The organism is Brevibacillus sp. IT-7CA2, assembly GCF_949767855.1.
In the GTDB taxonomy this organism is placed as follows: domain Bacteria; phylum Bacillota; class Bacilli; order Brevibacillales; family Brevibacillaceae; genus Brevibacillus.
Window position 1 is genome coordinate 227451 of record NZ_CATKQT010000053.1, and the last position, 51497, is coordinate 278947.

General features: G+C 47.3%; 56 protein-coding genes, 1 riboswitch and 2 other annotated features (1 of these 59 only partly in view). Of the genes, 33 read left to right on the top strand and 23 right to left on the bottom strand.

Translation table 11 applies throughout. The annotated features are described in order from the left end of the window. Positions 1-560: the 3' portion of a metallophosphoesterase gene (locus ACM6JA_RS28570; RefSeq protein ID WP_414855123.1), read on the top strand. 265 nt of this gene lie to the left of the window's left edge; only the last 560 of its 825 coding nucleotides appear in the window; its start codon lies beyond the left edge, outside the window; it ends in the stop codon at positions 558-560. A gap of 14 nt (positions 561-574) precedes the next feature. Here ACM6JA_RS28570 and ACM6JA_RS28575 read toward each other — a convergent pair whose 3' ends face one another. Continuing rightward, positions 575-1363 carry an N-acetylmuramoyl-L-alanine amidase family protein gene (locus ACM6JA_RS28575; protein ID WP_414855124.1) on the bottom strand — a complete coding sequence of 263 codons (789 nt, stop codon included), beginning with the start codon at positions 1361-1363 and terminating at the stop codon, positions 575-577. A 161-nt stretch (positions 1364-1524) separates the two neighbouring features. Between ACM6JA_RS28575 and ACM6JA_RS28580 the strand changes: the two genes are divergently transcribed. Next, positions 1525-1755, top strand: coding sequence for a YneF family protein (locus tag ACM6JA_RS28580; protein ID WP_007721554.1), 231 nt, complete (start codon positions 1525-1527; stop codon positions 1753-1755). 21 nt (positions 1756-1776) lie between these two features. Further along, complete coding sequence (locus ACM6JA_RS28585) at positions 1777-1956, top strand: hypothetical protein (protein ID WP_414855125.1); 180 nt, start codon at positions 1777-1779, stop codon at positions 1954-1956. A gap of 48 nt (positions 1957-2004) precedes the next feature. On the opposite strand, the gene ACM6JA_RS28590 is transcribed toward ACM6JA_RS28585, so the two are convergent. Continuing rightward, positions 2005-2886 carry a LysR family transcriptional regulator gene (locus ACM6JA_RS28590; protein WP_414855126.1) on the bottom strand — a complete coding sequence of 294 codons (882 nt, stop codon included), beginning with the start codon at positions 2884-2886 and terminating at the stop codon, positions 2005-2007. 149 nt (positions 2887-3035) lie between these two features. Between ACM6JA_RS28590 and ACM6JA_RS28595 the strand changes: the two genes are divergently transcribed. Together ACM6JA_RS28595 and ACM6JA_RS28600 are read left to right on the top strand one after the other, a co-directional pair. Beyond that, positions 3036-4403, top strand: coding sequence for an MFS transporter (locus ACM6JA_RS28595; protein WP_414855127.1), 1368 nt, complete (start codon positions 3036-3038; stop codon positions 4401-4403). An 81-nt stretch (positions 4404-4484) separates the two neighbouring features. After that, positions 4485-4755: a binding site (T-box leader), on the top strand. A 41-nt stretch (positions 4756-4796) separates the two neighbouring features. Next, positions 4797-5031, top strand: a binding site (T-box leader). A 63-nt stretch (positions 5032-5094) separates the two neighbouring features. Continuing rightward, a complete protein-coding gene (locus tag ACM6JA_RS28600) occupies positions 5095-6639 on the top strand; it encodes a 2-isopropylmalate synthase (protein WP_414855128.1) in 1545 nt (514 codons plus the stop codon). 517 nt (positions 6640-7156) lie between these two features. Here the strand turns inward: ACM6JA_RS28600 and ACM6JA_RS28605 are convergent. Then, complete coding sequence (locus tag ACM6JA_RS28605; RefSeq protein ID WP_007729774.1) at positions 7157-7927, bottom strand: sulfite exporter TauE/SafE family protein; 771 nt, start codon at positions 7925-7927, stop codon at positions 7157-7159. Between the two features lie 191 nt (positions 7928-8118). Between ACM6JA_RS28605 and ACM6JA_RS28610 the strand changes: the two genes are divergently transcribed. The 4 genes from ACM6JA_RS28610 to ACM6JA_RS28625 all read left to right on the top strand — a co-directional run bounded on the left by ACM6JA_RS28610 (position 8119) and on the right by ACM6JA_RS28625 (position 11103). Next, positions 8119-8727 carry a superoxide dismutase gene (locus ACM6JA_RS28610; RefSeq protein WP_414855129.1) on the top strand — a complete coding sequence of 203 codons (609 nt, stop codon included), beginning with the start codon at positions 8119-8121 and terminating at the stop codon, positions 8725-8727. A 172-nt stretch (positions 8728-8899) separates the two neighbouring features. Beyond that, positions 8900-9694, top strand: a complete 795-nt coding sequence (locus ACM6JA_RS28615) for a dioxygenase (protein ID WP_414855130.1) — start codon at positions 8900-8902, stop codon at positions 9692-9694. Next, the gene (sigJ, locus tag ACM6JA_RS28620; protein WP_414855131.1) at positions 9694-10569 is read left to right on the top strand and encodes an RNA polymerase sigma factor SigJ; all 876 of its coding nucleotides are present in this window, start codon (positions 9694-9696) and stop codon (positions 10567-10569) included. The genes ACM6JA_RS28615 and sigJ overlap by 1 nt, the downstream gene beginning before the upstream one ends. Before the next feature lie 87 nt (positions 10570-10656). Next, the gene (locus ACM6JA_RS28625) at positions 10657-11103 is read left to right on the top strand and encodes a carboxymuconolactone decarboxylase family protein (RefSeq protein WP_414855169.1); all 447 of its coding nucleotides are present in this window, start codon (positions 10657-10659) and stop codon (positions 11101-11103) included. Positions 11104-11160: 57 nt separating this feature from the next. On the opposite strand, the gene ACM6JA_RS28630 is transcribed toward ACM6JA_RS28625, so the two are convergent. Continuing rightward, entirely contained in the window at positions 11161-11706 is a 546-nt protein-coding gene (locus ACM6JA_RS28630; RefSeq protein ID WP_414855132.1) for a pyridoxamine 5'-phosphate oxidase family protein, read from the bottom strand. A gap of 143 nt (positions 11707-11849) precedes the next feature. Continuing rightward, on the bottom strand, positions 11850-12839 hold the full coding sequence (locus ACM6JA_RS28635; RefSeq protein ID WP_414855133.1) for a metal-dependent hydrolase: 990 nt from the start codon (positions 12837-12839) through the stop codon (positions 11850-11852). 160 nt (positions 12840-12999) lie between these two features. Here ACM6JA_RS28635 and ACM6JA_RS28640 point away from each other — a divergent pair, with 160 nt between their 5' ends. Together ACM6JA_RS28640 and mutY are read left to right on the top strand one after the other, a co-directional pair. Beyond that, positions 13000-13290 carry a hypothetical protein gene (locus ACM6JA_RS28640; protein ID WP_414855134.1) on the top strand — a complete coding sequence of 97 codons (291 nt, stop codon included), beginning with the start codon at positions 13000-13002 and terminating at the stop codon, positions 13288-13290. Between the two features lie 21 nt (positions 13291-13311). Then, complete coding sequence (gene mutY / locus ACM6JA_RS28645; protein ID WP_414855135.1) at positions 13312-14418, top strand: A/G-specific adenine glycosylase; 1107 nt, start codon at positions 13312-13314, stop codon at positions 14416-14418. 41 nt (positions 14419-14459) lie between these two features. Here mutY and ACM6JA_RS28650 read toward each other — a convergent pair whose 3' ends face one another. From ACM6JA_RS28650 to ACM6JA_RS28660, 3 genes are all read right to left on the bottom strand, one after another. After that, positions 14460-15236 carry a Cof-type HAD-IIB family hydrolase gene (locus tag ACM6JA_RS28650; protein ID WP_414855136.1) on the bottom strand — a complete coding sequence of 259 codons (777 nt, stop codon included), beginning with the start codon at positions 15234-15236 and terminating at the stop codon, positions 14460-14462. A gap of 120 nt (positions 15237-15356) precedes the next feature. Further along, the gene (locus ACM6JA_RS28655) at positions 15357-15515 is read right to left on the bottom strand and encodes a hypothetical protein (RefSeq protein WP_007729792.1); all 159 of its coding nucleotides are present in this window, start codon (positions 15513-15515) and stop codon (positions 15357-15359) included. 142 nt (positions 15516-15657) lie between these two features. Next, positions 15658-15810, bottom strand: a complete 153-nt coding sequence (locus ACM6JA_RS28660) for a hypothetical protein (RefSeq protein ID WP_017250143.1) — start codon at positions 15808-15810, stop codon at positions 15658-15660. A 35-nt stretch (positions 15811-15845) separates the two neighbouring features. Between ACM6JA_RS28660 and ACM6JA_RS28665 the strand changes: the two genes are divergently transcribed. Together ACM6JA_RS28665 and ACM6JA_RS28670 are read left to right on the top strand one after the other, a co-directional pair. Further along, complete coding sequence (locus tag ACM6JA_RS28665; RefSeq protein WP_414855137.1) at positions 15846-16121, top strand: hypothetical protein; 276 nt, start codon at positions 15846-15848, stop codon at positions 16119-16121. Between the two features lie 218 nt (positions 16122-16339). Beyond that, positions 16340-18307, top strand: coding sequence for a methyl-accepting chemotaxis protein (locus tag ACM6JA_RS28670; RefSeq protein WP_414855138.1), 1968 nt, complete (start codon positions 16340-16342; stop codon positions 18305-18307). Positions 18308-18356: 49 nt separating this feature from the next. On the opposite strand, the gene ACM6JA_RS28675 is transcribed toward ACM6JA_RS28670, so the two are convergent. Further along, on the bottom strand, positions 18357-18581 hold the full coding sequence (locus ACM6JA_RS28675) for a hypothetical protein (RefSeq protein ID WP_007729801.1): 225 nt from the start codon (positions 18579-18581) through the stop codon (positions 18357-18359). Positions 18582-18777: 196 nt separating this feature from the next. On the opposite strand from ACM6JA_RS28675, the gene fabL reads away from it, so the two are divergent. From fabL to ACM6JA_RS28705, 6 genes are all read left to right on the top strand, one after another. Next, positions 18778-19536: an enoyl-[acyl-carrier-protein] reductase FabL gene (fabL, locus tag ACM6JA_RS28680; protein WP_414855139.1), complete on the top strand. Its 759-nt coding sequence runs from the start codon at positions 18778-18780 to the stop codon at positions 19534-19536. Between the two features lie 112 nt (positions 19537-19648). After that, a complete protein-coding gene (locus tag ACM6JA_RS28685; protein WP_007729804.1) occupies positions 19649-20062 on the top strand; it encodes a GNAT family N-acetyltransferase in 414 nt (137 codons plus the stop codon). Positions 20063-20110: 48 nt separating this feature from the next. After that, on the top strand, positions 20111-20647 hold the full coding sequence (locus ACM6JA_RS28690; protein ID WP_007729805.1) for a DUF402 domain-containing protein: 537 nt from the start codon (positions 20111-20113) through the stop codon (positions 20645-20647). A gap of 57 nt (positions 20648-20704) precedes the next feature. Further along, on the top strand, positions 20705-22486 hold the full coding sequence (locus ACM6JA_RS28695; protein ID WP_414855140.1) for an ABC transporter ATP-binding protein: 1782 nt from the start codon (positions 20705-20707) through the stop codon (positions 22484-22486). Between the two features lie 24 nt (positions 22487-22510). Next, complete coding sequence (locus ACM6JA_RS28700) at positions 22511-23731, top strand: MFS transporter (RefSeq protein ID WP_007729807.1); 1221 nt, start codon at positions 22511-22513, stop codon at positions 23729-23731. A 116-nt stretch (positions 23732-23847) separates the two neighbouring features. After that, a complete protein-coding gene (locus ACM6JA_RS28705) occupies positions 23848-25077 on the top strand; it encodes an MFS transporter (RefSeq protein WP_414855141.1) in 1230 nt (409 codons plus the stop codon). A 368-nt stretch (positions 25078-25445) separates the two neighbouring features. Here ACM6JA_RS28705 and ACM6JA_RS28710 read toward each other — a convergent pair whose 3' ends face one another. From ACM6JA_RS28710 to ACM6JA_RS28755, 10 genes are all read right to left on the bottom strand, one after another. Next, positions 25446-26069: a TlpA family protein disulfide reductase gene (locus tag ACM6JA_RS28710; RefSeq protein WP_414855142.1), complete on the bottom strand. Its 624-nt coding sequence runs from the start codon at positions 26067-26069 to the stop codon at positions 25446-25448. Between the two features lie 34 nt (positions 26070-26103). Beyond that, a complete protein-coding gene (locus ACM6JA_RS28715) occupies positions 26104-26706 on the bottom strand; it encodes a MauE/DoxX family redox-associated membrane protein (protein ID WP_414855143.1) in 603 nt (200 codons plus the stop codon). Continuing rightward, positions 26681-28483, bottom strand: a complete 1803-nt coding sequence (locus tag ACM6JA_RS28720; RefSeq protein WP_414855144.1) for an ABC transporter ATP-binding protein — start codon at positions 28481-28483, stop codon at positions 26681-26683. The genes ACM6JA_RS28715 and ACM6JA_RS28720 overlap by 26 nt, the downstream gene beginning before the upstream one ends. Before the next feature lie 20 nt (positions 28484-28503). Continuing rightward, positions 28504-29031 (bottom strand): TlpA family protein disulfide reductase, encoded by a 528-nt coding sequence (locus tag ACM6JA_RS28725; protein ID WP_414855145.1) that lies wholly within the window; start codon positions 29029-29031, stop codon positions 28504-28506. Between the two features lie 596 nt (positions 29032-29627). Further along, positions 29628-29996, bottom strand: coding sequence for a MoaF-related domain-containing protein (locus ACM6JA_RS28730; protein WP_414855146.1), 369 nt, complete (start codon positions 29994-29996; stop codon positions 29628-29630). 150 nt (positions 29997-30146) lie between these two features. Then, positions 30147-30998, bottom strand: a complete 852-nt coding sequence (locus ACM6JA_RS28735; protein WP_414855147.1) for an NAD(P)-dependent oxidoreductase — start codon at positions 30996-30998, stop codon at positions 30147-30149. A gap of 23 nt (positions 30999-31021) precedes the next feature. Further along, a complete protein-coding gene (locus ACM6JA_RS28740) occupies positions 31022-31837 on the bottom strand; it encodes a pyrroline-5-carboxylate reductase family protein (RefSeq protein ID WP_414855148.1) in 816 nt (271 codons plus the stop codon). 95 nt (positions 31838-31932) lie between these two features. Next, complete coding sequence (locus tag ACM6JA_RS28745) at positions 31933-32613, bottom strand: zinc metallopeptidase (protein ID WP_173618019.1); 681 nt, start codon at positions 32611-32613, stop codon at positions 31933-31935. A gap of 224 nt (positions 32614-32837) precedes the next feature. Continuing rightward, a complete protein-coding gene (locus ACM6JA_RS28750) occupies positions 32838-32978 on the bottom strand; it encodes a hypothetical protein (protein WP_007729817.1) in 141 nt (46 codons plus the stop codon). Positions 32979-33057: 79 nt separating this feature from the next. Next, complete coding sequence (locus ACM6JA_RS28755; RefSeq protein WP_414855149.1) at positions 33058-34344, bottom strand: glutamate-1-semialdehyde 2,1-aminomutase; 1287 nt, start codon at positions 34342-34344, stop codon at positions 33058-33060. A gap of 144 nt (positions 34345-34488) precedes the next feature. Between ACM6JA_RS28755 and ACM6JA_RS28760 the strand changes: the two genes are divergently transcribed. The 6 genes from ACM6JA_RS28760 (at position 34489) to proS (ending at position 41103) form a co-directional block, all read left to right on the top strand. After that, a complete protein-coding gene (locus ACM6JA_RS28760) occupies positions 34489-35352 on the top strand; it encodes a protein phosphatase 2C domain-containing protein (RefSeq protein WP_414855150.1) in 864 nt (287 codons plus the stop codon). A gap of 89 nt (positions 35353-35441) precedes the next feature. Beyond that, positions 35442-36452 (top strand): ABC transporter ATP-binding protein, encoded by a 1011-nt coding sequence (locus ACM6JA_RS28765; protein ID WP_414855151.1) that lies wholly within the window; start codon positions 35442-35444, stop codon positions 36450-36452. After that, positions 36445-37239 (top strand): ABC transporter permease, encoded by a 795-nt coding sequence (locus ACM6JA_RS28770; RefSeq protein WP_007729824.1) that lies wholly within the window; start codon positions 36445-36447, stop codon positions 37237-37239. The genes ACM6JA_RS28765 and ACM6JA_RS28770 overlap by 8 nt, the downstream gene beginning before the upstream one ends. A gap of 3 nt (positions 37240-37242) precedes the next feature. Continuing rightward, positions 37243-38040 (top strand): ABC transporter permease, encoded by a 798-nt coding sequence (locus tag ACM6JA_RS28775; RefSeq protein WP_007729827.1) that lies wholly within the window; start codon positions 37243-37245, stop codon positions 38038-38040. Between the two features lie 283 nt (positions 38041-38323). Beyond that, positions 38324-38478: riboswitch (FMN riboswitch) on the top strand. A gap of 233 nt (positions 38479-38711) precedes the next feature. Beyond that, entirely contained in the window at positions 38712-39323 is a 612-nt protein-coding gene (locus ACM6JA_RS28780; RefSeq protein ID WP_007729829.1) for an ECF transporter S component, read from the top strand. A gap of 313 nt (positions 39324-39636) precedes the next feature. Further along, positions 39637-41103, top strand: a complete 1467-nt coding sequence (gene proS, locus ACM6JA_RS28785; protein ID WP_414855152.1) for a proline--tRNA ligase — start codon at positions 39637-39639, stop codon at positions 41101-41103. Between the two features lie 53 nt (positions 41104-41156). On the opposite strand, the gene ACM6JA_RS28790 is transcribed toward proS, so the two are convergent. Next, on the bottom strand, positions 41157-41795 hold the full coding sequence (locus tag ACM6JA_RS28790; protein WP_414855153.1) for an HAD family hydrolase: 639 nt from the start codon (positions 41793-41795) through the stop codon (positions 41157-41159). Positions 41796-41858: 63 nt separating this feature from the next. Further along, on the bottom strand, positions 41859-42476 hold the full coding sequence (locus ACM6JA_RS28795) for a helix-turn-helix domain-containing protein (RefSeq protein WP_414855154.1): 618 nt from the start codon (positions 42474-42476) through the stop codon (positions 41859-41861). Positions 42477-42632: 156 nt separating this feature from the next. On the opposite strand from ACM6JA_RS28795, the gene bcp reads away from it, so the two are divergent. The 4 genes from bcp to ACM6JA_RS28815 are packed head-to-tail and all read left to right on the top strand — an operon-like array spanning position 42633 to position 45538. Further along, positions 42633-43103, top strand: coding sequence for a thioredoxin-dependent thiol peroxidase (gene bcp, locus ACM6JA_RS28800; RefSeq protein WP_414855155.1), 471 nt, complete (start codon positions 42633-42635; stop codon positions 43101-43103). Between the two features lie 37 nt (positions 43104-43140). Then, the gene (locus ACM6JA_RS28805) at positions 43141-44193 is read left to right on the top strand and encodes a M42 family metallopeptidase (RefSeq protein WP_414855156.1); all 1053 of its coding nucleotides are present in this window, start codon (positions 43141-43143) and stop codon (positions 44191-44193) included. Positions 44194-44202: 9 nt separating this feature from the next. Beyond that, the gene (locus ACM6JA_RS28810) at positions 44203-44964 is read left to right on the top strand and encodes a class I SAM-dependent methyltransferase (RefSeq protein ID WP_414855157.1); all 762 of its coding nucleotides are present in this window, start codon (positions 44203-44205) and stop codon (positions 44962-44964) included. A 25-nt stretch (positions 44965-44989) separates the two neighbouring features. Beyond that, entirely contained in the window at positions 44990-45538 is a 549-nt protein-coding gene (locus tag ACM6JA_RS28815) for a cob(I)yrinic acid a,c-diamide adenosyltransferase (protein WP_414855158.1), read from the top strand. 39 nt (positions 45539-45577) lie between these two features. On the opposite strand, the gene ACM6JA_RS28820 is transcribed toward ACM6JA_RS28815, so the two are convergent. Then, positions 45578-46489 carry a complex I NDUFA9 subunit family protein gene (locus ACM6JA_RS28820; RefSeq protein WP_414855159.1) on the bottom strand — a complete coding sequence of 304 codons (912 nt, stop codon included), beginning with the start codon at positions 46487-46489 and terminating at the stop codon, positions 45578-45580. A 118-nt stretch (positions 46490-46607) separates the two neighbouring features. On the opposite strand from ACM6JA_RS28820, the gene nth reads away from it, so the two are divergent. The 3 genes from nth to ACM6JA_RS28835 all read left to right on the top strand — a co-directional run bounded on the left by nth (position 46608) and on the right by ACM6JA_RS28835 (position 49886). Further along, positions 46608-47291 carry an endonuclease III gene (gene nth, locus ACM6JA_RS28825; protein WP_414855160.1) on the top strand — a complete coding sequence of 228 codons (684 nt, stop codon included), beginning with the start codon at positions 46608-46610 and terminating at the stop codon, positions 47289-47291. Positions 47292-47444: 153 nt separating this feature from the next. Next, on the top strand, positions 47445-47879 hold the full coding sequence (perR, locus tag ACM6JA_RS28830) for a peroxide-responsive transcriptional repressor PerR (RefSeq protein ID WP_047073745.1): 435 nt from the start codon (positions 47445-47447) through the stop codon (positions 47877-47879). Positions 47880-48152: 273 nt separating this feature from the next. Further along, positions 48153-49886 carry a glycosyl hydrolase family 18 protein gene (locus ACM6JA_RS28835; RefSeq protein ID WP_414855161.1) on the top strand — a complete coding sequence of 578 codons (1734 nt, stop codon included), beginning with the start codon at positions 48153-48155 and terminating at the stop codon, positions 49884-49886. Between the two features lie 93 nt (positions 49887-49979). Here ACM6JA_RS28835 and ACM6JA_RS28840 read toward each other — a convergent pair whose 3' ends face one another. Next, the gene (locus ACM6JA_RS28840) at positions 49980-50354 is read right to left on the bottom strand and encodes a YgzB family protein (RefSeq protein ID WP_007728760.1); all 375 of its coding nucleotides are present in this window, start codon (positions 50352-50354) and stop codon (positions 49980-49982) included. 117 nt (positions 50355-50471) lie between these two features. Here ACM6JA_RS28840 and ACM6JA_RS28845 point away from each other — a divergent pair, with 117 nt between their 5' ends. Next, complete coding sequence (locus ACM6JA_RS28845) at positions 50472-51332, top strand: hypothetical protein (protein ID WP_414855162.1); 861 nt, start codon at positions 50472-50474, stop codon at positions 51330-51332. The last annotated feature ends 165 nt before the right edge of the window (positions 51333-51497 follow it).

A 51497-nucleotide genomic window follows, 5' to 3' on the forward strand; every position in this document is an offset into this window, starting at 1 on the left:
ATAGTAACCACGGGTGGAAAGTAGCCCGCTGGTTGGACGGCAGGCCAGTGACATTGGCACACGGAGATGAAAAGGTAGAAGAGGAGATTCGGCTGTATCAGCAAGAATGCGGACCGAAGAAGGCCTCCTTGCTACGAGAGCAGAGTCGCAGATTGCTATTTTCTTCTCCTTCGCACATGATCATCAAACAGAATGAAAAAACAGTAGCGGTCGCCGTTCATGCGGGGATTCGCGATGATTACATAGGAATGGATTCGCCTGCGGTCTACACGTTTTGCCGATATGGCGATGTGGCAGGGACGGGACCGGATGGGCGCCCGATCCGTAGAGAATGGGCGAAAGAACGAAAAGTGACTTCGCCCATAATCGTATGGGGACATGATCCGCATCCAGAACCAAAACGAAAAAATGGCACCATCAACATCGACCAAGGATGTGTGTTCGGCGGAATGCTAACCGCCTACCGCTACCCAGAGGACGAATTAGTGAGTGTGCCAGCAAAAAGAAACTATTCGGGCTTAACGGATACGCCGCTGACCCGTTTTAAGGCAGACGATTAAACGGAGACGTTATGTTACGTTTTGAGCTTTTCGAATAAACGCTTCAGGATGACAGCCTGTGCCCAGAGCGGCAGAGGTTGGTCAGGCTGCTGACGCCATTGTTCGTCGGTTAATAAGCCTTGATCATACAGCCAGTTGACGGCTTCCTGCTTCCAGTCAGGCACATTCCCTTCTCCGTTTCCAGGAGAAGTGGTGGGAGCAAGGGTCGGTGCTGCAGTAGGTTTTGGAGTAGAAGTAGGAGTCGTAGGGGGCTGGTAGGGAAGTTTAGCGTACGTGCAAAATGCCCGGACTACCCCTTCAGCGAGATCTCGCCAATCCTGTTGCAGTTTATTTGCGTCCAAAGTATTGTCGGCAAAGCCATACTCGACGATTACCGTCTCCACGCTGCCAGTCTCCCGGTGCATGAAGTAGTAATCGAGCCGCGGATTATCTGGCAGTGTCCGCGTAAAAATGCGTCGATTCGGCATCCCTTCCGCTGCCAGGGCATCCTGGATCAATTGGGGAAAGGTTGGGGAGCCGTAAATCGAGTAAATGACCTCGGAGCCTCGGCCGCCACCTGAGTTAATGTGGTTCGCTATACAGTAGCGAGCACCACTGTTTCGAACCAGAGCAGTCCGAGCCTCACTTGTCAGAGTCACATCGGTTGTCCGTGTGATAGCGACAGGAATATTTAGAGCCAAAAAGCGATTATATTGGTAGAGCGATATTTGCAAATTCATATCTTTCTCGGTAAATTGCGTGTTGTTTCCTCCACCTGGATCGCTGCCACCGTGTCCAGCGTCCAGAATCACAATTGGAGCCATAGTTGTTTCACCTCTTGCTATTAGAATATGCTTGAAACAAAGATATTGTTGAGGGCAGTGTTCTCATTTTCCAAGTTTTCTAATCACAATTTACAGAAGATAGCCCAACTATGGTACAATAAAAGAGTTCATAATTACGTATAGAGGATGGTAATGTATTGATGGCTTGGTACAACTGGGTAATTCCAATTGTTACATTGTTAATCGGTCTCGCTGGTGGATTTTATGGAGGGACTTATTTCTTGAAAAAACAAATGTCCAACATGCAAATGGACGACAAGCAGCTTCAAGCCATGGCCCGTTCAATGGGGATGAATCTTAACCAAAAGCAGCTCAAACAGATGAGCCGTACGATGAAAAACATGAAAATGCCAAATAAATTCGGGAAGTAGCGTGAAAGGGAGTGTCGTTTGATGGGGGCGACCCGGCTGCGCTACACGATGATCGGTTTTATTCTCGGCGTGTTTATCGTGTATCTGAAAGACCTGCCGCTTGCCGAAGGAATTCGGTTTGCGGCCCCTTTTTACGGAGCGGGGATTGGACTGCTCATTGACGGCATTATTTTACGTATGAAAAAAAGAAAGCAAGAGTAGGGGAAGAGCCTGGCGAATGATGCCAGGCTTTTTTCTGTTGGAAAGGGCTTATTTTTCAAGAGACTCAGCAAAATACTGGACGATAAAATCACAGAACTTGCGTGCTGCCAGGGAGAGATATCTTTTTTCGTGCCGAATCATTTGAAAATGTCGCTGGCAGATCGGGTGTTCGATCGGAAGCATGACAAGGTGAGGGTCTTCCTCTCGACTGATACAGCCATAGAGGGCGATGCCAAGACCTGCGCGGACCAGCTTTTGGATAGAGCCGGGATCATCTACCCGACAAGCGAATTTGGGGGTAATCCCTGCTTTTTGAAAGAACTGATCGTACAGCATTTGAATGGGAAAGTCCTCCCTGTAGCCGATAAAGGACTCTTCAGCCAGCTCGCTTAGTCGAATACTGGTTTTCTTGGCTAAGTGATGTGTGCGGGGGACAGCTACATGAATATCTTCTTTCAATACGGGCGTAGTCAAAATATCCGGCACCCTGATCGGTAAATGGGTGAAGCAAATATCCACTTCGCCTGACTCCAAGAGGGTTGCCATTTCTTCGATGCTGGCTTGCGTGATCTGGAAGTGTACATCAGGATGGACGGCGAGAAACTCGCCCAACGGTTCTGATAACAGATCCAAGGTCGACGTTGCCAGATGAATACGACCATGTTCCATTCCGGCCAGATCCGATACGACTTTTTGACCTTCCTCCAACAAGTTCAGTGCTTTATCTACCCGTTCCAAATATGCCTTCCCAAATGTATTCAGCCGAATACGTCCTCGCTCGCGGTCAAATAACGGAACCCCGACATCCTCTTCCAACCGAGCAATGGTTTTGCTGAGAGCAGGCTGGGCAATCCGCAACTCTTGGGCGGCTTTCGTCATATGCTGCCACTTGGCCACTGTTCGGAAATAGTGCAATTGCAACAATTCCATTCGATTCAACTCCATATACTCAGGTATATCAACTACATGTCAAAAGATATATTTTCGTTTATTTTAAAATCATTATAAACTACATCTAGCAAGGCCAACAATCACCTTCCCGGGAAGAAATCGGTGATAACGAGAGGTGTCTTTCCAATATGCAAACCGTACCACAACAACAATCTGCTGAAAAAGTTCTTCGCGTACTCGTGTTTACTCTCATGATTACGGTGATGAGTGCTACGATGTTCAATATCGTGTTACCGCAAATCAGGACAGAATTTCATTTATCTTTTAGCCAAGTAAGCTGGGTAACGTCTGCCTTTTTGTTAATCTATGCGGTTGGGACCGTGATGTACGGAAAGCTAGCCGATTCCTACAAGCTCAAACATTTGCTTACATTCGGACTGATTCTATTTGCCATCGGCTCCGTTATCGGGTTTTTCGCCCATAATTATGGCACGGTGCTATTTGGGAGAATTGTTCAGGCAGCAGGAGCTGCAGTGGTTCCGGCTACGTCTTCCATTATTCCGGTGCGTTATTTTCCACCAGAGAGTAGGGGGCGAGCTCTAGGAATCTCAATGACGGGGATGGCAATCGGTAGTGCATTAGGTCCCGTTCTTTCCTCTTTGCTGGTCAGTCTGCTCGATTGGAGATGGCTGTTCTGCATGCCGTTGTTCACGCTTTTTGCCGTACCTTTTTTCCGTAAGTATTTGGAGGAGGAGGAGCGGGAAGCTGTCAAAATGGACTGGATCGGCGGTGGGCTTCTCGCCATAACGATTGCATTGCTTCTGCTGGCTATTACAAATCAGAGCTTGTTGCTCGCACTGGGGTGCATCCTCTCATTCCTTCTGTTCTTGGTAAGGATTCGGACGACCGCAGAACCATTTATTCGCCCTGGTTTATTCCGGAGCAAACGCTACTCGCTCGGGCTGGTCATTGCCTTTTTGATGATAGGGAGTGGCTATTCGTTCGCTTTTCTTAGTCCACAGTTGTTGGCAAATGTGAATCATCTGGCACCGGGGCTCATTGGCTTTGTCATGGTACCAGGAGCAATTGTGACAGCGTTCTTGGGGAAAAAGGCTGGGATTCTTGCAGATAAGAAAGGGAATTCGTATTTATTTTACACAGCGTCTGCGCTACTTTTGAGCAGCTTTGTCCTCTTCTCTTCCTTTGCGGGAGTATCCCCGCTCCTCATTGCCGTTTTTCTGATTTTTGGCAATGTCGGACTATCGTTTATGATGATTTCGATGTCAAACGCAATCTCGCAGTCGCTACCAAAGGAACAGATCGGCGTCGGTATGGGACTGATGGCAATGCTGAACTTTATTGCAGGTGCACTTGCAGCTACCTTGTACGGCAAAACGATTGATGGAGGAGCTGCTGTGAGCTGGAATCTGTTCAATAGCTATTCCGGAGCGTCCGTCTATAGCAATATTTACTCCGCTTTAGTGCTCGTGGTACTAGGTCTCGCCTGCCTTTATTACAGACAGTTCGGCCGAAGCTCAGTGAGAGGGTTCAATTAATTGGGTTATTAAAATTAATTTTATTGATATCCTCCATTGACAATCAGATATAAACCGAATAAAATTTCAAACAATAATAACAATAACGCGAAGAACGGGAACAGTAAGTGGACTGATCTGTTTAGAGAGCTGCGGGATGGTGCAACGCAGTCAGAGAAGCCAGTGAAGCTCGCCCGGGAGCGGCAGGACTGAACAAGATGTAGCGCTGCATCGAGCAGTAAGTTCTGACGGTTAACCTCCGTGATCGGGTTGTGCTGATTTTGACTAGGATCAGTACATGAGGTGGACTTCTGGCGAGTAGCTGGGGTCAACGAGAGTGGTACCGCGATAGACAAGGTCTGTCGTCTCTTCGATAGAGACGGCAGGCCTTTTTGATTTTCACAACGACATAGAGCAAACGCGAAGAACGGGAGCTAGTAAAGCGAATTTCTTGTCCAGAGAGCTGCGGGTAGGTGCGACGCAGTCAGGAAATGCTCGAATCTCACCCGGGAGCGGCAAGGTTGAAAACATACAGTAGACCTTGACGGATCGTCCCACGTCATCGGGACAGCGAGGTGGATTCTCTTTTGTAAAAAGAGGGGATCAACGAGAGTGGTACCGCGGCAGCCAAAAGCCTGTCGTCTCTTGTATATGGAGACGGCGGGCTTTTTTATTACGGAAAAAACGACCAAAAATTGAGGAGGCAGTACTCATGACAAAACGAATCCATATTTTTGATACGACACTGCGTGACGGAGAGCAAGCGCCAGGAGCGTCTCTTTCGCCTGAGCAAAAAATCGTGATAGCGAAGCATTTGGCAGACCTCGGCGTGGATGTCATTGAACCAGGCTTCCCAATCTCCAGCCCCGGTGACTTCATGGCGGTGCAACGTATTTCACAAGAGGTGCACGGCGTGGAGATCTGTGGCTTTGCTCGTGCGGTGAAAGAGGACATCGATGCTGCCGTTCGGGCTACACAAGCGGCAGAGCGTCGCAGACTACACATGTTCCTGTCATCCTCAAGCATTCATTTGGACTTCCAACTCCGCAAGTCGAGAGAGCAAGTGATTAAGATTGCCCGTGAAATGATTGCGTACGGCAAACAGTTTGTAGACCGGATCGAATTTTCTCCGATGGATGCGACTCGTACAGGAGATGAGTTTTTGTTTGAGATGATCGAAGCGGCAATTGAAGAAGGGGCAACCATTATCAACATCCCCGATACAGTAGGGTACGCACTTCCAGAAGAATACGGGGCCATGTTCACTCGTGTCATGAAAAACGTTCGTGGCAGCGACAAGGTAGAGTTCAGTGCGCACTGCCACAATGACCTGGGACTCGCGGTTGCAAACAGTTTGGCTGCGATTCGTGCGGGGGTCACCCAAGTCGAAGTAACGGTCAACGGGGTAGGTGAGCGAGCAGGGAACTGCTCCTTGGAAGAGCTGGTGATGGCAATTGAGACGCGCAAAGAAGCACTGGATGCCGAGACTGGAATCAGACCGGAGCACATTTACACCACTTCACAAAAGGTGAGCCGTGCCATGAGCTTCCCGATTGCTTTCAACAAACCAATTGTGGGTCGCAATGCCTTTCAGCACGAAGCGGGAATTCATCAGGACGGTCTCTTAAAAGAGCGCAGCACGTACGAAATCATGGACCCGGAGAGCTTGGGTGTGCCTCGCAACATGATCATTCTCGGAAAGCACTCCGGGCGCCATGCCATCAAGCACCGCGTAAACGAATTCGGGATACAGCTGACCGATGAGCAGATGGAAACACTGTACGTCCAATTTAAAGAGCTGGCTGATAAGCAAAAAGTTGTCCAGGATCATCAGTTGCTTGAGCTGGTAGGACATACCGTGAACGCGGTACTGGAGCCATTCACACTGGTCAATGCGCAAGTGCTCACCGGCACATCCGGACATCGTATGGCTTCCTGCACGATTACGAACAATGTGACAGGAGAAGAACAAGCATACTCTGGCACCGGAGAAGGACCTGTTGAGGCATTGGTGGCAGGCATCAAGCAGGCACTGCAGTTCGACGTGGAGTTTACGGACATGGAGCTGTATTCATTGTCGTCGGGAGAGCATGCGACAGGAGAAGCGATCGTGACGGTCAGCGCCAACGGAAGTCATTTTAAAGGAGTTGCCGAGCATCGAGATGTACTGATGGCAGTCGCGCAGGCTTTTATGGCGGCGAGCAATCAGGCGGTGCGTGATCATCAGGCCAAAGCTGTAACAGCCGGGGCTAACTAAGAGTCAACTATAAAAAGTCAGCCTGTAGATGTTTGCAGGCTGACTCATCACGTGCTTATGGCTGTAGTGGGGAGAAGAATATTTCCAGTCTAGGCTCCAGGCTCCGTCCTGCTGAGGGCTGGGACTGTCCGCTCCGAAGGGATTCGCGGGGGAAACGCAAAAGTGGTAGCCGCTTCGTAGCGCGAGCACGTTGCGTTTCTTTTGCCCGCGAATCCCTTCTCAGCTCGGTAGGACTCCACAAGTCGCTACGTCTGGAAATATAAACACGAACAGCTCGTAGAGGAAACAGGAGAAATAAGCGAAGATCTTAGGGACGCCGCCCGAGACGAATGCAAAAAGCGAAACACGCTCTTAAGCGTCCACCTCTGAAAAACTTCTCGAATGGACTACTTTGGACGCGGTTTCGCTTTTTGCATGGAGTCGGGCAGTCAATCCCACAGCGGGTGGCCCTAGAAGCTGAGCGTTTTCTCCTGTTTCCTCCCCAGCACTACAGCAACATACAAGAAGGTCTATTTAATCAAGCTGTAAAAATCAACTCATACACCATCTTCACGATCAAGGTAATGGATACAACCAAGAACAACGGACGGACATAACGTACTCCCGTTTTGATGGCCATTTTGGCACCAAGGTTAGCACCTAACAGCATCGCGATCCCCATGATGAGACCAGTCATGAAAACGACCTTGCCTTCCATTGTGAAGACAAAAAGCGCAGAAATGTTACTGGCAAGATTCAAAATTCGGCCATTGCCGGCTGCAATCACAAAATCATAGCCAAATAAAAGCACCATCAGAAAAACAAAGAACGAACCAGTTCCGGGCCCGAAAAATCCATCGTAAAACCCGATTAAAAAGGTAAAAGGAATCCCGATGCCGAGCGTAAACTTGGTCAGCCCTTTGTAGTTAGAATCCTGACCAAAGCGTTTGTTGAAAAGAGTGTAAACAAAAATGAGTGCCATCATGATAACGACAAGGATCTTCAAAAACTCCTGGGGAACGAACAGAACTGTTTTCGCTCCGAAATAGGCGCCGATCAGGGAGACGGGAAATAAGATCAGCATGAGCTTCTTGTCAAATTTACCATTCTTGATAAAGGTGTAGGAGCTGGTGGCAGATGAAATTGTGCCAGCCAATTTGTTCGTGCCAAGAGCAAGATAGGGTGGCATTCCGAGACCGAGCAGGGCGGGGAGGGAGACGAGTCCGCCTCCACCAACAGTACTGTCGATGAATGCTGCAATGAATCCAAAGACGGCGAGAAGTACGATCGTTGATAAGTCCATTTCCACTAGATATCACCTGATTCTCTTCGTTTGTAATAATCCAAGTCTAGCACGCTCGGTTTTGTTTTCAAGATAGAAATCTTTGAAATAATAAATAGATTAATATACTTTGCATACCGATTTGTTGAAAAACTGTTTGGCTTACAGTATAATGAAGTCGTAAGCTTGACCTACATAATTTGAGGAGGAATGTTACAATGGCACATCAACTTCCTGCATTGCCTTATGCACACAACGCTTTGGAACCACATATCGACGCGCAAACCATGGAAATCCATCACGGACGCCACCATGCTACTTATGTTAACAACCTGAATGCAGCTCTGGAAGCACACGCTGACCTGCAAGGTAAAAGCATTGAAGAGCTGATCAGCAATCTGGATGCTCTGCCTGAGTCCATCCGCACTGCTGTTCGCAACAATGGTGGAGGCCATGCTAACCACACACTGTTCTGGGAAATCATGAGCCCGAATGGCGGCGGCGCACCAACTGGTGAACTGGCTGACGCAATCAACGCGGCTTTCGGAAGCTTTGACAACTTCAAAGCAGAATTCGCAAAAGCGGCTACTACACGTTTCGGTTCCGGATGGGCTTGGCTGACTGCAGAAGGCGGAAAAGTAGCAATCACCTCTACTCCTAACCAAGACAGCCCAATCATGGAAGGTAAAACACCTATCCTTGGTCTGGACGTTTGGGAGCATGCTTACTACCTGAACTACCAAAACAAACGCCCTGACTACATCGGCGCGTTCTGGAACGTTGTAAACTGGGATGAAGTTAGCAAGCGTTTCGCAGCAGCGAAGTAATTGTAACTTTACCTGTCAAAAGGCTTGTCGTTCTTTAAGAGCGGCAAGCTTTTTTTGTTCAGAGGAAAGAAACGGCATCGATTCTGGATACACTTGTAACCGTGATGAATATGAGATATAATACTTACTAAAAGTAACTAAGTTTAAAAAGTATAGAGGAGAGTGTACGAAAATGATGCCGTCTTTTTTCATTGCACATGGTGCCCCGTTACTTGCCATAGAAAACAATACCTATACAGAAGCACTGAACCAATTGCCTAGACTGCTCCCGCGCAAGCCGCGTGCTATCGTCATATTTTCCGCTCACTGGGAAGCACATGATCAAATGGTGGGAACCATGGACACCTTCCCGACTATTCACGATTTTGGCGGTTTCCCGCAAGCGTTATACGAAATCGATTACCCGGCAAAAGGAGAGCGTGAAGTAGCGGATGAGACAATCGGACTTCTTCAGGAAGCTGGTATTCCAGTCGCTTTGAACACGACAAGAGGCTTGGATCATGGGCACTGGGTTGTTTTGCGCCATATTTATCCGGATGCAGATATTCCCGTTGTTGCCTTATCGGTTAATCCGAACCTGACCGTGACAGAGCAATATCAGATCGGCAAAGCACTCAGTCCGCTCCGCGAAAAAGACGTTCTGATCCTCGGCAGTGGCGGAACCGTCCATAATTTTTCCTATATGAACCTGAGAGAGTCCGATAGTGATACTTTTGAGTGGGCGGAGCAATTCGAAGACTGGCTGCAAACAACATTGACTGACTGGAATGTCGAGGATCTCGCCAACTACCGCGAGCTTGCTCCACATGCCGAAAAAGCTGTTCCCGCGTATGGAACAGAGCATTTTGTTCCGCTTGTGTACGTCATGGGAGCTGCCGACGATGAACGTACAGCGAAGCGCCTGCATATGAGCATCCGCTATGGAAGTCTCAGTCACACCCTTTGGCAGTTTGGTGATACAAAATAATGACCGTGCACATGGGGGATGTTTATCGGGAGTATAAATCATTACTGTTTTCCCTTGCGTACCGGATGACTGGTTCGGTAACGGAAGCAGAGGACATTGTTCAGGATACTTTTCTTGCATTGGCAGGTACCGACATCCAAGACATTCACCATGTAAAAAGCTATCTGTGCAAAGCTGTGACCAATCGCTGTCTGGACTTATTAAAATCAGCCCGTTGGAAACGGGAGCAGTATGTAGGGGAATGGTTGCCAGAGCCGATGCTGGACGCTTCTGAAACCAATGATCCCCTGCAAACAGTGATTGCCGGAGAAGCAGTCTCGTATGGCTTGCTTGTTCTCTTGGAGAATCTGCCTTCGACGCTACGTGCCGTTTTTGTGCTCCGAACGGCACTGGACTACGAATACAGTGAAATTGCCGCGATGCTCGAAATGACCGAAGTAAATTGCCGTAAGAAGTTTAGTCTTGCGAGAAAAAAGCTGGCTGAAGCAGGATACCAGGCGATCGTCCCTCAGTCGAATAGGACTTCGAGCTTGGTAGAACAGCTGATGCAGGCTATCTCCAAGTCAGATGCGAAGTCGTTGATCGGACTTTTGACAAAAGATGCTGTGTTTGTCAGCGATGGTGGCGGGAAAGTCCGTGCGGCTATTCATCCCATCTTCTCAGACGAGCGGATTACTGCCTTCTGGATGGGGGTATGGCCGAGGTGGGCTTCTCAGGCTACCATGCAGATTCGCACGATCAATGGCCAAGATGGAATTGCCGTCTACTCCGAAGGTCAGCTGAAAATGATCATCCAGATCACGATGAATGAAGAAGAAGATCGCATTGCACGCTTGTACATGATGGTCAATCCAGATAAGCTTGCCCATTTATAAAAAGAAAATGGATGATTCGTCACAAGAAGGACGCTTCACTCGTCTTTGAGGTTGAAAGCAAATTCGAGTGGAGAGGACAGATGAATGATGCAAGCTAGATTCAATCATCGTGCAGCAAATCCTGAGGCGTATCAAACCATGCTCAAACTGGAAAGTTTCGTGAATGAGAGCGGCTTGGACAAAAAACTGATTGAGCTGATCAAAATTCGTGCTTCCCAAATCAACGGCTGCGCTTTTTGCATGGATATGCATACGCAAGATGCACGCAAACTCGGTGAAACTGAACAACGCATTTATTTACTCAGCTTATGGAGAGAATCCGCGGTTTACACAGAGGCAGAGCGGGCTGTCCTTGCTCTGACAGAAGCTGTCACTGTCATTACGGCTAACGGTGTTTCTGAAGAGCTCTACCAGCAGGTACGCGAGCATTTTGACGAGAACCAGTACGTTGCCTTGATTATGGCGATCAATACGATCAACAACTGGAACCGAATCGCGATTTCGACAGGAATGAGTGCTCCGTATAATAAGTAAAGATCAGTCAAGCAAAAGACACGCCTCTTAGGAAAAGGAGCGTGTCTTTTTTCGTTGCTATACATCCATCTCGACTTTTCTTCCTGGATAGAACTGTTTCTCTTCGGAAAGTGGATTACCTTTGGCGGTCAGCACGGTAGGCGTAATCCGGAAAATGGCGGTTGTACTGCCCATCGAAGAACGATACTTGATGACATGCTGCAAAGGCAAAGGTTCTGAATAATAGCCGGGTACGTACTTGTCGATCATGGATTGCATCGCATCGCGCATCTCCTCAGGTTCAGAAACACGCTCAATGGTCCCAGCGATAAACACACTCATGTAAGCCGTATCGATATGGGCAGGCACAGGTGAGGCGATTGTGCCGTACTCCTCGCAAACACTGAAGCATACACGGTTGTTGCCATTAATCATCTCAATTTTTCTGCCAGAATCCGCGCCGTGAAAATATATACAGCCATTCCACCAAGCAAAATTCAAAGGGAGGATGTACGGCTCGATTTCATTGGACAAGCCGAGATGGCCGACCTTTGCCATTTGCAAAAACTGGTCAATTTGCGCCTGATCAGTGATGGTACGCTTGGAATAACGAATTGGTATCATGTCGAGTCCCCCAGTCTGTCGTTGCTATTTTGATCGTAATCGGTATTTGACTAGGAGAACAGGTGCAATTTTGGCAAAAATGAACGGGTCAGATGACAAAAAAATAACCGCCCTCTACTGACAGGGGCGGCAGTCTCATCTTATTACGAGCGTTTTGAATCCAATTTTTTGGTAAGCTGTTCTTCTCCGCGGTGGATCCAACCGACGAAGGAATCGCGGATGGTCAGATCAAAATCGAGGTAGACCACCGCGATAAACATGTAGTGACTCTTCCCTTGAAAACGGGAGCGGTAGCGCAGATCAATCCATTTGACCTCATAGCCAAAGGAGCGCTCCTTTGTTTCTACATGCACATGATGGGTAAAAGCTAGGAAGGATTGGACTTTGTAGCTTTTCTTGGCTGCTGCAATCCGCTCATTTTCCGGTTTGATGGAGAAGGTGTCTAGGATGACGACGTCTCCCGAAATGACTTCACCTACATACCAATGCTGGTCTGTCTTGGCGACGAAGGTCCAATACGTCCAGGAAAGAGTAGGGATGATGGTGAAGGTACCAGCTTTGCCGATTCGCTGACGAACCAGCTCGGTCGTTCGTCTTTGCGCCTGAATGCGCCAGTAGTAGTACCCAGCAATGATCACGTATATCCATAAAAAGACGTGTCCTGGATGCACACCTGCCGCCCATAGCATAAAGCCGACGAGATGAGCAGCGAAAATGAATGGATCGAAAATGAAAATGGCGTTGAGCGCCACCCATTTGTCGCGAAACGGGTACAGGCCCTTTGTGCCATAGGAATTGAACAAGTCAACGAATACGTGTAAACAGACGGCCAGGAATATCCAGCCGAGCAAATGCAGCCAATGGGGCTGTGGCATCATGGCCTGGATGAGAACGAAAATGGCTCCAGTCCAGAGAAATAAAGCGGGAACCGAGTGAGAAACGCCTCGGTGGTTGCGAATGTAAGCAGCGGTACCACGAAGACGGACTAAGCCATCCAAATCAGGTGCCTGCGAGCCAATGACCGTACCAATCATGACGGCCACTGCAAGTGACGGAGTAGAAGCTACGACAGGATCAAGATAGGCGAGCCCGGCCAATCCAAAGCCCATGGCAAAATGTGTGGCTGTATCCATGGAATCGTTTTCTTCCTCCCTTCCTTCCACTTTTATTGTTTATTATAGCGTTTGCCTAAGGTTATTTCCCGCCCGTTCTGAAAATATTTGTGTGCTTGTTCGCACGGGGGTGGGAAGGGTATGATGAAAGCGTTGAATCGTTAAAGGAGGAACATGTCGCATGCTAACGGTTTTCATTGAATACAAGCTGGATACTGAAAAACGGAGTCACGCTCTGCGATTGCTCACCTCGATGGCTGAGCGAATGGAAGCGCTGGGGGCACGTCAGTATCGCTCAATGGAGGGCTTGGATCAGCCCGGTTTGTTTGTCGAAACGTTTGAGGTCGAGACTGTTCAAGTATACGAAGAAATCAAGGCAAACCGATTGGCAGACCAAGACTTTTGCGACTGTATTTCCGGCGGAGCTGCGAAACTGCATGTGTGGGCGTTTCGTCCGGCGGAACTGGGATGAAAAGGAGTAGAATAAACGCAAATGGCAAGAAAAAAAGAAAGCTTGAAATATACACTTCCTGAACAATTTCATGTGTTTGGCTTTGCCCAAGATTTGCTGGCCTGGTACGACTCACAAAAGCGGGATTTGCCTTGGCGGATCAACAAAGACCCATATCGAATCTGGGTATCGGAGATCATGCTTCAGCAGACACGCGTAGAGACCGTTAAACCTTATTATGCGAATTTCATGGAGAAATTTCCGACGGTGAGTGATTTAGCGAAAGCGCCCGAGGATGATGTCTTAAAAGCGTGGGAAGGACTCGGTTATTACTCCCGCGCGCGCAATCTTCAAGCCGCAGCCCGCGAGGTAACGGTTCGCTATGGAGGAGTTGTGCCGGATACACCAGAAGAGATCGCTACACTAAAAGGTGTGGGGCCCTATACAGCAGGTGCCATTCTTAGCATTGCCTATGAAAAGGCGGAGCCGGCTGTGGATGGAAATGTTATGCGTGTCTTTTCACGTCTGCTGTATTTAACAGACGACATCGCCAAGCCTGCCACAAGAATCAAAATCGAGCATCTCGTACGCCAGGTCATTCCGGCGGGGAGAGCGGGAGATTTCAATCAGGCTTTAATGGAGTTGGGAGCGATGGTCTGTGTACCGCGCACTCCACAATGCTTGACCTGTCCGGTGTTTGACTACTGTATGGCGCGTCAGGAGGGAGTGGCAGAAGAGCTACCGGTCAAAGGCAAAGCCAAACCTCCACGTCCTGTTGATCTGCAAGTAGGCATTATTATTCGCGACGGCAAAGTATTGATGAACAAACGTCCCGATCAGGGGCTTCTCGCTGGCATGTGGGAATTCCCTACTGTTGAAACCGAAAAGGAAAGTGATGCTGCCAAGCAGGAGGCACTTGCAGTTGGTTTGCGTGAACGATTCGGAATCGATGTAGAAGTCATGCAGCCGCTAGGTACGGTTCAGCACGTCTTCTCCCATTTGCAGTGGAACATGCAAGTATGGTCCTGTGACTGGATCGAAGGGGAAGAGCTCCCCGCTCATGCAAGATACGCAGCTTGGGAGGAATTAGATGCATACACCATTCCGATGGCGCATCAAAAAATTCGCGAGCTGTTGGGACAAAAATAACAAGTAGGTAAAGCTGTCGAGCATTTCTCGGCAGCTTTTATTTATTTCATCAGACCGATGTGACGCAAGCCGTGAGATATCCCGCCATCATCGACGTGGCGCGTTACGTAATTGGCATGCGGCAACAAAGCTTCATGCGCATTGCCCATCGCGATCCCCATCCCGACATAAGAGAGCATTTCTTTGTCATTCAGACCGTCTCCAAAAGCAACTGCCTTGCTTGGCGCAAGCCCGATATGCGAGAGGAGCGCTTCAATACCAAGCGCTTTGGAACCGCCTTTCGCAAATACATCCATACAATACTCATGCCAGCGTATAAACGAGAGAGCCGGAATCTCTTCTCTGTACTGGTGTTCGTGTGTATCTGGCGTAAACAACAGCGCTTGATAAATATTTTCCGAATGGGCGAAGTCCGCATTATGATCAGGGGAATCAAGCTTCAATTGCTGAAAAGTCCAATCCAAATAAGGATGCTGCTTATGGGTAGAAAAGCCCGCCGTACTGCCTTGAAACACGATGGGATGGTCGTGCTGGGTCGCGATCTGCTGCAACTGTTCGAGTGTTTTGGTCGGGATGGGGCGATCATAAATGGTTTTTCCTTGATAGACGACATATGCGCCATTGCAACTGACATACGAGTCGATGCCGCACTGCTGGGCAAGTTCGTCAAAATAATAATGAGCTCTGCCTGTTGCTAAGACGACCTCGATCTTGTTTTTTTGCAGCTCTTGAATAGCTTCGAGTGTATCCGGTGGTATGATTTTCTCTTCATTGACGAGTGTTCCATCAATGTCTAAAAAGACGATTTGATACTCCATGATTTCACTCCCCACGTTTCTCTTTTGAAACCATTATAAAGCTTCGAGAGAGGGGAAGAGCCAGTGGAAAATACAAAGATCATGCCCCCGCAGACATGATCTTTGTAAAACCGTTTCTTTTTATCGAATCAAAAACTCTGGAAATTGTGTCACGATCTGATGCTTTTGTTCTTCGATGCGTTTCAGCGCTTGCTGTTGCATGTATTTTGCTTCAATTTGCTTCGGTGTCAATTTCCGTTTCTCAATAATGATTGTGAAGAAAATCATTGGAATGTACATGAGTGTATCCCTCCCATCCCGTTAGTTTGGTGCAGTCAGCTGCCATCTATCGCTTTGACTCCTGTAAACCTCATCATCTGACGCCGTTGTTTGTTTTTCATACCAAAATCCCTCCTATAGTCAAGTAATCGTGTTTCGTCCATTAAATACGGCTCACAAATTGTGCTGCTTGAAAAGCATGTTCTTCGGCGCGTTCTTCGAGATAGCGACAGCGAGCAGATTCTGCGAAAAGTGTCTCCGCTTGTTCCTTATTGCGTTCAATCTTGACTGTGAAAAGCAAAAAGTTCAGTACCATTACCAATCACCTCCTTTCAAGGTGGAAAATGTTAATTGAAGAGAAAGAAAAAGACCACGGGCGAAAGCCTGCGGTCTTCTGGCAACAAAAACGGACATGCCGTTTTGAAGGACATAGAAAGACCACAAGCAACAACGCCTGTGGTCGGTAATAGACGAAATGGAAATGTTGAAGAGTACGAATACTACTGGAATTCGTCGACCCAGGAGGCGCTGCTATATTCAGTTGGAACAACCACAAGACGATCAATAAGAGCTAGATTTAGGTTCATTGCTATCATCATCATGGTGCTGCCTCCTTTCTTTCCGTAGTAGTAGTGTGTGGAACGTACTCTTAGAATATGGCATTTTTTTCTTGTTGTAAAGCGATTTTTTACCTAATTCTAGAAGAAAGTATATTCTGAATATAATAAAAAATAATAAATAATAAACAAATGTGCAGTTTAGTGGGCAAATGAAGGTTTACCATTAGGCATATGGCGGGTATCAATATAGGATAATCATGACACGAAGAAAGGTGATGCTAGCGAATGAAAACACCTAGACTTACTGTAAAATCCAAGCTAATCGCTACATTTTCCACAATATTAGTGATGCCCATGCTTTTGCTCGGGTTGCTCTCGTATCAGAGTGCCAAGGCAGAGCTGTCAGATGAATTGCTTACGACTGCCTCTGAAAATGTTCGGTTGATAGATGCGCTTTTGAATCACACACTGCTGGAGCAATCGAGGAATGTGGAATGGATTGCTTCTGATATTGTACGCCATGACATCTTAGAAGAGACCAAAATGGGAACGAAAAAGCAATTGCAGCGTTTTCTAGCGATGAACCCAGAAGTGAGTGAAGCGTATATCGGGGACGAGAATGGAGGCATGTTGACTGCGAATGATGCGAAGCTTCCAGAGGGATACGACCCGCGAAAGAGGGATTGGTACATAGCAGCCATGAAGCAACCGGGGAAGAGCGTCATTGTGGACCCATACATTGATGCCATAACCGGAAAAGTCGTGTTGGGAATGGCGATGTCCTTGCCAGATAAATCCGGTGTTCTGGGAATTGATATTCAACTGACAGCGCTGGACGCGACGGTCAAGCAAGCGAAAATCGGTACCCAAGGATTCATGGCGATTTTGGATAAAAACCGAAAAATGCTGGTCAATCCAAATGGAGAGTCTGGTGTTGAGATTGCAGAGTCTTGGGTAGATACCGTATATGCAGAAGAGTCAGGTCGCTTACAATTCCAGCGCGAAGGAAATCCCGTACAAGCCATGTTTACTACGAATGAAAATACGGGTTGGAAGCTTGTAGGCGTGATGTATGAAAGTGAAGCAGCAGAAGCAGCAAATCCGATTTTTTACACGATGCTCGTGATTATAATAGCTGCGCTGGTGGTAGCTGGCGGAGTCATTTACTTGATTTTGCGCTCCTTACTCCGTCCTTTGCGTATGTTGACAGAAGCAGCGGAAAAAATGAGCCAAGGCGATGTGACACAACAAGTAGATATACGAAGTGACGATGAGCTGGGTATGTTGGGCACAGCCTTCAATCACATGGCGGAATCTCTTCGTTCCTTGCTCCATTCTGTGAATGATTCTGTTCAGCAACTGGCTTCTTCGGCAGAGCAGCTCGCTGCAAGTGCGGATCAGACAAGCAAAGCGACAGAACAGATCGCCGAGACCATGCAAGAAATGGCGGGGGGAACCGAGCAGCAAGTCTCCCATACGCAGGAGGGGAACGCAGCCGTCGAACAAATGTCGGCAAGAATCGGTCAGATTGTAGAGCATACACAAAATGTATTCACCGCAGCCCAGGAATCGTCGGACTTGGCAGTGGCCGGAAACAAATCCATTCAATCGGCTGTGCTGCAAATGAACGCATCTAGCGAATCGATTCACGGTCTAGCAAAAGTCGTGGATAATCTGGGGACGCGTTCCCAAGAAATCGGAAACATCGTGGATGTGATCACTGCCATCGCAAATCAAACCAACCTGCTCGCACTAAATGCGGCAATCGAAGCGGCTCGAGCAGGGGAGTATGGACGAGGCTTTGCTGTGGTGGCTGATGAGGTACGCAAGCTGGCAGAGCAATCCGCAAGCTCGGCACAACAAATTAGTCAGCTGATCACCGCGATCCAAGCGGAGACAAACCATGCTGTGATTGTTATGGATCAGAGCAAGCGTGAAGTAACGGAAGGTATTGAAAAAGTGAACGAAGCTGGCCAGTCCTTCGAACAAATTCAATCAGCCGTCAATGAAGTGGCAGAGAAAATCGGTCAGGTATCTGAAGCGACGCGTGATTTCTCCACAAGGGCACAGCAAGTGGTTGAGATCATGGGCCATATTTCCGAAGTGACACTGCAAGCCTCTGATGGAACACAAAGTGTATCCGCAGCTGCCGAGGAGCAGCTAGCCTCTATGGAAGAGATCGCTTCCTCAGCCGTTTCTCTCGAACACCTCGCGGAGGAATTGCAAAACCAGATCGGCATATTTCGTATTTAAAAATAAGCCCGGCGCCGTGTTTACATACACGAGCAGCCGGATTTTTTACTTAATCGTAAATAGGTGACGAGGAATGATCCCATCCCCCGCTGTCTCCATTTACAGGCCCACGGGATTCAAGCTCATGGATGACTTTGACGTGAAGAGAGGCTCCTTCTGCACTGAGGTAAGCTGCCAGTTGTGAAAAACTGTGATGGTAATAAAGCAGCTCATTCATTTCCCAATCAGCCAGTGGCACCATGGTTAATTCAGACAATTCCCGACCTATGTACACCCTGCCATTCCTCCTTATGTGGTAGTGGTTTGCCTGATACTGCGAGCTTAGTATGGCTATAGTCGAGAGGATCAAGTCATGCCGGGATTTTTTCCGCAGGTAGAAAAAGCGCAGGTGGAGTTGTATAATGAATAAGTGATTTTTACTTATTAGTACCTACTATTAATAGTTGGTCAGGTTGGGAGGTAATCTTTTTATGAATACAACGAAAAAAGTAGCACTGGTTACTGGCGGAACGCGAGGAATCGGAAAAGCGATTGCGCTTCAATTGGCGGAACAGGGCTATGACCTGGTGCTGAACTATTTGCGTAACCGCACAGCGGCAAAAGAAGCGGCAGCAGAGCTGGAAGCAAAGGGCGCTCGTGTCCATCTGATCAAAGCCAATGTAGGGGATGTAGCAAAAATCAAAGAGTTGTTCGCAGAAATTGACCAGGAATTCGGTCGCTTGGATGTATTTGTGAACAATGCGGCATCGGGTGTTCTGCGTCCACTGATGGAGCTGGAAGAGAGCCATTGGGACTGGACCATGGAAATTAACAGCAAGGCTCTGTTGTTCTGTGCGCAAGAAGCGGCAAAACTAATGATCAAGGGCGGCAACGGCGGAAAAATCGTGAGCTTGTCCAGCCTTGGGTCCATTCGAGTTCTCGACAACTATACAGCGGTTGGCGTATCGAAGGCAGCTGTAGAAGCGATTACTCGTTATTTGGCAGTCGAGCTCGCACCGCATAATATTGTAGTAAACGCTGTTTCTGGCGGAGCGGTGGATACGGATGCACTCAAACATTTCCCGAATCGTGAAGAATTGCTCGGCAGCTCAGCAGAGCGTACGCCAGCAGGACGCATTGTGGAGCCGGAAGACTTGGCTAATGCTGTGATGTTCTTGCTCTCCGACAAAGCCTGGATGGTTCGCGGACAAACATTGATTGTAGACGGCGGTATTTCTCTTTTGACATAATTATTTATGGCAGATATGAGTATGGAGTTGGAGACTTTGTGGTGTTGCGATACAAGACAAAGTTGTCCATGTGTTGTACAATAGAGGAAGAAGGTTACGAAGGAGGCAACACATGCTGATTCGTCCGTTTCGACTCGGTGACTATTCGGCTATCACACGTATTTGGCAGGAGACGGGGTTGGACCAATCGGACAAAGAGTCATTGAACGATTTGGCCCAGCATTTGGCTTGGGACAGCGATCTGGTAATGGTTGCAGAAATTGAAGGCAAAGTTGTAGGGGTCGTGGTTGGCACGATCGACGGAGCACGTGCCTATTTCTACCGATTGGCTGTACTTCCAGAGATGCAAGGCTCAGGTATTGGTCGTGAACTCGTTGAAGCAATTGAAAAGCGTTTCAAGCAACGAGGTGTCAATAACGTCTTGATCATGGTCAATCAATCAAATCCGGAAGTCCTTCCGTTTTACCTTTCACTTGGCTATGAAGTACAAAAATATGTTACACTTTCCAAAAAGCTCTCTTCTTAAAGGAGGCTTGTCCCCATTCAAATAGAGAAGAGAAGAAAGGGGAGAGTCATGTCACCAACTCCGGGCTCCAATATCCGCATAGAAAGTTATAAACATGACCATTCGTTGCACCGCATATGGGACAAATCTACGTTGATTCATACCAGTGATGCGGTGGTGATTGGGGGAAATGATCGGGTCAAGGTGACAGAAGCAGACGGGCGGGAATGGCGTACGCGTGAACCGGCCATTTGTACATTTGGTAGAGGCCAGTGGTTCAATACCATTGCCATGATTCGTGATGACGGTATTTATTATTATTGCAACATTGGTTCGCCTTTCAGCATGAAGGGACAATTGCTAAGCTACATAGACTATGATCTCGACGTAAAAGTGTTTCCTGATATGACGTACTCGATTCTCGACGAAGAGGAGTTTCTTTTGCATAGCAAACAGATGAACTATCCTCCATTTGTTGTGGAAAGAGTGCAGACAGCATTGCGAGAGGTGCTGGATTGGGTAAGCGCACGACGTGGCCCTTTTCAAAACGGATTCGTCCAACGTTGGTACGAGCGTTATCTTTTAGTACGAGATGATGAGGAATAATCCCTTTCCCGAATGACCGGGGGAGGGATTTCCTTGTTTGCAAAGGAGGTATGATGCTTGAGCATACGCCGTTATTTGGCATATGTATGGCCCTATTGGAAACAAATCCTGGGCACCATATTCATTGGTATTATAAAATTTGCGATTCCACTCGCTCTGCCGCTACTCATCAAATACGTCATTGATGACCTGCTGCCGAGTCCGATTCCTCGCGAAGAAAAGCTAACAGAACTATTTTGGCTGATGCTAGGAGCCTTTTTGTTATTTACAGTCGTTCGCGCTCCTGTAGAATACATTCGGCAATACTATGCACAGTGGGTATCCAGCCGCATCCTGTTTGACATCCGCAATCAATTATTTTCTCATTTGCAGCGACTGTCGATGCGCTACTACAACAATACCAAGACGGGTGAGGTCATCTCCCGCGTCATTAACGATGTGGAATCAACTAAAAGCTTCGTGGAAACGGGACTGATGAATCTCTGGCTGGACCTGATTACGATCATCCTGACACTGGCGATCATGCTCTACATGGATGTGGAACTGACGCTTGTGGCGATTGTCGTTTTCCCTTTGTACAGTATTTCCGTCAAATTTTTCTACAAGCGCTTGCGTCAATTAACCAAGGATCGTTCTGCGGCACTGGCGCGTTTGCAAGGATATTTGTACGAACGCGTCAATGGGATGGCGCTCATCCGCAGCTTTGCCTTGGAGAAGCAGGAAAGCAAGGAATTCGCAAAGGAAAACAATCAGTTTTTGGATAAGGCACTGGCGCAAACACGCTGGAATGCGCGAACTTTTGCTGTAATCAATACGGTGACGGATATCGCACCGCTCCTGGTCATTGCTTATGCTGGCTATCAAGTTATAGGCGGAAGTATGAGCGTAGGAACGTTGGTTGCGTTTTATGTTTATTTGGATCGCTTATACACGCCGCTGCGACGCTTGGTCAATTCCAGTACGGTACTGACACAGGCAATTGCCTCGATGGATCGGATGTTCGAGTTTATCGATGAATCGTACGATATCGTCGACAAGCCAAACGCAGGGGAGCTACCTGTCGACCCTGCAACCAAACGCATTCGCGGGGAAATTCGCTTTGAGAACGTGTCCTTCCGCTATCGGGAGGAAGGTCCTCTCGTCTTGAACAATGTGAATCTGAGCATCTCTTCTGGGGAAACGGTTGCGATTGTCGGGATGTCAGGCGGCGGAAAATCTTCGCTGATTAGCTTGCTGCCGCGTTTTTGGGACGTGACAGAAGGGAAAATTACGATTGATGGCATCGATATCCGTGATGTGAAGCAGCAAAATTTGCGTCACCACATCGGGATGGTGCAGCAAGATAATATTTTGTTTAGTGAATCAGCAAAAGTAAATATTTTAATGGGCAATCCTGATGCAGATGACAGTGCTGTGCAAGAAGCTGCGAAGGCGGCAAATGCCCATGACTTTATTAGCGAATTACCGAATGGCTACCATACGGAGCTGGGAGAGCGCGGCGTAAAGCTCTCTGGCGGGCAAAAGCAGCGAATCGCGATTGCACGTGTTTTCCTGCGTGACCCGGGTATTCTGATTCTGGATGAGGCGACTTCTGCACTCGACTTGGAATCAGAGCACACGATTCAGGAGTCTTTGTCCAGATTGGCAAAAGGAAGAACCACGCTCATCGTGGCCCATCGACTTTCGACGATTACTCATGCGGACAAAATCATTGTCATGAAAGAGGGACAAATCGTTGAGGAAGGCACGCATGAGCAATTGCTGGAGAGAAAGGGCGTATACTATGGCCTGTGGAGTGTGCAAGATTTAGGAAGTACATCCGACCCGCAACTGGGATAAGCAGATGGGATTGGAGGAAATCCGATGGAGATATGGCGCCGTAATTTATATGTGCTTTGCGGATCGTTGTTTTTCGTCATGGTGGCGATGAGCATGATCATGCCTTTTTTACCGCTTTTCATTCAGCAGGATTTCGGAATTGAAGACCCTCATCAAGTCACGGCTTGGGCGGGGATTATTTTTGGAGCTAACTTTTTAACGGCGGGCCTCGTCTCGCCTATTTGGGGAAATTTGGCCGATAAGCACGGGCGCAAGATCATGATTTTGCGCTCGGGATTTTTCATGTCCATTACCATGGCACTGACCGGTTTTGCGGGAAGTCTGTGGCAGCTTTTGGCCCTTCGTCTGCTCAATGGACTCGTAGGGGGAATCATCCCTGCAAGTACCGCACTAGTAGCATCCTCTGTACCAAAAGAACGAATTGGCTGGGCAACGGGGTTGCTTCAGTCTTTTATTACGGCGGGAACCATTATGGGACCGCTATTTGGCGGCGTTCTCGCGGAAAAGATCGGCTTTCGGATGATTTTTGTGATTACCGGTTGCGTATTATTACTGGCGACCTTGGTCATTACGTTTATGGTGAAAGAGAATTTTGTTCCACCTGAAAAAAAGGAACGGTCGAGTCTACGGGAAGATTTTCAGATGATCTTCTCGTCCAAAGAACTCCCGGCGCTCTTTTTTGTAACCGTAATGATCCAGTTTGCGCTGTTTAGCATTATCCCTGTGTTGCCGATCTACATTTCGCAATTGGTTGGATCAGAAGGGGCAAAGGTAGCGCTGTGGGCCGGTATTGTCCAAGCATGCATGGGGGTAGCGAATGTCTTTGCCTCCCCACAGCTGGGGCGTTTAGGAGATCGGTTCGGTTCGCAAAAGGTGCTCTTGTTTTCGCTTTTGGCTGCCGCAATCATCTTTATTCCACAAGGTCTCGTACATACGGTTTGGCAATTGGTCGCGCTCCGATTTTTGTTAGGCTTGTCACTGGGAGGATTGCTTCCATCCGTCAATGCTTTGCTGCGACGAGCAACACCTGTACATATGGTCAGTCGCGTTTACGGCTATAACAACAGCTTCGTCAGTATCGGCAGCATGCTTGGACCGATGATTGGCGGTTTTTTGGCAGGCTATGTGAGTATTAGCGGAGTCTTTTACATGACGAGTGCGTTCTTGTTTATTAACGCAGGCTGGGTGTACTACAGCTTTTTCCGAAACAAATCTGTACAGCATTCTGATTCTGGAATAGAATAAAAGGTAATTTTCGCGAAAAGAGGTGCACCTCCATTGTGATGGCGAGTCGGTGTGAATAACTTCATATTCCATCAGGACGTATAGGCTGGTCCTGAACCGACAGGAGGGTGTGCTTCATGTGGCATCGACGCTTTATTTGCCTCTGGGCGGGTCAGACATTGGCCAACCTTGGGGATGTATTTTATATTGTCGCGTTTATTTCGATTATCTACGCTGCAACTGGCTCTGTCATGTACACGGCGTTTATACCGGTTGTCATTGTATCTTCGCAGTCTGTGAGCAGCTTGTTGGCTCCGTTAGTGTTTCAGCGATTGTCGTTGACGGGTATGCTCGTGCTGTCGCAAGGCTTGAAGACGATACTTTTGGCTGCAGCCTCATTAGCCGTAAGCAGCGGTGTAGGAGAGCAGGGAGAGTGGATCTGGCTGTTGTTCGGATTGGGGGCAGCCATTGCCTTTATGGATGGTTGGGCCAACCCTGCGCGCAATGCCATGGTACCGCAGTTGGTCGGACGAGAAGACCTCATGCGAGCAAATGGGTTGCTTGCCACTTCGGATCAAACCGTTCATTTTGCTGGCTGGGCTGCAGGGGGATTACTCGTTTCTTGGTTGGGAGCGGGTATTGTTTTGTGGGGAACGGTTGGTGCCTATGTTGTGGCAACGATCGCGATGACAGGCATTGCACCGGCAAGCGAAAAGCTGCGTGAAGGTCAGGCAGCTAGGGCGACAACAAACTGGCTCACTGGATGGAAAACAATTCGCGATGTACCTGTACTCCGACTGCTGGTTGCGATGGATGTCGTGATCGGCTTGTCCGGGGGTGTGTGGATCGCTGCGATTATGCTGCCATTTGTCCTTGATGTGCTTGGACAAGGAGAAGAATGGTGGGGCTACATCAATGCCGGTTACATGCTTGGAGCCATTGCAGGTGGGACGTTGCTATTGATGTATGCGGAGCGGATGCGTCGCCATTTATTTCGCTGGATCATTTGCGGTACGATTGGCGTCGGATTCTTTACCTTTTGTTTTGGCAGCAGTACAAACGCGCTGGTGGCACTGTTGTTTTCCTTTGCGCTGGGCCCGTTTTTGGAGATGGTGCATGTAAGCAAGCAGACACTATTGCAGCAAGAGACGGAAGAATCTGCACTGCCCTATGTCCTGTCAGCGAAGGGGACGATTGATTTACTGGTCTTTGGCGCTTCTGCCTTGGTGATGGGAGCTATCGCTGAATGGCAGGGAGCCCGAGCTGTTTATTATGTATCTGCTGGATTGTTACTCATCGCTTTCTTTTTTGCGCTGCGCTTGCAAAAAAAGCAGACGGAGCATTCTAGTGGGGTTTCCGTAAATTAAAACACGAACAGGCTGTCTTATCCGTAGACTTTTCTACTGGTAAGGCAGTATTCTTTTGGTGATATGTTTCTTGATCATATTCAGTATGTGTTTTCTTTTGTAGGCATACCATTTGCGGGCTATATCATCGGGGAAGGCAACAAACCCGGTGATGTATTGTCAGATCAACGGGCAGTATGAGGAAGCGAAGGTTTTTAATGAGTGGCTGAAGGCAAAACAATAGCGTATTGGACGAAAAAAGACCGGAAGCAATTCCGGTCTCAGACTGTCGAAAAAGTCGGCAGTCTTTTTTATTTGTCATAATTACACACGACACCGCGTTAATTTACTGTAATATTCTTAAAATATGAATGGTAGGTTTTCTACAGTTATGAATATGGTTGAGGGGCAATGTTATTTGCTTTATTTTCTCCTAGATTTGTTGAGAGCGACGCAGGAATGAACTCCGAGGTGTCCGCTTCGATATGCACATGTTTTTCAAGCAATGCCAGTAGATGATGAAAGGTAGGAACCGATTCTTTGGCAAGGATAATTCCTTTTTTGTCGATCAGGACAGCAGATGGGATGGCATCGATTTGGTACATTGAAAACGAAATGGTAGAGTCGATATACTGAATATCGTCCTGGTTTTGGGTCTCGTGAATGAGCTTTCCTGAATAAACAACTAGTAATTTAAGCTGAGGAAATCGTAGTTTTACCTTCTCTAAATGTGGAATGATTTGCTGGCATATGGGACAACCTTCTGCCGTGAAAAGTACAAGTGTAGAGTGGCTTTTCATCTCTGTAAAATCAATGCTTGTTCCAGATGGACTGTTATCGATCAGAACCGGGGCTCTGGGGCCTATCCAGTTGTCTACACTCGGTTCTTTTTCTTTTGCTTGTAATTTATTGATAAAATCTGCTACTAGTTTTGTTAGCAGGTAGATAACGACGAATTGCACAATGACAAATACCCATAACGCAATCACAGACCATTGTATAAACGTTTCCACAGAGGACCTCTCCTTTTTCGTGAGGAAATGATATTTATTTTTGTGCGACTAGCTCTTGTACTTTCTTCCGAATGCTCCCTAGATGTTGACCAATCAGAATCACAAGTGTGGACAACAATGCGATGATCATTAACGTCCAGTACTCTTCTCCATATACGGACCTGAAATTTCCTGTTTCTAATGCCCATGAGAGATTCCCATAGGTGGTCGGTATTTGATAGACCCAGAGACACATCGCAATGAGCAAGACGTTTCGGCTGACCAGTACCCATGATAGATTGTGATTGCCGACGATGCCACCGCAACCACATGATATTTCTCGTCTTCCGCGCAATAAATTGACCACAATAGCCACGCTATACAGGAGTAGTAAACCACTACCAGCCAGAGCTGCCCAGGAATAGTACAACCCGAAAATGAGTAGCAATCCAATCAGCAATTCAGAATGAGTGTCGAGGACAGCAAAAAATCTAATAGATCGTTCAGGCAGTATTTTGTAGTCTTTTACAATTGAAGCATGAGTCGTGCTGTTTTTGATTTTTGATACAGACGAGCTTATAAACAACAGTGCTAGAATCATGCGAAAGATAAAGGATGCGATTTCCAATTTTTCACCTGCTTTCCACTGGTGTTGCATACCATTGTGCTTGAGCATGATACATCTGCGCATATTCTTTATTACGTGAAATCAGTTCATCATGCGTTCCAGACTCGACTAACTGACCATCCTTCATCACGATAATCCGATCTGCCATTTTAGCGGCAGCCATACGGTGTGAGACAAATAGGGTTGTTTTATTTTCGGTCAGATTTCGTACGAGTTGGTATACAGAAAGCTCAGTCATGGGATCAAGAGCTGCTGTTGGCTCATCTAAAATCACAATATCACTATTTCGAAAAAGAGCACGAGCCAAGGCAATTTTTTGCCATTGTCCTCCAGAAAGATCGGCTCCCTTTTGCAAATAGCGACTTAAATAGGTTTGGTAGCCATCTGGAAGTTTGGAAACGATTTGATCTACGCCAGCTGTAGCGGCAATTTCTTGCATCCATTTTAGATCGTTTATTCGTTCGGTATCACCAAAACCAATATTATCTTGTAACGTATAGGCATATTTGATGAAATCCTGGAAGATCACGGTCATATTTTTGCGTAAATCATCAGGTTTGATCTGGTTAATACTGAGGCCATCGAAGGAAATGTCACCTTGTGATATGGGATACAACCCCATCACACATTTGACTAAGGTTGATTTACCCGAGCCATTTTCACCGACGATTGCGATTTTTTCACCAGGCCGTATGTGCAAGTGAATATCCCTTAGAACAGGATTTGTCGTATTCACGTAGGTAAATGACAATCCTTTTATAAAAATGCCCTGTTGTAGCGGGGCAGGAAAGAGAGCCGAGCCTTCGTCGCTTGCATCCTTTTCAGGGTGTTCATATTCGATGAACTGAAAAAAATCGTTTATATAGAGAATCTCTCCAAATATTTTGGCTAACTGGTTAGATAGCTGATTGGTCAATCCTTGTGTTGCCTGCACAGCTTGTCCGATTGCTACAAACTCACCGATTTGCATAGAGGTGGTACGGATTAACCAGATGATAATTCCAGCTGTCCCAAAGTACAAAAGTGCGGTAAACCCATCTAGGCCGACCTCAGTTGCTTGTTGCTTTCGTAGCACCTTTAATGTTTCAGTGAACTGGTGGGTAATGGAGGTTGACCATCTTTTCAGTAGCATTTGACCTAAGCCAAATAGTCGAATTTCCTTGGCTGACTGCCGATCTTTCAATAAATAACTGGTATAATGTATGTCGCGAATTAAGGGGGTTAAGCCGTATTTGAGCCAATAATTGATACTGCCAAACCGAATTTGAACAAAGAAGACGGGAATTGCCGCGATCAGACTTAAAATGACGAGGCTCCAGTGAACGGTAAGCAAAAAGAGCAAGAAACTGAAAATAGTAATGCTGGCTCTAACGATCTCTAGTAGGATCGTGAGTGGTGATAAAAAGCGTGAGCCCACATTCAAGTGAACTCTCTCTAAATGATTGTAAAAATCGGGAATATCAAAATAGAAAAGTGGTACCGCTTCTACCTTTTGAAGTACAAGTGATTGCGCCGCGAGTTCCAAAACATTTTCAAGCTTTCCATTCAGGTATTGTTGGATATTGAGAAGCACAGATGTAGCCATCGCTATTAAAAATTGAAGTGAGAGTAAGAAAAAAGCATAACGATAATCACCCACTTGGAGTTGAATGATTTTCGCGACCTCATTGATCATTTCTTTGGATAGCCAAAGGCTGGCTACTGGTAGTAAACCAGTCATGATTGTTAAGCAAACTAAAAGCGTGAGAAGTAGCCGGGCATGTGCCCATAAGAAAACGAACAGCTTGATAAATGATTGAACAATCATGAGGAACACCTTTTCTAGTTTTATTGGATGTTGTGAAGCTCTTGCTTCTCCTTGTGCTTCAAGATGTCTACTAGCTCACCAATTGAGCGTCCTACATATCGAATGATCCCCTGTGAGTCAACAATAAACAGGCTTGGGAAGTTGATGATTTGTAATTCGCTCATGGTTTTTTTGTCGACGGGAACCATCGTAATTTTTCCGCTAAATGTGTCGATAAAGTGCTGATAGTCAGAATCATCCTGCTTAACCGCACATAAGAAAGGAAGGTTGGTTGTTTTTTTCTTGATATGGGTTAAGTATCTTTCTACTTCATGATGGCATGTATCACATGAGGGGGCAGCGAACATGACAATGGTTGGTGTTTGTGAAAAATGCGTGGGGAATATAAGTGACTTTTTGAGATTTACACCGATAAAATACTGGTTTAGAAGTGAAAAAAAAGAATCTTCTACAGAAAAGAGAGTAACGATATTCCTGAACTTTCGGTATGAATAGAGTTGCATGCCGAATAAAGCAACTGCTACCGTTAGTGGAATGAGAACGTACACAGAAACCTCCCTCAAACTTTGAATTTGGTAACTTTTTGTAAATAATGTATCATTTGACAGTTTGTGTTGCAATTCTTATAATTGAATTGAAAGTAAAAAATGTAAAAATTTGGAGGTTATGATTATGTTAGATCAATTTTCAAAGTTAATTGGTATCAAGAATGAATCTACAAACCGTATCGATCCTCCCTGCACCATTAATGTGTTTTGTATTTTAGAAAAGGGGACAGCAAAACATAACTTGCAGAACCCTCTCAAGTTTACCTGCTGCTAGGGAAAAGAATAATTTAGGGGATGAGGGTACCAGCATTACACGAAAAATTTGCTAGGATACTAAATCATCCTCTACAAACAAACCTTCAAAACCACTAGAAATGTGGAGCTGGAGGTTTGTTTTGCATTCACAAATATTCTTCCTATCCGTACACCTCATAACGCCGTCGCCATTTCACTATAGATGTTTTGCCAGCTCTTTTCGTTAATCGTTATTATTCCCACGGATAATCATAATGAAAGAAACCCCGAAAAAAACGGAGTTTCTCTACAGTCTTAGACCGGAAGCAATTCCGGTCTTTCGCTTTGTCATCTTTCACCGATTATGAGGTGAAGCTGTCTAGTTCGGTTATGGTACCGGAATGGAACAGACTTTTTCGAACACCCTGTGCATCGTAGGTATAATGGGTATAAACCAGCATTCTATTAAAATCAGCAACTTGGCTGACCGTGTAGACTTCTTCCAACCAGTACATAAAATATACGCAAGGAGCTATCTCCACGTAGTTGAATGTATAGTAACCATTGAATCCTCTATGCGGTCCAGCAATCCCTTGATCATGCCGATGAGTAGCGTCAAAGAAATGAATGATAAATACATTGCCATCATCATAGTCATAGCGAAAGGTCTTACCAGCATATACAGGGGGTAGATGACTGTATTGTACATGCTGAAAATTTGGATGACGCATATCATACTCCTCCTTTTGTATGCAATATATGTAAAACATAGGTGTATGCTCTGCGTGGAATGCAAAAAAACAGCGGCCAGACTAAGACGTTATTTTCAGGTCTTAGGTAGCCGCTGTTTCATTTATGTAGGGTCAGTCTAAACACGAAACCTATTTTTCACCGAGGTGACGCAGGATCGCCATCAAATCGAGCTCTCCCAGTCCTGATTCCAGTGCATGACGATAGGTGGCATTGACGGATTCCGCCAAAGGTGTAGAAACGCCTGCTTCATGCGCTAGTCGAAGGTCCTTGGCCATATGTTTCAGGGCAAAGGCTGCCGGATAGTCGTCAGCGAGGATCGAGGCTGCTTTTCCGCGGATTAACGGGGTTCCCACGGCGCTCTCGGAAATGATGTCCAGCATCTGTTCTGTGCCAACGCCGAGAGAGCGAGCGAACAGCAGTGTCTCAGAGACACCTTGTACCGTAATGCCAAGCAACAGATTGATCGCCAGCTTGGCAGACGTGCCAGCACCGTTTGGTCCCAAATAAAAGGCTGCTTTGCCTAGCTTGTCCAGCATCGGCTTGGCTACCTCATAATCCGCTTGCTCGCCGCCTACCATGATGACGAGCTTCCCTTCTTTTGCAGGTCCTACACTGCCTGAGACAGGTGCATCGAGAAAGCGCAGCCCAGCTTGTTTGGCCTGCTCGGCAAGAAAACGGGAAGTATCCGGTGAAATGGTGCTCATGTCCACTGCCAGCTTTCCTTGCACAGGAAGGCTTAAGAGACCATCTGAGCCTGTATAGATTGCTTTTACGGCATCATCGTTACTTACCATGGTAAACAGTACATCGCTTTGTGCTGCCACCTCGGACAAAGTCGCAGTCTCTTTCGCACCCAATGCTACCAATGTTGCAGCTTTTCCCGGTGTACGATTCCAGACACGTACGTCGTAGCCAGCAGCCAGTAGATTGCTAGCCATTGGAATGCCCATGTTTCCCAAACCAATCCAACCGATGATCATCGTCTTGTTCTCCTATCCGCGATTTATGCTTTTATTTGTTGTTGGACAAGTATCTTCAAAGCAGCGTGCTTGGATTCTGTCATTGCAAACAACTCGTCAAATCCAGAAGGGAGTGTCTTGTCAAGAACACGCAAGCCTTCCTCGGTAATGCCACCTTTGGTAGCAACACGCTCGATGAGCTGATCGAAGCTAAGCTGTTCGTTTTTGAGCAAAAGAGCGGTTCCCAGCATCGTTTCCACCAGCATGCTTCTCGCAGTATCGAGGTCAAGATCTGGTGTTTTGCGAACGGCTGCCTGCGCGAACGAGTCAAGAATTCCTGCGATCAGTCCTGGTGCGCTGCTGGTGAGGATCGTCGCTGTTTCGATCTCGACCTCGGACACTTCCTGTGATTGACTAATGGAAGACAGGAGAGTGAGTAGCTCATTGCGATCCTCTGCGCTTGTTCGACTGCTGCATGTAAACAACGATACACCATGCAGCTCTTGCGAAGTGACTGTAGGAATTACCTTGCTTACGGCACCAGCATGGACGGTTTCCAAATCATCGATGCTAACACCAGCTGCTACAGAAACGATATGTACACTTTCAGGGATAGATAACGCACGCAGTACAGGCAGGATATCCAGTGGCTTTGTGCAGAGAAAGACCAGATTTGCCTGGTCGCACACCTCTTGCGCACTTTCAGCTATGAGAATGCCATGCGATGCTTGCAGAATTTCAGCCTTTTCTCTTGTTCGATTGAAGACAGTGATATGCTCGGGCTGGATCACACCGCTTTTACAGAGTGATTTCACCAGCATTTGACCCATACTGCCTAGTCCAATGATTCCAATTCGCATGTGCAAAACCCCCCGTCTTATTGTAACGTAGCCTCATGAAAAAGGTACAGCCTCCCATGTGAGAGAGCTGTACCTTTGCAGTTTCGTTTAAAGGATTAGTCGTCAGAGCTACGGAAAATCATGATGTATTTCGCCAACTCCAGAACGGAGATCAGAGCGGCAGCTACGTACGTCAGAGCGGCTGCGCCCAGCACTTTGCTTGCGCCACGCTCTTCTTCATTGCGGATGAAGCCCATTTTAAGCATCAGTTCTTTCGCACGGCTACTTGCGTTAAACTCGACAGGCAGTGTGACGAGCTGGAAGGCAACTGCTCCGGAGAAGAAGATAATCCCGATGAGCAAGAGTCCAGCCATTTTAAAGAAGAAGCCAGCCAACAGCAGCAACGGCGCCACACCGGACACCAGGTTGACTACTGGGAAAATGCGATGGCGTGCTACCAGCATCGGGTAAGAGACCTTGTGCTGAATCGCATGACCAACCTCGTGACAAGCAACGGACAGAGAGGCAATCGAGTTGCCGAAGTATACAGGATCAGACAGGCGTACGACACGGTCAGTCGGGTCGTAGTGGTCAGTCAATGTCCCTGGGATATGTTGAACAGGAACGTTCGTCAAGCCGTTCGCATCGAGCATGCGGCGGGCTGCCTCAGCACCGGTAATACCGGAGGAGGTAGGAACTTCAGCGAATTTGTTAAAAGTTCCTTTCACACGAAACTGTGCCCAGAGCGACAGTCCGAATGCAATTAGAATCAGGAAATCCATAGGATGGAAAAACATTCCACACTCACTCCTCGTTGTAATCTATGAAAACGAAATGTTGCTAAGCCATACATGTAACCTTACTACTTCATTCTGTCCCATATTCATGTATACGAATAAGTCCTATGACAGTTTCACTATTTTATTGTACAATCTCTGACCATTATTGACAATATTGCTGCATACGAAAAAAACAGACACATTCCTCGTCAGCATGATTGGGAATGTGTCTGTTTTGATGTTCATCTGTCGTGATTTTGGGTTTTGTGATGCTCGGTTTTTCGTGGGTTTTGAAAGCCGGTCACTTCGAGCATTTTACTGCTCATTTTGGAATCCAACGTCTTTTCAGGAGCCTGCGGATATGATTTTTCACCTTTGGACACCGAAATATCCTCCTCGAAAACATAATCGCGAACAGGCTTATTATTTCCTTGGACGGATGCGAAAGGACGTGGGAATGGTTTACAGCTGAGAAAAGGCGCGGTCTACAGCTGCGATGGTGTTTTGAATGTCTTCTTCTGTATGAGCTGTCGTCACGAACCAAGCTTCATATTTGGATGGTGCCAGGCATACACCTTCATTCAGCATCAGTTGGAAGAAGCGGGCAAATATTTCTCCGTTCGCTTTCTGAGCTGCATCATAATCATGAACAGGCTCGTCCGTAAAGTAAACAGCCAATGCCCCTTTTACACGATTGAGCTGGATGGTTACGCCGTGTTTGTTGGCTGCCTCGGTGATTCCGTTCGCAAGCATGGCGCCCAGTCGTTCGAATTCATCGTACACGCCCGGCTGCTTCAATACTTCCAGGCAGGCAATTCCCGCACGGATGGAAGCTGGATTACCAGCCATTGTTCCTGCTTGATACGCAGGTCCGAGTGGAGCGACCTGCTCCATGATTTCCCGACGACCGCCATAAGCGCCGATTGGCAGACCGCCACCGATAATTTTGCCCAATGCAGTCAGATCAGGCTCGACTCCGAGAAGGTTTTGTGCTCCGCCATAGCAGAAGCGGAATGCAGTAATCACTTCATCGTAGACGACAAGTGCGCCTGCTTCGTGAGTGATGCGGTTAACCTCTTCCAGGAAGCCAGGCTCAGGTGCCACGATACCGAAGTTGCCGACAATCGGCTCAACGAGGACGCAAGCCGTTTCGCTTCCCCATTTGCTCATAGCTTCTGCGTATGCTTCGATATTATTAAAAGGTACGGTAATGACTTCGCTGGCAATGCTTTGTGGAATACCCGCACTGTCCGGAATCCCCAAGGTAGATGGTCCGGAGCCAGCAGCAACGAGCACCAAATCAGAGTGGCCGTGGTAGCAGCCTGCGAATTTGATGATTTTGACACGACCGGTATAGGCACGTGCTACACGAATGCAGGTCATGACTGCTTCTGTACCGGAGTTATTGAATCGAATGCGCTCCATCGAAGGGATTGCTTCGCGGATCATGTTTGCGAAGGTAATTTCCCATGGAGTCGGAGTACCGTACAGGGTTCCGTTGGCAGCTGCTTCGCAAATCGCTTTGGTCACATGTGGATGTGCATGGCCAGTAATGATGGGGCCATATGCTGCTAAATAGTCAATATATCGATTGCCGTCCACGTCCCAGAAATACGCGCCCTGGGCACGTTCCATCGTTACGGGTGCTCCCCCGCCTACAGCCTTGAAAGAGCGGGAAGGGCTGTTTACCCCGCCTAGAATGACGTCGAGTGCTTCCTCGTGCAGTTGCGCGGATCGTTCACGTTTCATGCATATTCCCTCTTTTCTTTTGGAACTACCTCTTTTGGAAAAAGTCCTTCATTATCTTACCACAGCTGTTCAACAACTGGATATGAACGGAGAGCTATAGATGAGGAAAAGGAAAAATGATACAATTTTCAAGCAAATCACTCCATGGGTAAAGGCGGGGTCATCATGAAACTTGAGTGCATCTCCACGAAAGGAAGCGGCAAAAGCAATGAGGACGCCTATGTGATTCAGCAGGTTAAGCATGTGTATGCGGTTATCGACGGCATTACGTCGCTGATCCCGTATGAGAACGCAGCAGGACAGACAGGCGGAGTTATCGCTGCGGAGCTCGTAAAAAAGCAGCTGGAAGCAATGCCGGAGGATGCAGCTTTGCACGATTATTTGGAGACGATAAACGAAGCGCTTCAGGAGCAGATGCAGCAAAGTGGCATCGATCTTGAGAAAAAGGAAGCATTGTGGGGAGCGGCCTGTGCAGTCGTCCGTGTAGGAGATGCCCATATCGAGTACGCACAGTTGGGAGATTGCATGATATTTGCCGTTTATGAGGATGACATTGTACGACCCCTGACGCATACGCAAGTCAGCCATTTGGAACAGGCCTCCTTGGCGAAGTGGGAAGAAGGAATCAACGAAGGATTGTGTACCCGAACAGAGCTGTACGAACGATGTATGGACATCCTGATCCATAACCGCTATCAGGCGAATGGACCAGGAGGCTATGGCGTGTTGAATGGCGATGTTGCCTGTCGGGATTTTATCGAGTATGGACGCATGAATCGAGTTGGCGTGAAGGCATTGGTGCTGGCAACGGATGGTCTTTTCATGCCGAGAGCTTTAGGTGAAGCACAGCCGAAGTGGGAAGAGACGGTGCTGCCGATCGTACATAAAGGGCTGCAACGTTATACAGACGAGCTCATCTCTCTGGAAAACAACGATCCCGAATGCATCCGCTATATCCGCTTCAAAAAGTCGGACGACAAAACGGGCATGATCCTTAATCTTCATTAACAGTTTGGTGCAGTTTGCCTTTTGCACAAATCGATTGGCTCATATACACTACAAATGGTATTTAAGCGAAGAAAAAAGGACGGTTTTCCATGATTCAAGTAAATCATTTACAAAAGGATTTCCGCATCCATCAGTCCAGACCGGGCCTTGGTGGTGCTTTTCGTGATTTGTTTAGTCGGGAGTACAAGACGGTAAATGCGGTGGATGACCTTTCTTTTACAGTAGAGGAAGGGGAAATGTTCGCGCTGATTGGGGAAAATGGTGCCGGAAAATCGACCACGATCAAGATGCTGACCGGTATCTTGACCCCGAGCGACGGCGAAATCGTCATTAACGGCTATGTGCCTTTCAAGCAGCGTGAAGAGTATGTTCGATCCATCGGAGTTGTTTTCGGGCAGCGCTCTCAGCTTTGGTGGGACCTATCTCCGCTAGAGTCCTTCCGTCTGTTGAAAAGTGTTTATAAGGTTGACGATGCAGAAGGAGAAAAGTGGCTGGAGCGTTTAATTGAGGAGCTGGATATTTCTCCGTTCGTCAGTCAGCCAGTACGCAAGTTAAGTCTCGGACAACGAATGCGCTGTGAAGTGGCTGCTTCATTGATTCATAAGCCACGTCTGCTGTTTCTCGACGAACCGACAGTTGGACTCGATGTGCTCGTTAAGCAAAAAATCCGTGAGTTTCTCCGCAATCTGAATGAGACGGAAAATATGACGATCTTGTTGACGACTCACGATGTGTCAGACATCGAAGCACTCTGTAAACGCGTGCTTGTCATGGACAAAGGGAAGCTGATCTTCGATGGCTTGCTGAATGACCTCAAGGAAAAATGGGGCAATGGCACAGAGGTGTCCTTCCAAATGAAAAAGCGCACTTCAACAGCCGCACTCCGTCAGGCATTGGGAGAGATGCCTTGTGAGATCGAGCAAATCAATGATTTTACCCTCAGTGTAAAAGTTGCGCGGAGTCAGGAAATGCTGCCCTTTGTTTTGTCGACAGTCATGTCAGCGTTTGAAGTCAGCGACGTGAAAATCGAGGAGACGAGCACAGAGGATATCGTTCGCAACATTTATTCCTCAGACCAAGAGGTAGCCAGCCATGCGTAAGCTTTATATGGAACTCATCCGCATGAGGTTTTTGACGATGCTTGCCTATCGTGTGAACTATTACAGCGGGATCATTATCTACGCGATCAACATCGGTGCGTACTACTTTTTATGGGGAGCAATCTACGGAGGCCAGCAGCAGCTGGGCGGGCTTACGGTGGAACAGATGACTTCCTACGTTGCGATTGCTTGGATGTCACGGGCGTTTTATTTTAACAACATCGATACAGAAATAGCCCAGGACGTCCGAGAAGGCAAGGTCGCGATCGAAATGATACGCCCTTATAATTACTTGTCCGTGAAAACGGCGCAGGCGTTTGGGGAAGGGATCTTTCGCTTTCTCTTTTTCGCGGGTCCAGGGATATTCCTTATCAGCCTGATCATTCCATTCAGCTTCCCGGCGACAGCGACTGGATGGGGGCTGTATTTGATCAGCTTGATGTGTGCGTTTTTGATCAATACACAAATCAATCTGGTGACGGGCTTGCTGACTTTCTTCCTGTTCCGAAACGATGGTATGATGCGAGCCAAGCGGGTCGTGGTGGATCTGTTGTCTGGTCTCGTGCTGCCGATCAGCTTTTTCCCGGGCTGGGCGCAAACGGTAATGGGTTATCTCCCATTTCAGGCGGTCAACTACTATCCGAGCCTGATCTTCACAGGTGCGATTACAACGGAACGTTCCTGGGAATTGATCGGTTTTCAGGTCATTTGGATGTTTGTCATACTGGTTCCCATCTTGGTGATGTGGCGTCTTGCCCGCAACAAGCTGGTTGTGCAAGGAGGGTAGAGCATGCAAAACATGAGACATATTTTCAGTATTTTTGCCGACTACCTGAGCCAGTACTTCAAGACGAGACTTGCCTATCGAACGGATTTTATCGGGGATTTTGTGTCCAATCTGGTTTCTGAGTTGATCAATCTCGTCTTTATTATTGTCGTGTTCACGCATGTTCCGCTTATGGGGGATTGGACGCGTGATGAGATTATCTTTATCTATGGTTTCTTTTTGGTTCCATACGCGTTGTTCTCGATGTTCTTCGGTTTTTGGGACTTCAACGAACGGTATATCATCCGGGGCGAGATGGATCGCATCCTGACGAGACCGATTCACAATCTGGCACAGGTGTGTCTCGAGTCGATTGCGCCAGACCGCATTTTTGGAGTCATAACCGGGATCATCATCATGGGGTATGCTGCCATTCAACTCGATTTGTCGTTTTACTGGTACGACGTGTTCATCTTTATCGGGCTCTCAATCAGCGGGGCACTGATTTACGGTGGCGTGTATACCGCAATTGCTGCGGTTAGCTTCTTTTCCGACTCGCGGACAGGGATTGCTCCGATGATTTACAACATCCAGCAATATGGGCGCTATCCGGTAGACGTGTACAACAAGGCGATTCGCTTTGTGCTCACCTACGTGCTGCCGTTTGCCTTCGTGGGTGTTTATCCGGCGGCTTACTTTTTGCGCAAGGAAGTCTGGTACACATATGCGGCAATGACGCCGGTAGTGGCTGTTATTTTCTTCGGGATTGGGCTGTTAGTCTGGAACTGGGGAGTCACGAAGTATCGGGGAGCGGGTTCTTGATGATTTAGTCGTTGTGGTAATATTGGATGTAACGAGATCTAAAAGCATAAGGTAAAAAAAGACCGTCCCGGCTGCAACCGGAACGGCCGGTACAATAGGCGCTTCCGCAAATACTATGTTGTGAAATAGACCGCAGAGCTGGTGAACTCAAGGGCGGTCTATTTCTTTTGGGTCATGTTATTCCTACTAAACAAATCGGAAAAATAAACAAAAAGTGTCGAGCTGGCAGTTTCCTCTATTGTCAAATCAAAAAACAGCAGTATAATATGCTGTATACAACTACACATTCCTTCGGGGCAGGGTGAAATTCCCGACCGGCGGTGATCATGCTTTATGCATGTTAAGCCCGCGAGCCTCCCGAGCTGAAAGTAGCGACGGAGTGCAGGATCTGGTGTGATTCCAGAGCCGACAGTACAGTCTGGATGGGAGAAGGATGACGACAGTACGTTTATCACGCGTGCTTGTTTGCCTGTGCAAACGGGATGAGAACGTAGAGGCCAGCCCTCTAGTTTCTTGTACCTTTTATTTGCGCATGGTTTGTCATACGCTTGCAAATGCCCTGTGGAACTAATAGCCACAGGGTTTATTCTGTTTGTGTAACAAGACGTGTGAGCTTACGACGACTGTTGCCATTCCTCAAGAAGGAGTAGAAAAATGAGGAGATGGTAAACATGAAAGAAACAGCGTTGCATTCTTCGCGCACACGTGCAACCCAAAAGCTGGTGACGATTCCCATGCTGGCGGCCGTTGCATTTATTCTGCAGTATCTCGAGGTTCCCGTTCCGCTGATGCCAAGCTTTTTGAAGCTCGACTTCAGTACACTCCCGGCATTGATCGGGGGACTCATGTACGGACCTGTAGCCGGCGTTATTATCGAGGTACTGAAAAATACACTGCACATGCTCTTCAAAAATACAGACGGTCTTTTGATCGGGGAGCTTGCAAACGTTGTAGCAGGATCAAGCTTTATTTTTGCGGCTGTCTACATGCAGCGACTGGGCCAAGGCAAAAAAGGCTTCCTGACTGGTCTCGCTCTGGGAACGATTTTGATGACGATTGTCATGGCTGTGGCAAATGCTTATGTGCTGTTGCCTGCGTACGCTGTGCTTTATCAAATGCCGATTGAACAGCTCTTGACCATGTTCAATGCGACAAGTATCTGGTCATTGGTTCTGTACGGAATCGTCCCATTCAATCTCTTCAAAGGTGTTATGATTTCAGTGGTTGCGTATCCGATCTACGTGAAGCTCGGCTCCAGAATCGCTGCGCGTACCAACAATTGACAACGACGATGTGACTCGCTAATATGTTTAGTTAATAGATAGTCACAAAAGGCTATGAAAGGACCCGCAGCTATTCCCACGTGACAGAGAGTCGGCCCTAGTCTGGAAGGCTGATACGTAAAGGATAACTGCACCCCATCCTGAAGCCGCTAGTGAAGAGCTTAGCCGGATGCCCACCGTTATCGGGTTATCGAGAGGACTATGGCGTATGCTGTAGTCAATCAGGGTGGTACCGCGGAAGTTGATCCTCCGTCCCTTTTTGGGATGGGGGATTTTTTGCATTTTGCGTAAGAATAAAAAGGAGCGTAGACGGATGAAAGAGGACAAAGCGTTTGTAAAAGAAATTACACCGCAATCGGAGGATTTTTCGCGTTGGTACATCGATGTCATTAAAAAGGCGGATTTGATGGACTACACACCGGTACGCGGCTGCATTGTGTTCAAGCCGGATGGCTTTGAGCTATGGGAGCGAATTCAAGAGGCGATGAATAAGCGTTTCAAGGAGACAGGGCATCGCAATGCCTATTTCCCGATGCTGATCCCCGAGTCCTTCTTTCAAAAAGAAAAAGAGCATATCGAGGGCTTCAATCCAGAGCTGCCTTGGGTAACAGAGGCTGGGGGCGAGCAGCTAGAGGAAAAGCTCGCGCTACGTCCAACCTCTGAGACGATCATAGGACATATGTACAGCCAATGGATTCAAAGCTACCGCGACCTGCCTGTATTAATCAACCAATGGGCAAACGTTTTTCGTTGGGAAAAGCGGACGATGCCGTTCTTGCGGACATCAGAATTTCTCTGGCAGGAAGGCCACACGGCACATGCGACAGAGGAGGAAGCTCGTCAGGAAACGATGCAAATGCTGGAGATTTACCGAGAGGTCGTCGAGCAGGAGCTGGCCATTCCGGTTTGGGAGGGACAAAAAACACCAAGTGAACGCTTTGCCGGTGCTGTTGACACGTATTCCATTGAAGCGATGATGAAGGATGGCAAAGCAGTGCAAGCGGGAACCTCGCACTATTTGGGCGATAAATTCGCGCGTGGCTTTGAAATCAAGTTTTTGGATCGTGACAATCAGTTCAAGTACGTTCACACCACATCATGGGGAACCTCTACGCGACTGATTGGTTCGATGATCATGGTGCATGGCGATGACCGCGGTCTAGTGTTGCCGCCTCGCATGGCTCCGACACAGGTAATAATGATCCCAGTCGGTCCGATGAAGCTGCGCGAGAAAGTCATGGAGGCGTTTGATCCACTCTTTGACGAGATCAAGGCCGCAGGAGTGCGTGTCCGTGCTGATCTTCGTGAAGAAACACCAGGCTGGAAGTTCAATGAATGGGAAATGCGCGGGGTTCCTCTGCGTCTGGAGCTCGGCCCACGTGACGTGGAAAATGGTCAAGTAATTCTGGCTCGTCGTGATACAGGGGAGAAGGTGACGGTTTCACTTGAAGGTATCGCGCAGACAGTGGTTCAACTGTTGGGAGAGATTCAGCAAAATATGTTCCAAAAAGCACTAGCCTTTCGTGATGAGAACTCACATTTTGGGATCGATACACTGGAGCAGCTATCTGCTCATATTGCAAAAAGCGAGAGCGAAAACAAAACGAGCGGATGGGTGTTAGCTGGCTGGTGTGGGGATGATGCTTGTGAATCGAAGATCAAAGAGGAAACCAAGTTCACTTCTCGTAACATCCCGTTTGAGCCTCCTGTACAAAAGAAAGCCTGCATTTGCTGCGGCAAAGAGTCACAGCATAGCGTCTGGTTCGGACGGGCGTATTAAATTAAAAAAAGGGTGTGTCCACGCTTCGGCGGCAGGGCACACCCTTTTTTCCTCTAGCGTCCGAGTATCCATTCGGTAAAAGCTTGCACATCCGTAAAGTGGTAGTCAGGCTCGGGATCGAATTTTCCCGACTTTTGTGTAACCAAAAGCCAATCCACACCGACTGTTTGCAAACCAGCGGCACGACCAGCCAACACATCAGCATCACTGTCACCTACGAAAATGGTTTCCGCAGGCGTAGCGCCTAGCTGTTTCATAGCAGTAAAAATACCTTCTGGATGAGGCTTTGGATGTGTGACCTCATCCCCTGTGATCACGACGGAAAAATACGAAGCTAATCCCCATTCTCGAAGGGAGATGTCAGCGCTTTTGCGCCCTTTTCCTGTTACGATTCCCATTTGGATACCTGCTGCGTGAAGTTCATCGAGCATGCTTCGGATATTTTCAGGATTTTGTACGCGGGAGTGTTCATCTGTGTATACACGAAAAAAATGAGCGAGGGCGTTGTCATGCACATGTGAGGGTAGCTTGTTTTGCAAAATGCCTGTCTCTGTGGGGCCAAAGAGAGCTACAATGTGCTCGTCGGTATAATGCTCTTGTAAAAACTGCTGAAAGGTAGAGCGAAAAGCGGTGAAGATCAAGGGGAGGGTATCGGCAACTGTGCCGTCGAAATCAAACAAGATCGTCCGCATGGGAGTCCTCCTTTGATTAGAAAATGAAAGAAAACCATCGTACCTGATGGTTTTCTTGGTGACTTACTCATTCGAATCATCAAAAGGATCATCTGAATCATCTGTTGGGTCAGCTGGAGTCAATGGGAACAGGGTGTCGAAAAACTTGAATTTTCGACGGCCAGATTCCTTTTTGAACCCTTTGTACTTTTGCAACAGCTCAGAGATGTCTTCCACAAATTGATTACGTTCCTCTTGACTCAAATAAAATTCAGTCAAATTATAAGCGAACGTATTTTTATACTCTTTCCTAACATCTTGGTCGCTTGCGACGAAGCGATTGAGAGTTCGCATGAGGTCCTTTTCCGTAGTACGAAACGGAGTAAACATGACATCACTTAATTGTTGAGCGTTTTCTTCAATCATCAATTGGAGCTTGACCTGAATGACCTTGGCAACAGGCTCATAATATTTCTCCACAATAGAGCCTTTTACCCGGGTATCCACTTGCTCGAGCAACCCAACACGCACGAGCTCCTTCACATGGTAATGTAGCCGTGCAGCATTTTCGCCTAGTTCTGTAGCGATTTGTTTGGCCGTTCTGGGCTCCAAATCTTCAAAGAGTTCCAAAATTTTAACCCGTTCCGCTATAGCAAGCGATTTTAGCGCTTCTGGATCTGTTACTTCAAAAAACTCTTTCATGCGAATTCACCATCCAACTGACTAGGCCAAATTTTATTTTTTTTTATTCTATCCTTTTCTGAATCAAAGCGCAACTTGTATGCGGATGAAGTGACTACTAGATTGTGGTAAAATGGGACCAGCGAAAACAGGACATTATTGAGAGGAGGGAAAAGTTTGACGGCAGTAGGACAAGCTGCACCTGCATTTACTTTGCAGGCGAGCAACAATCAGACCATCTCACTTTCCCAATTTCATGGACAAAATGTGGTGCTTTATTTTTATCCGAAGGACCAAACACCGACATGTACCACAGAAGCATGCGACTTTCGTGACTTCCATTCGGGCTTTGCTGAGCTGAATACAATTGTTCTCGGGATCAGTCCGGATTCTGTGAAGTCGCATGACAAATTTATCGCGAAGCACGAATTGCCTTTTCCACTTCTGGCAGATCCGGATCACCAGGTGGCAGAGGCTTATGGTGTGTGGGTATTGAAAAAAATGTACGGACGAGAGTACATGGGCATAGAACGCACGACGTTCGTCATCAACAAAGAAGGCAACATCGCAAAAGTATGGCCAAAAGTAAAGGTCAAAGGGCATGTGCAGGAAGTGCTTCAATTTATTAAGGAAGAACTTCAATCCTAACGTTTATTTCGCAATGGGCGAATGGAGGAACATACAGATGAGTGTATCCACGGAATATGTTGTAGAAAGCTTTTGCCAATTGGCGAACATCCCAAGTCCATCTGGCAATACGGAAAAAGTAATGGCCTGGGTTGCACAAGAGTTAGAAAAGCTTGGCGTTTCCTATAAACGGACAAACAAAGGGGCAATCGTTGCAACAGTAGCGGGGGCCAATAATGACAAAGCAAGACTCTTGACAGCTCACGTCGATACGCTGGGCGCGATGGTAAAAGAAATAAAGAGCAACGGACGCTTGAAGCTGACCTTGATCGGCGGCTTTGCATTCAATGCGATTGAAGGGGAGCACTGCGTTGTAGAGACTAGCAGCGGTCGTCTTGTAACCGGTACCATTTTGTCCACCAAAGCTTCCGTGCATGTATACAGCTCAGAAGCAGGAAAAGCGGAGCGCAATGATGCGAACATGGAAGTCCGACTGGATGAAAAGGTCACAAACAAAGAGCAGGTCCTTGCGCTTGGGATTTCCGTCGGAGATTTCGTCTCCTTTGATCCTCGGGTAACAGTAACGGATAGCGGCTTTATTAAGTCCCGCCATATCGACGACAAAGCAAGCGTGGCTGTGTTGCTGGGGGTTCTGAAAGAACTGAGTGAATCCGGCGAGAAGCTGCCTTACACCACGCACTTTTTTATCAGCAATAATGAAGAGATCGGCTACGGAGGCAACTCCAGCATCCCTGACAACGTGGTGGAGTACCTGGCTGTCGACATGGGCGCGATTGGGGACGGACAGACGACAGATGAGTATTGTGTGTCCATTTGTGCGAAGGATTCCACAGGACCTTACCACTACGGATTGCGCAGCCATCTGACCAAGCTCGCACAAGCGAACAGTCTGAACTACCAAGTGGACATTTATCCCTACTATGGTTCTGACGCAAGTGCTGCGCTGAGAGCCGGATATGACGTTGTCCATGGTTTGATCGGACCGGGAGTAGATGCATCCCACTCCCATGAACGTACACATAAAGAAGCGCTCGACAACACGGCAAAGCTCGTTATGGCATACCTTCAATCAAAAGAAATGCAAGCATAGGAGGACCAGATGAGCAATATGTATCAATGGGCTGACTACTATGATCTCACTCAACGCGGTGTTGCGGGTGATGTTGAGTTCTATCTGGAACAAGCCAAGCTGGCAGGGGGAAAAGTGCTGGATCTCGCTTGCGGCACCGGAAGAATTAGCATTCCGATGGCGCAGGCTGGCATCGATGTTACCGGAATTGACCTATCCCAAGATATGTTGGCAAGGGCTCAGGTAAAAGCAGAGGAACAAGGTGTAACATCCGGCTTGAAGCTATTGCAGGGGGATATGCGCGCCTTTGACCTACAGGATTCATTTTCGCTGATTATGATTCCTTTTCGGTCGTTTTTGCACCTGTTGCATGTTCAAGAGCAAATGAAGGCATTGACGTGCATTCGCAAGCATCTGGCTCCAGGCGGGAAGTTCATCATGAACGTGTTTGTGCCCAAGATTCATCATTTTTACGAGGAAAATGAAAAAATGTCCTTGCGTGGCACCTATCCACTCCCGTCGGGGGAAGAGGTTGCGATGTGGGATTACACCCGTTATGACCATTTTCAGCAACTGTCCGAAGTGACACGCATATACGAGCGTACGGATGCACAGGGAGTTGTGACAGAACGGGTGAAAGGCCGATTTACTCTCCGCTATATTTTCCCCGCGGAGCTTCATCATCTGCTTCGCTTAAACGGCTTGAAGGTCATACAACGATACGGTTCTTTTGCAAAGACAGCTTTTGATGCAAATAGCTCAGAATTGATTCTGGTCGCAGAAGCTTTGTAAACGGAACCTGTGGAGGGGATACGGAATGAAGATTTATACAAAGTCAGGGGATAAAGGTGAGACGTCCCTGGTTGCTGGTGTCCGCGTGCCTAAGTTTGCAGACCGTGTAGAGGCATACGGTACGTGCGATGAAGCCAACTCGCAGATTGGATTGGCACTGGCCCTGTTGCCTGCGACAGAAGAATGGAAGGAATTGCAGGATGTCTTCCATGTCATCCAGACAAAGCTTTTCCATGTAGGGGCTGAGTTGGCGACGCCAGAAGGCAAAAAGGTAGGTTGGCCAATTACAGAAGAGGACGTTACTTTTCTGGAAGAGCAAATTGACATGTTAGATGCAAAGTTGCCTCCGCTCACCAATTTTATTTTGCCTGGCGGACATCCGGCAGCGGCTGCCTTCCATGTTTCGCGTACGGTCGTCAGACGTGCAGAGCGCAAAGCAGTCCATGTGGCACAGCAGGAGCAGGTAAATCCGTCCGTGGTCAAATACCTCAACCGATTGTCTGATTATCTTTTCGTTGTGGCTCGTCATATTAATAAAGAGACAAGTGCAGTAGAGAAAACGCTGCACGAATAGGCAAAAGCCCCCTGGGATCAAGCAGGGGGCTCCTATTTTTTATTTGGTACGCAGGTAAGTGGTGATTCCCGGGAGAAAGTCGATTCTCTCTGTGTGAAAAGTATCGTAGAGAAGCTTTCCGTCCTTACATGCGTTTCCTTCTAGCAGCATGGTGAGCTGCGTATTCGTAATCGGGAAAAATGGGAATCTCTCCATCATATTTACCACAGGCTTCATTAAAGCAAGGGGAATATGAATTTTATTGACCTTCCGCTTTCCGATAGCCTCGCCAATCGTATCTAGGATTTGTCCGTAGGAGAGTGGTTCGGGTCCGCCTGTTTCGTAAGTTTGATTGGTTGCTTCTGGTCTGCTCAAGGCTTGGACGAATACATCGGCCACTGTCTTGCGAGCAACTGGCTGCAAAGGGTATGAGCCATCGCCAATGACCGGTGTGATAGGTAACCGAACCAGATCGGCGAGCATGTTCACGAATTCATCCCCAGGACCAAAAATAACAGATGGACGGAAAATGACGTATGGAATACCGCTTTCTTGCACAAGCTGCTCCGCTTCGTATTTGGTTCGGTGATAGGCGCTTGTGGCGTTTTCGCGTGCACCAAGAGCACTCATATGGACAAAGCGCTTGATTCCAGCTTGCTTGGCGGCCTCCAGTACATTTTTTGTACCTTCTACATGGATACGAGAAAAGTGAATGCCTTTCCCCGGTTGTTCGCGAATAATTCCGACAAGGTGGATGGCAGCATCGCAGCCTTGCATTGCTCTCATCAATGATTCTTTATCAAATAGATCGCCGGTTGCTTCCGTTATTTGCGCATTGGCGGATTCTTTGTAGGGAAGCTTACCTGTTGAACTAGCTCTGGTGAGGCAAACGGTCTCATATCCTTCTGCTTGCAAGCGCTCGAGTATACCTCGTCCAACAAACCCTGTGGCACCAGTCAGGAATACTTTCATGGAAAACCCCCTCCCGTTAAATACTTCCAGACACATTGTACAACAGGTGCAGCTTGCGGTGCTATCGATCGCTGTGTTGACCAAGGCGGTATAATGTAGGGAAAAGGGGGATATATTTATGGCACAACGCAAAGTACCTGTTGGCGACATTTTGGATAATTTGCAGCAGCTTTATCCGGATGCGCACTGTGAATTGAATTATACAACCCCATTTGAACTTCTCATTGCGACCATTCTTTCTGCTCAATGTACAGATAAACGGGTGAATGAGATTACGGCACCCATGTTCCAGCAGCTAAACCAGCCGGAGCATTACCTTCATTTGACACAGGAAGAAATGGAAGAGCATATAAAAGGGCTCGGGTTGTATAAGAATAAGAGTAAAAACATTTTAGAGACCTGTAGAATCTTGTACGAAAAATACAATAGCGTAGTTCCACAAACGCATGCCGAGCTCGAAGCATTGCCGGGGGTAGGGAGAAAGACTGCAAATGTCGTTTTGTCCAATGCATTCGGGATTCCTGCGATCGCGGTGGATACGCATGTATTCCGCGTAGGAAACCGGTTAGGCCTTGCGAATAGCGACAATGTGGACGAAGTGGAGCGTCAGCTCATGAAGCGCATTCCGAAAGAGAAGTGGACGGATGCGCATCATTGGCTAATCTGGCACGGCAGACGTGTATGTTCGTCACGCAATCCACAGTGCGGCAGCTGTACACTTCAATCCATGTGTAAGTTTGCACAGGCGGAAGCCAAAAAAGCCAAAAAGCCTGCAACCAAAAAGCCTGTAAAAGCAAAGTAAAAACTTGATTTTCCACTTCTTTCTTTCCAAATCGGATGAATGGATATTGACAGTTTTCGCCGACTAGACGTACACTTATTTATAGTAATTCTAATCAATGACATTAGAGAAGCTTGTTCTTTTGTCTTGCGAAAGACTGTGGGGTGTAACAAGATGGTACAACGTGTGGAGAAAGCTGTTGAAATCCTGAAGAATACCGGGGTTCGCATGACACCTCAGCGCCATGCAATTTTGACCTATTTGCTGGAAACGATGACTCACCCGACGGCTGACGAAATATATAAAGCCCTTGAAGGCAAATTCCCGAATATGAGCGTTGCAACGATTTATAACAATCTACGAGTCTTTAAAGATGCTGGATTGGTTACAGAGCTCACTTACGGGGATGCGTCCAGCCGATTCGATGCCAATGTGGAAGAAGATCATTATCATGCGATCTGTTCCTCCTGTGGTGCGATCAGGGACTTCCACTTTCCGTATTTGCGGGATGCAGAAGTAGCTGCTTCCAAAGACATCGGCTTCAAAGTAACCGGACATCGTATGGAAGTTTATGGCGTTTGTGATTCCTGTCAAAAGAATCCCCACTAAGAATGTATTTGATGGATGAGCACCTCCTGCTTGAATCGGATAATCCCGGTGATGCAGGGGGTGTTTGCTTTTGGAGGACATAACCCTTTCTGTCGATATCTGTAACCTTTTGGCTTTTCGTACGTCTTCTTCTTGGTAGGAAGCTTGTCCGTGAATTACCAGAATACAAAAGGTTGTGAATGGATTGAACCAACGCTATGATCGAAATAATGAGTCAAATCATACAGCCCAAGTCAGAAGACAGGCTTATGTACCGGGAAGCAGGTGGAGATTATGAGCAGGGAGTCGGGTAGAGCTCTGCGACCAAGAAGAAGGAAACGACGGGTTTTTCGTACGCTGTTTTTGTTAAGCTTTCTCTTGTTGGCCATCTTCGGCAGCATTTACTGGTTTTTTGTGCTCCGTGCCTCAACTGAGCATGTGCAGCCGTATGATGGTGAGAAAAATGTGATTGTATACGAAGGCTCGCAGAAAGATTCCACGTATTTATTGGAATCAGAGCAAATATTACTGCCCTTTGATTTCATTAAAGAGAACATTGATCCTTCGATTTTTTGGGATGAGCCTACACGTTCCGTTATCGTCACGACGAAGGATAAGGTGCTTCGGATGGAGAGTGGAGAAGTTGTCGCCTATCTGAACAAAAAACCTGTGGATTTACTCGTTCCGGTAAAAGAGGTCGACGGCACACGCTATGTCCCGTTGGATCCGTTGGAAAAGCTGTATCCTTATTCTTTTGAGCAAAAAGCAGATTCGGGTGTCCTGGTCGTCGAAAAAGAGGGCTACGAAATCCAGCAAGCGAAAGTGATCGCTGCCGAGGAAAAACAGGTAGTTCGTACCGGTGCTTCTCACCGAACCCCAATCGTAGCAGAGCTGTCGTCAGGAGAGGTTGTTGACGTTCTTGGCAAAAAGGAAAACTGGTATCGCATATTGACGGCCTCAGGAGTAGGCGGATTCATTTCAGAGAAAAGTATTGAGATGACGGATGTGCGCAAAGTCCAGCTGGAGCACACGACTGCTACCGGACAACAACATGCTGCTTGGAAGCCTGAGGGAAAGATCAATCTCGTATGGGAGCACGTCGTCAGTAAAAATCCGGATGTTTCAAAAATTGGTGCATTACCAGGGGTAAATGCAGTTTCTCCTACTTGGTTTGAAATGAAGGATGCAGAAGGAAATCTGTTGAACAGGGCTGATTCTGCGTACGTCAAATGGGCCCATAAGAGGGGCTACAAGGTTTGGGGTCTAGTTACAAACGGTTTTAATCCAGATTGGACCAAATCTGTTCTCAGTAGCTATGACAAGCGAGATAAGTTAATCGCCCAACTCTTGTACTACGCTCATCTATACGATCTCGATGGCATCAACATCGATTTTGAGAACGTGTATTTAGAAGAGAAAGAGGAGCTCGTTCAGTTTGTTCGAGAGCTGACGCCGTATCTCCATCAGCAAGGACTGACCGTTACCATTGATGTGACGATCAAGTCAAATGCTAAGCAATGGTCCATGTTCCTGGATCGGAAAGCTTTGGCCGAGGTTGTCGATTATGTTGCGGTGATGACGTATGATGAGCATTGGGCAGCGAGTCCAAAAGCTGGATCTGTGGCATCATTGCCATGGGTGGAGCGAGGCTTGCAAGGAGTGCTGGAAGAAGTCCCTAACGAAAAGCTGTTGCTGGGTGTACCTTTTTACACACGCTTGTGGACAGAAGCCAAGCAGGCTGATGGCACTGTAAAGGTTAGCTCCAAAGCTTATTCCATGACGAAAGCCCAGGAATGGATCAACGAACGCAAGCTGACGCCAGTTATGGATGAAGCTTCAGGTCAACATTATGTGGAGTATAAAGACCCGAAGGATGGCAACGTCTATAAAATGTGGATAGAAGACGTAACTTCTATGAAGAAGCGTATGGAGATCGTCAATAAGTACGACTTGGCGGGTGTAGCTTCTTGGCGCCGAGGCTTTGAGGTGCCGGAGATATGGCAAGCAATTGACGAGACTCTGAAATAAAAGACAGACAGCTTTCAAGAAAGAAAGCCACCTGCACCCCGAATGCTCGGGAATTAGCAGGTGGCTTTTTACGTATAGATGAAAGAAATCATATTATGTTTGGTTTTGCTGAGGATGTCCGTCTTCTATGCGTAAAGGTTGTCCACAAAACATACAGGCGTCTTCTTTCCCCAACATCTTCGTGACTTTTTGGCATGAAGGACATTGCACCTGTGGAGCTGACGTGGAGACCATCCCAGAAATCATAAACAAGACTGTACTGCCCATTGTCAGAATGAACCCGATGATCAAAAGCAGCGTCATAAAAATGTAAGAGCCTTTTAATAGGCTTCCAAGTAAAGGAATAAAGTCCAAATAACCTGCAAAAAATGCGTACCCTGTATACATCAGCAAAATGCCGATTACCATGCTCCAGTTGCCCCATGTGCGCATGCGTTTGATCTTGCTCAGGCGTTCTGTATTTTTCATGATCATTCCTCCTACCCTATAGTATAGCATACAAAGGATTTGTCTGTTGACAAGCAGGAAACGGACAAGACTTGTAGAATCCATAAGTTCAACCCAGGGGGCAGGGAGGAACAAGGCATGACTTTAAGGCAAACGTATCTGAAAAATCTTCAGCAGCGTTTGGATGTGCAAGCGGTGCTTGTTTTGAATGATTCGGATATGCTAGTTCCCTTTCGCGAGGGAATCTTTTATTTCGTCGTAGTAAATGAGCCCCAAGCTGATGGTAAAATCCGTCGGATGCTATTTCAGGAACAAGTGATCATCGAGCAGCAAATCAGCACGTGGCAGCTGGAGAAGGGAGCCATCTGCGGTTTGGATGAACGACTTGCCGAGATGCTTCGAAGGGCAGAAATCGTTTGGGACAAAGAACATTTTATGAAACAAATGAAGTTGCGCCTGGCTAGTTTGTCATCTTCTCTCCAGAAAAAACATATCTGTAAGGAGTATTCCCAAATCCTTCGTTTTTTTCACGAGACAAAAGAGTTTTTGCAGCAAGGTATGATGCTGGACGCGCATCACTCTGCTATTCAAACGATTCACTATTTGGCTCGTCTCATTGTATATGAAGCGGGAGATCATCCTCAGCCAGCATTATGGACGCAAGTCAAACAGATAGATCCTTCTATATATAAGTTGTATGAGGAGCTGTCTTTTAATGCAGAAGCATTGGAGAAGCGAATTGAACTACTTGTGCTGGCAATTGAATTTTGGATCGCATCCAGAACAAAGGAATCTGTTCGATACTTGGTTGAGCTCATGGAGACAAAATCAGGGCCTTGGCGTTTGGAAGAGTTGATGAATCATCCGATGATTACAGAGGCAGAGATTGAGATTCCTCTCGTGATAGATAAGATGCTTCAGCGCTTGTTGATCCAAGAGATCGTATGCAAAGAAGGGGAAAATGGCGACAGAGAAACAGGTTTTATTTTAATGGGATAAAATTTTTTCAATTAGTGTTGACTTCTATTTGTGATCCATGCTATATTAACAAACGTCGCTGCTGCGCTAACGCAGAGTGGCCGAGAAAAAAGTTTTAAAAAACACTTGATTTCTTAAGTGGTTATGTGGTAAATTAAAAAAGTCGCCTCTGGGCGGCAGAACGAA

Excerpts from the sequence above, each read along its gene's own strand:
- ACM6JA_RS28730 (WP_414855146.1), bottom strand. The coding sequence starts at position 29,996 with ATGCGTCATCCAAATTTTCAGCATGTACAATACAGTCATCTACCCCCT.
- ACM6JA_RS28590 (WP_414855126.1), bottom strand. The coding sequence starts at position 2,886 with ATGGAATTGTTGCAATTGCACTATTTCCGAACAGTGGCCAAGTGGCAG.
- ACM6JA_RS28580 (WP_007721554.1), top strand. The coding sequence starts at position 1,525 with ATGGCTTGGTACAACTGGGTAATTCCAATTGTTACATTGTTAATCGGT.
- ACM6JA_RS28810 (WP_414855157.1), top strand. The coding sequence starts at position 44,203 with ATGAGCAATATGTATCAATGGGCTGACTACTATGATCTCACTCAACGC.
- ACM6JA_RS28575 (WP_414855124.1), bottom strand. The coding sequence starts at position 1,363 with ATGGCTCCAATTGTGATTCTGGACGCTGGACACGGTGGCAGCGATCCA.
- ACM6JA_RS28755 (WP_414855149.1), bottom strand. The coding sequence starts at position 34,344 with ATGAAACGTGAACGATCCGCGCAACTGCACGAGGAAGCACTCGACGTC.
- ACM6JA_RS28690 (WP_007729805.1), top strand. The coding sequence starts at position 20,111 with ATGTCACCAACTCCGGGCTCCAATATCCGCATAGAAAGTTATAAACAT.
- ACM6JA_RS28670 (WP_414855138.1), top strand. The coding sequence starts at position 16,340 with ATGAAAACACCTAGACTTACTGTAAAATCCAAGCTAATCGCTACATTT.
- perR (WP_047073745.1), top strand. The coding sequence starts at position 47,445 with ATGGTACAACGTGTGGAGAAAGCTGTTGAAATCCTGAAGAATACCGGG.
- ACM6JA_RS28630 (WP_414855132.1), bottom strand. The coding sequence starts at position 11,706 with ATGATACCAATTCGTTATTCCAAGCGTACCATCACTGATCAGGCGCAA.
- ACM6JA_RS28820 (WP_414855159.1), bottom strand. The coding sequence starts at position 46,489 with ATGAAAGTATTCCTGACTGGTGCCACAGGGTTTGTTGGACGAGGTATA.
- ACM6JA_RS28845 (WP_414855162.1), top strand. The coding sequence starts at position 50,472 with ATGACTTTAAGGCAAACGTATCTGAAAAATCTTCAGCAGCGTTTGGAT.
- ACM6JA_RS28635 (WP_414855133.1), bottom strand. The coding sequence starts at position 12,839 with ATGGATACAGCCACACATTTTGCCATGGGCTTTGGATTGGCCGGGCTC.
- ACM6JA_RS28610 (WP_414855129.1), top strand. The coding sequence starts at position 8,119 with ATGGCACATCAACTTCCTGCATTGCCTTATGCACACAACGCTTTGGAA.
- ACM6JA_RS28585 (WP_414855125.1), top strand. The coding sequence starts at position 1,777 with ATGGGGGCGACCCGGCTGCGCTACACGATGATCGGTTTTATTCTCGGC.
- ACM6JA_RS28685 (WP_007729804.1), top strand. The coding sequence starts at position 19,649 with ATGCTGATTCGTCCGTTTCGACTCGGTGACTATTCGGCTATCACACGT.
- ACM6JA_RS28790 (WP_414855153.1), bottom strand. The coding sequence starts at position 41,795 with ATGCGGACGATCTTGTTTGATTTCGACGGCACAGTTGCCGATACCCTC.
- ACM6JA_RS28655 (WP_007729792.1), bottom strand. The coding sequence starts at position 15,515 with ATGTACATTCCAATGATTTTCTTCACAATCATTATTGAGAAACGGAAA.
- ACM6JA_RS28805 (WP_414855156.1), top strand. The coding sequence starts at position 43,141 with ATGAGTGTATCCACGGAATATGTTGTAGAAAGCTTTTGCCAATTGGCG.
- ACM6JA_RS28770 (WP_007729824.1), top strand. The coding sequence starts at position 36,445 with ATGCGTAAGCTTTATATGGAACTCATCCGCATGAGGTTTTTGACGATG.
- ACM6JA_RS28600 (WP_414855128.1), top strand. The coding sequence starts at position 5,095 with ATGACAAAACGAATCCATATTTTTGATACGACACTGCGTGACGGAGAG.
- ACM6JA_RS28775 (WP_007729827.1), top strand. The coding sequence starts at position 37,243 with ATGCAAAACATGAGACATATTTTCAGTATTTTTGCCGACTACCTGAGC.
- ACM6JA_RS28660 (WP_017250143.1), bottom strand. The coding sequence starts at position 15,810 with ATGGTACTGAACTTTTTGCTTTTCACAGTCAAGATTGAACGCAATAAG.
- ACM6JA_RS28815 (WP_414855158.1), top strand. The coding sequence starts at position 44,990 with ATGAAGATTTATACAAAGTCAGGGGATAAAGGTGAGACGTCCCTGGTT.
- ACM6JA_RS28595 (WP_414855127.1), top strand. The coding sequence starts at position 3,036 with ATGCAAACCGTACCACAACAACAATCTGCTGAAAAAGTTCTTCGCGTA.
- ACM6JA_RS28640 (WP_414855134.1), top strand. The coding sequence starts at position 13,000 with ATGCTAACGGTTTTCATTGAATACAAGCTGGATACTGAAAAACGGAGT.
- ACM6JA_RS28700 (WP_007729807.1), top strand. The coding sequence starts at position 22,511 with ATGGAGATATGGCGCCGTAATTTATATGTGCTTTGCGGATCGTTGTTT.
- proS (WP_414855152.1), top strand. The coding sequence starts at position 39,637 with ATGAAAGAGGACAAAGCGTTTGTAAAAGAAATTACACCGCAATCGGAG.
- ACM6JA_RS28625 (WP_414855169.1), top strand. The coding sequence starts at position 10,657 with ATGCAAGCTAGATTCAATCATCGTGCAGCAAATCCTGAGGCGTATCAA.
- ACM6JA_RS28720 (WP_414855144.1), bottom strand. The coding sequence starts at position 28,483 with ATGATTGTTCAATCATTTATCAAGCTGTTCGTTTTCTTATGGGCACAT.
- mutY (WP_414855135.1), top strand. The coding sequence starts at position 13,312 with ATGGCAAGAAAAAAAGAAAGCTTGAAATATACACTTCCTGAACAATTT.
- ACM6JA_RS28760 (WP_414855150.1), top strand. The coding sequence starts at position 34,489 with ATGGGTAAAGGCGGGGTCATCATGAAACTTGAGTGCATCTCCACGAAA.
- ACM6JA_RS28740 (WP_414855148.1), bottom strand. The coding sequence starts at position 31,837 with ATGCGAATTGGAATCATTGGACTAGGCAGTATGGGTCAAATGCTGGTG.
- ACM6JA_RS28615 (WP_414855130.1), top strand. The coding sequence starts at position 8,900 with ATGATGCCGTCTTTTTTCATTGCACATGGTGCCCCGTTACTTGCCATA.
- ACM6JA_RS28835 (WP_414855161.1), top strand. The coding sequence starts at position 48,153 with ATGAGCAGGGAGTCGGGTAGAGCTCTGCGACCAAGAAGAAGGAAACGA.
- ACM6JA_RS28705 (WP_414855141.1), top strand. The coding sequence starts at position 23,848 with ATGTGGCATCGACGCTTTATTTGCCTCTGGGCGGGTCAGACATTGGCC.
- ACM6JA_RS28650 (WP_414855136.1), bottom strand. The coding sequence starts at position 15,236 with ATGGAGTATCAAATCGTCTTTTTAGACATTGATGGAACACTCGTCAAT.
- sigJ (WP_414855131.1), top strand. The coding sequence starts at position 9,694 with ATGACCGTGCACATGGGGGATGTTTATCGGGAGTATAAATCATTACTG.
- ACM6JA_RS28715 (WP_414855143.1), bottom strand. The coding sequence starts at position 26,706 with ATGCAACACCAGTGGAAAGCAGGTGAAAAATTGGAAATCGCATCCTTT.
- ACM6JA_RS28840 (WP_007728760.1), bottom strand. The coding sequence starts at position 50,354 with ATGAAAAATACAGAACGCCTGAGCAAGATCAAACGCATGCGCACATGG.
- ACM6JA_RS28780 (WP_007729829.1), top strand. The coding sequence starts at position 38,712 with ATGAAAGAAACAGCGTTGCATTCTTCGCGCACACGTGCAACCCAAAAG.
- fabL (WP_414855139.1), top strand. The coding sequence starts at position 18,778 with ATGAATACAACGAAAAAAGTAGCACTGGTTACTGGCGGAACGCGAGGA.
- ACM6JA_RS28745 (WP_173618019.1), bottom strand. The coding sequence starts at position 32,613 with ATGTTTTTCCATCCTATGGATTTCCTGATTCTAATTGCATTCGGACTG.
- ACM6JA_RS28735 (WP_414855147.1), bottom strand. The coding sequence starts at position 30,998 with ATGATCATCGGTTGGATTGGTTTGGGAAACATGGGCATTCCAATGGCT.
- ACM6JA_RS28765 (WP_414855151.1), top strand. The coding sequence starts at position 35,442 with ATGATTCAAGTAAATCATTTACAAAAGGATTTCCGCATCCATCAGTCC.
- nth (WP_414855160.1), top strand. The coding sequence starts at position 46,608 with ATGGCACAACGCAAAGTACCTGTTGGCGACATTTTGGATAATTTGCAG.
- ACM6JA_RS28795 (WP_414855154.1), bottom strand. The coding sequence starts at position 42,476 with ATGAAAGAGTTTTTTGAAGTAACAGATCCAGAAGCGCTAAAATCGCTT.